This is a genomic window from Terriglobia bacterium (genome assembly GCA_032252755.1).
Lineage (GTDB): Bacteria > Acidobacteriota > Terriglobia > Terriglobales > Acidobacteriaceae > JAVUPY01.
Map to the genome: position 1 here is coordinate 56,909 of JAVUPY010000059.1, position 57,671 is coordinate 114,579.

At 57.6% G+C, this 57,671-nt stretch carries 52 protein-coding genes (2 of these 52 running past the window's edge); 25 read left to right on the forward strand and 27 right to left on the reverse strand.

Features of this window, described 5'->3' with window-relative positions; translation table 11 throughout:
• A protein-coding gene (locus ROO76_13965) for a hypothetical protein (GenBank protein ID MDT8069268.1) crosses the window boundary here: on the reverse strand, positions 1-658 show its 5' portion. 20 nt of this gene lie to the left of the window's left edge; only the first 658 of its 678 coding nucleotides appear in the window; its start codon is at positions 656-658; the stop codon falls past the left edge of the window.
• 463 nt (positions 659-1,121) lie between these two features.
• Here ROO76_13965 and ROO76_13970 point away from each other — a divergent pair, with 463 nt between their 5' ends.
• On the forward strand, positions 1,122-1,958 hold the full coding sequence (locus ROO76_13970) for a hypothetical protein (GenBank protein ID MDT8069269.1): 837 nt from the start codon (positions 1,122-1,124) through the stop codon (positions 1,956-1,958).
• Between the two features lie 78 nt (positions 1,959-2,036).
• Here the strand turns inward: ROO76_13970 and ROO76_13975 are convergent, their stop codons facing one another.
• Positions 2,037-2,528, reverse strand: a complete 492-nt coding sequence (locus ROO76_13975; protein ID MDT8069270.1) for a GNAT family N-acetyltransferase — start codon at positions 2,526-2,528, stop codon at positions 2,037-2,039.
• On the opposite strand from ROO76_13975, the gene ROO76_13980 reads away from it, so the two are divergent.
• The 9 genes from ROO76_13980 (at position 2,509) to ROO76_14020 (ending at position 8,509) form a co-directional block, all read left to right on the forward strand.
• Complete coding sequence (locus ROO76_13980) at positions 2,509-3,012, forward strand: vitamin K epoxide reductase family protein (protein ID MDT8069271.1); 504 nt, start codon at positions 2,509-2,511, stop codon at positions 3,010-3,012. The genes ROO76_13975 and ROO76_13980 overlap by 20 nt on opposite strands.
• A gap of 28 nt (positions 3,013-3,040) precedes the next feature.
• On the forward strand, positions 3,041-3,439 hold the full coding sequence (locus ROO76_13985; protein ID MDT8069272.1) for a carboxymuconolactone decarboxylase family protein: 399 nt from the start codon (positions 3,041-3,043) through the stop codon (positions 3,437-3,439).
• A 172-nt stretch (positions 3,440-3,611) separates the two neighbouring features.
• A complete protein-coding gene (locus tag ROO76_13990; GenBank protein MDT8069273.1) occupies positions 3,612-4,160 on the forward strand; it encodes a LemA family protein in 549 nt (182 codons plus the stop codon).
• Between the two features lie 2 nt (positions 4,161-4,162).
• A complete protein-coding gene (locus ROO76_13995) occupies positions 4,163-5,926 on the forward strand; it encodes a DUF2207 domain-containing protein (GenBank protein ID MDT8069274.1) in 1,764 nt (587 codons plus the stop codon).
• Positions 5,927-6,107: 181 nt separating this feature from the next.
• On the forward strand, positions 6,108-6,584 hold the full coding sequence (locus ROO76_14000) for a hypothetical protein (protein ID MDT8069275.1): 477 nt from the start codon (positions 6,108-6,110) through the stop codon (positions 6,582-6,584).
• Entirely contained in the window at positions 6,577-6,999 is a 423-nt protein-coding gene (locus ROO76_14005; GenBank protein ID MDT8069276.1) for a phage holin family protein, read from the forward strand. Before ROO76_14000 ends, ROO76_14005 begins: the two co-directional genes overlap by 8 nt.
• On the forward strand, positions 6,996-7,220 hold the full coding sequence (locus ROO76_14010) for a hypothetical protein (GenBank protein ID MDT8069277.1): 225 nt from the start codon (positions 6,996-6,998) through the stop codon (positions 7,218-7,220). The genes ROO76_14005 and ROO76_14010 overlap by 4 nt, the downstream gene beginning before the upstream one ends.
• A gap of 243 nt (positions 7,221-7,463) precedes the next feature.
• Positions 7,464-7,859, forward strand: coding sequence for a PilZ domain-containing protein (locus ROO76_14015; protein MDT8069278.1), 396 nt, complete (start codon positions 7,464-7,466; stop codon positions 7,857-7,859).
• On the forward strand, positions 7,859-8,509 hold the full coding sequence (locus ROO76_14020; GenBank protein MDT8069279.1) for a response regulator transcription factor: 651 nt from the start codon (positions 7,859-7,861) through the stop codon (positions 8,507-8,509). The genes ROO76_14015 and ROO76_14020 overlap by 1 nt, the downstream gene beginning before the upstream one ends.
• Position 8,510: 1 nt before the next feature.
• Here ROO76_14020 and ROO76_14025 read toward each other — a convergent pair whose 3' ends face one another.
• The 11 genes from ROO76_14025 to ROO76_14075 all read right to left on the reverse strand — a co-directional run bounded on the left by ROO76_14025 (position 8,511) and on the right by ROO76_14075 (position 20,848).
• Entirely contained in the window at positions 8,511-9,743 is a 1,233-nt protein-coding gene (locus ROO76_14025; GenBank protein MDT8069280.1) for an ATP-binding protein, read from the reverse strand.
• Between the two features lie 111 nt (positions 9,744-9,854).
• Positions 9,855-10,226 (reverse strand): response regulator, encoded by a 372-nt coding sequence (locus ROO76_14030; GenBank protein MDT8069281.1) that lies wholly within the window; start codon positions 10,224-10,226, stop codon positions 9,855-9,857.
• 204 nt (positions 10,227-10,430) lie between these two features.
• Entirely contained in the window at positions 10,431-12,020 is a 1,590-nt protein-coding gene (gene pruA / locus ROO76_14035) for an L-glutamate gamma-semialdehyde dehydrogenase (GenBank protein ID MDT8069282.1), read from the reverse strand.
• Positions 12,021-12,271: 251 nt separating this feature from the next.
• Positions 12,272-12,748: a VOC family protein gene (locus ROO76_14040; GenBank protein MDT8069283.1), complete on the reverse strand. Its 477-nt coding sequence runs from the start codon at positions 12,746-12,748 to the stop codon at positions 12,272-12,274.
• Between the two features lie 63 nt (positions 12,749-12,811).
• Complete coding sequence (gene cmk / locus ROO76_14045; protein MDT8069284.1) at positions 12,812-13,543, reverse strand: (d)CMP kinase; 732 nt, start codon at positions 13,541-13,543, stop codon at positions 12,812-12,814.
• 2 nt (positions 13,544-13,545) lie between these two features.
• Entirely contained in the window at positions 13,546-14,499 is a 954-nt protein-coding gene (locus ROO76_14050) for a crosslink repair DNA glycosylase YcaQ family protein (GenBank protein MDT8069285.1), read from the reverse strand.
• Positions 14,500-14,508: 9 nt separating this feature from the next.
• A complete protein-coding gene (gene mutL, locus ROO76_14055) occupies positions 14,509-16,521 on the reverse strand; it encodes a DNA mismatch repair endonuclease MutL (protein ID MDT8069286.1) in 2,013 nt (670 codons plus the stop codon).
• A gap of 142 nt (positions 16,522-16,663) precedes the next feature.
• Positions 16,664-18,490 (reverse strand): aspartate--tRNA ligase, encoded by a 1,827-nt coding sequence (gene aspS / locus ROO76_14060; protein ID MDT8069287.1) that lies wholly within the window; start codon positions 18,488-18,490, stop codon positions 16,664-16,666.
• A 45-nt stretch (positions 18,491-18,535) separates the two neighbouring features.
• Positions 18,536-18,850: a nuclear transport factor 2 family protein gene (locus ROO76_14065; GenBank protein ID MDT8069288.1), complete on the reverse strand. Its 315-nt coding sequence runs from the start codon at positions 18,848-18,850 to the stop codon at positions 18,536-18,538.
• Between the two features lie 107 nt (positions 18,851-18,957).
• Positions 18,958-20,238, reverse strand: coding sequence for a histidine--tRNA ligase (gene hisS, locus ROO76_14070; protein ID MDT8069289.1), 1,281 nt, complete (start codon positions 20,236-20,238; stop codon positions 18,958-18,960).
• A gap of 58 nt (positions 20,239-20,296) precedes the next feature.
• Positions 20,297-20,848 (reverse strand): gamma carbonic anhydrase family protein, encoded by a 552-nt coding sequence (locus ROO76_14075; GenBank protein ID MDT8069290.1) that lies wholly within the window; start codon positions 20,846-20,848, stop codon positions 20,297-20,299.
• Positions 20,849-21,186: 338 nt separating this feature from the next.
• Between ROO76_14075 and ROO76_14080 the strand changes: the two genes are divergently transcribed.
• From ROO76_14080 to ROO76_14090, 3 genes are all read left to right on the forward strand, one after another.
• Complete coding sequence (locus ROO76_14080; protein MDT8069291.1) at positions 21,187-24,363, forward strand: TonB-dependent receptor; 3,177 nt, start codon at positions 21,187-21,189, stop codon at positions 24,361-24,363.
• Between the two features lie 202 nt (positions 24,364-24,565).
• The gene (gene rpsU, locus ROO76_14085; GenBank protein ID MDT8069292.1) at positions 24,566-24,763 is read left to right on the forward strand and encodes a 30S ribosomal protein S21; all 198 of its coding nucleotides are present in this window, start codon (positions 24,566-24,568) and stop codon (positions 24,761-24,763) included.
• Between the two features lie 265 nt (positions 24,764-25,028).
• Positions 25,029-25,337, forward strand: a complete 309-nt coding sequence (locus ROO76_14090) for a zinc-ribbon domain containing protein (GenBank protein ID MDT8069293.1) — start codon at positions 25,029-25,031, stop codon at positions 25,335-25,337.
• A gap of 182 nt (positions 25,338-25,519) precedes the next feature.
• Here ROO76_14090 and ROO76_14095 read toward each other — a convergent pair whose 3' ends face one another.
• From ROO76_14095 to ROO76_14115, 5 genes are read right to left on the reverse strand one after another with little or no spacing between them, the layout of a single operon-like run.
• Positions 25,520-28,354 (reverse strand): phosphoesterase, encoded by a 2,835-nt coding sequence (locus ROO76_14095; protein MDT8069294.1) that lies wholly within the window; start codon positions 28,352-28,354, stop codon positions 25,520-25,522.
• A 59-nt stretch (positions 28,355-28,413) separates the two neighbouring features.
• Positions 28,414-29,031 (reverse strand): uridine kinase, encoded by a 618-nt coding sequence (gene udk / locus ROO76_14100; GenBank protein ID MDT8069295.1) that lies wholly within the window; start codon positions 29,029-29,031, stop codon positions 28,414-28,416.
• A 38-nt stretch (positions 29,032-29,069) separates the two neighbouring features.
• A complete protein-coding gene (locus tag ROO76_14105; GenBank protein MDT8069296.1) occupies positions 29,070-29,948 on the reverse strand; it encodes a purine-nucleoside phosphorylase in 879 nt (292 codons plus the stop codon).
• Positions 29,945-31,183 (reverse strand): nucleoside transporter C-terminal domain-containing protein, encoded by a 1,239-nt coding sequence (locus ROO76_14110; protein MDT8069297.1) that lies wholly within the window; start codon positions 31,181-31,183, stop codon positions 29,945-29,947. The genes ROO76_14105 and ROO76_14110 overlap by 4 nt, the downstream gene beginning before the upstream one ends.
• Before the next feature lie 10 nt (positions 31,184-31,193).
• Entirely contained in the window at positions 31,194-32,513 is a 1,320-nt protein-coding gene (locus ROO76_14115) for a thymidine phosphorylase (protein ID MDT8069298.1), read from the reverse strand.
• 249 nt (positions 32,514-32,762) lie between these two features.
• Between ROO76_14115 and ROO76_14120 the strand changes: the two genes are divergently transcribed.
• The 3 genes from ROO76_14120 to ROO76_14130 all read left to right on the forward strand — a co-directional run bounded on the left by ROO76_14120 (position 32,763) and on the right by ROO76_14130 (position 37,155).
• Positions 32,763-33,239: a nuclear transport factor 2 family protein gene (locus ROO76_14120; protein ID MDT8069299.1), complete on the forward strand. Its 477-nt coding sequence runs from the start codon at positions 32,763-32,765 to the stop codon at positions 33,237-33,239.
• A 386-nt stretch (positions 33,240-33,625) separates the two neighbouring features.
• Positions 33,626-36,100, forward strand: coding sequence for a sulfatase-like hydrolase/transferase (locus ROO76_14125; protein MDT8069300.1), 2,475 nt, complete (start codon positions 33,626-33,628; stop codon positions 36,098-36,100).
• A 146-nt stretch (positions 36,101-36,246) separates the two neighbouring features.
• Positions 36,247-37,155, forward strand: coding sequence for a M50 family metallopeptidase (locus ROO76_14130; protein MDT8069301.1), 909 nt, complete (start codon positions 36,247-36,249; stop codon positions 37,153-37,155).
• 836 nt (positions 37,156-37,991) lie between these two features.
• On the opposite strand, the gene ROO76_14135 is transcribed toward ROO76_14130, so the two are convergent.
• Both ROO76_14135 and ROO76_14140 read right to left on the reverse strand, forming a co-directional pair.
• Positions 37,992-38,183 (reverse strand): hypothetical protein, encoded by a 192-nt coding sequence (locus tag ROO76_14135; GenBank protein MDT8069302.1) that lies wholly within the window; start codon positions 38,181-38,183, stop codon positions 37,992-37,994.
• Positions 38,184-38,295: 112 nt separating this feature from the next.
• Positions 38,296-38,949: a nuclear transport factor 2 family protein gene (locus ROO76_14140; protein MDT8069303.1), complete on the reverse strand. Its 654-nt coding sequence runs from the start codon at positions 38,947-38,949 to the stop codon at positions 38,296-38,298.
• Positions 38,950-39,177: 228 nt separating this feature from the next.
• Between ROO76_14140 and ROO76_14145 the strand changes: the two genes are divergently transcribed.
• Together ROO76_14145 and ROO76_14150 are read left to right on the forward strand one after the other, a co-directional pair.
• On the forward strand, positions 39,178-39,966 hold the full coding sequence (locus ROO76_14145) for an SDR family oxidoreductase (protein MDT8069304.1): 789 nt from the start codon (positions 39,178-39,180) through the stop codon (positions 39,964-39,966).
• Positions 39,967-40,015: 49 nt separating this feature from the next.
• On the forward strand, positions 40,016-40,399 hold the full coding sequence (locus ROO76_14150) for a cupin domain-containing protein (GenBank protein MDT8069305.1): 384 nt from the start codon (positions 40,016-40,018) through the stop codon (positions 40,397-40,399).
• Positions 40,400-40,601: 202 nt separating this feature from the next.
• Here the strand turns inward: ROO76_14150 and dapA are convergent, their stop codons facing one another.
• The 4 genes from dapA to ROO76_14170 form a co-directional block, all read right to left on the reverse strand.
• Positions 40,602-41,504, reverse strand: coding sequence for a 4-hydroxy-tetrahydrodipicolinate synthase (dapA, locus tag ROO76_14155; protein MDT8069306.1), 903 nt, complete (start codon positions 41,502-41,504; stop codon positions 40,602-40,604).
• A gap of 194 nt (positions 41,505-41,698) precedes the next feature.
• Complete coding sequence (gene dapB, locus ROO76_14160) at positions 41,699-42,379, reverse strand: 4-hydroxy-tetrahydrodipicolinate reductase (protein MDT8069307.1); 681 nt, start codon at positions 42,377-42,379, stop codon at positions 41,699-41,701.
• Positions 42,380-42,461: 82 nt separating this feature from the next.
• Positions 42,462-43,838, reverse strand: coding sequence for a lysine-sensitive aspartokinase 3 (gene lysC, locus ROO76_14165; GenBank protein ID MDT8069308.1), 1,377 nt, complete (start codon positions 43,836-43,838; stop codon positions 42,462-42,464).
• Between the two features lie 168 nt (positions 43,839-44,006).
• The gene (locus ROO76_14170) at positions 44,007-45,371 is read right to left on the reverse strand and encodes a cytochrome P450 (protein ID MDT8069309.1); all 1,365 of its coding nucleotides are present in this window, start codon (positions 45,369-45,371) and stop codon (positions 44,007-44,009) included.
• Between the two features lie 268 nt (positions 45,372-45,639).
• Here ROO76_14170 and ROO76_14175 point away from each other — a divergent pair, with 268 nt between their 5' ends.
• The 4 genes from ROO76_14175 to ROO76_14190 all read left to right on the forward strand — a co-directional run bounded on the left by ROO76_14175 (position 45,640) and on the right by ROO76_14190 (position 48,859).
• Complete coding sequence (locus ROO76_14175; GenBank protein ID MDT8069310.1) at positions 45,640-46,782, forward strand: type IV pilus twitching motility protein PilT; 1,143 nt, start codon at positions 45,640-45,642, stop codon at positions 46,780-46,782.
• A 219-nt stretch (positions 46,783-47,001) separates the two neighbouring features.
• Positions 47,002-47,562, forward strand: coding sequence for an outer membrane beta-barrel protein (locus ROO76_14180; GenBank protein ID MDT8069311.1), 561 nt, complete (start codon positions 47,002-47,004; stop codon positions 47,560-47,562).
• An 80-nt stretch (positions 47,563-47,642) separates the two neighbouring features.
• The gene (locus ROO76_14185; protein MDT8069312.1) at positions 47,643-48,215 is read left to right on the forward strand and encodes a regulatory protein RecX; all 573 of its coding nucleotides are present in this window, start codon (positions 47,643-47,645) and stop codon (positions 48,213-48,215) included.
• Positions 48,212-48,859, forward strand: coding sequence for a DNA-3-methyladenine glycosylase (locus ROO76_14190; protein ID MDT8069313.1), 648 nt, complete (start codon positions 48,212-48,214; stop codon positions 48,857-48,859). The genes ROO76_14185 and ROO76_14190 overlap by 4 nt, the downstream gene beginning before the upstream one ends.
• 100 nt (positions 48,860-48,959) lie before the next feature.
• Here ROO76_14190 and ROO76_14195 read toward each other — a convergent pair whose 3' ends face one another.
• Positions 48,960-49,283, reverse strand: a complete 324-nt coding sequence (locus ROO76_14195) for a hypothetical protein (GenBank protein ID MDT8069314.1) — start codon at positions 49,281-49,283, stop codon at positions 48,960-48,962.
• 145 nt (positions 49,284-49,428) lie between these two features.
• On the opposite strand from ROO76_14195, the gene alaS reads away from it, so the two are divergent.
• Positions 49,429-52,161 carry an alanine--tRNA ligase gene (gene alaS, locus ROO76_14200; GenBank protein MDT8069315.1) on the forward strand — a complete coding sequence of 911 codons (2,733 nt, stop codon included), beginning with the start codon at positions 49,429-49,431 and terminating at the stop codon, positions 52,159-52,161.
• A gap of 99 nt (positions 52,162-52,260) precedes the next feature.
• On the opposite strand, the gene ROO76_14205 is transcribed toward alaS, so the two are convergent.
• The gene (locus ROO76_14205; GenBank protein ID MDT8069316.1) at positions 52,261-53,538 is read right to left on the reverse strand and encodes an inner membrane CreD family protein; all 1,278 of its coding nucleotides are present in this window, start codon (positions 53,536-53,538) and stop codon (positions 52,261-52,263) included.
• Positions 53,539-53,669: 131 nt separating this feature from the next.
• A complete protein-coding gene (locus ROO76_14210; GenBank protein ID MDT8069317.1) occupies positions 53,670-54,392 on the reverse strand; it encodes a hypothetical protein in 723 nt (240 codons plus the stop codon).
• Positions 54,393-54,768: 376 nt separating this feature from the next.
• Here ROO76_14210 and ROO76_14215 point away from each other — a divergent pair, with 376 nt between their 5' ends.
• Together ROO76_14215 and ROO76_14220 are read left to right on the forward strand one after the other, a co-directional pair.
• Positions 54,769-55,728: a lytic transglycosylase domain-containing protein gene (locus tag ROO76_14215; GenBank protein ID MDT8069318.1), complete on the forward strand. Its 960-nt coding sequence runs from the start codon at positions 54,769-54,771 to the stop codon at positions 55,726-55,728.
• Between the two features lie 27 nt (positions 55,729-55,755).
• Positions 55,756-57,671, forward strand: the 5' portion of a protein-coding gene (locus tag ROO76_14220) for an N-acetylmuramoyl-L-alanine amidase (protein MDT8069319.1). 325 nt of this gene lie beyond the right edge of the window; the window shows 1,916 of its 2,241 coding nt (coding positions 1-1,916); the start codon lies at positions 55,756-55,758; its stop codon lies beyond the right edge, outside the window.

The following is a 57,671-nucleotide window of genomic DNA, read 5'->3' on the forward strand; positions in this document are numbered from 1 at the left end:
ACGTATCCGTATCGACGGCCGTTTGCGAGCCGACCCTGCCGCTCACCATCACCTTGAGAAGATTGCTACCGGGACGCAACGGCAAACGTACGGCCTCGGCTGTTCCAGGCTCGGGATGGAAAAGTTTGGTGACATCCGAGTTATTCAGTTGGGCTCGGAATGTTGACGGGTGTACGGTCGGCCCGTAAACAATGATCGGTTCGTAATCTTTGGTTCGCGGCGGCAACCGCGGAGAGGCGGAACTCGGTCGCCCCCAGGTCAGCAAATCATCCGCGGCTCCTGAGGCCTGCGAGCCGGTGAAATTGCCGCGCAAGCTGTCTGCCGCCGGGTCTGGGGCACACTCAAAGTCATAGACCTGTAGTTCGCCAGTGCTGATCGGCAGGTCCGAATAACGGCGACCCTCGAGATGCCCGCCAGTTTGATCCGACCAGTAGATACCGTAGTTCCCACCCTGGGCTGCCACAATGGCCAGCCTGTACTCGCCCGGGACTGGATTCTCGACCTCAATTTGCCGGAAACATGGCTTTCCCGGCTGCGCCGAGTTTTTTGCGGTCGAACAATTCTCGCTCGGGATGGAGCGTGGAATCTGGCTGGTTTCGAGCCCAAACCGGTCGAATCCGGCGCTTCGCCCGTCGGGATCGGTAAGGATGAAACGCACGTCCGAATGCACTCCTATTCGGAGCACGCGTTCCTGTTTTACTGCTGGAGTGTTTTGTCCAGTTGCAAACGTTGCGAGTAACAACAAGATTGGAATAACTAACTTCCCTGATCCGTTCGACACGATGTGTTGGATGCACGGCGGAACGTCTTTTCTGCCGCGGTTTAGTCATGCCGCGGTAAGCTACGGCTGCTTTACCGATCCTGCGTTGCGCACTTTTTTACAACGGATTACAGGATTCGACCTATATATCCAGAGCTGAATTTCCTGTAAATTCCCCCGGAACAAAAAAACAAGGGCATACCTGTCCCCCGGAGTATGTAACTTGCGACATCTAGAATTGCTTTGCCTGCTCTGTGTCTTTTCTGCCTTCGGTTTTGCGCAGATCAGCGTTTCCTCCCCATCAACCTCAACCGTTTCCTCTCCCACAAAATTCTCTGCCTACGCAAAATCCGCATACGGCGTGTCCATCACTGAATTCAAGCTCTACATTGACAACACAGAAAAATACCGCACCTCTTCCAGCAGCATGAGCACATCCTTAAGCCTTTCAGGCGGCAAACATAATGTCGTATTCCAGGCATGGGACTCGAAGGGCTACGTTTACAAGAAACAGCTGTACATCAATGTTTCGACAACATCGTCCTCGACCAGCACAAACACCTATTGGAATATCGACCAGATGACAGGATGGGAGAGCTGCGATTCCTGCGCGGGATCGGGCGGCTCCGGCCCAAGTGCTCCCTACAGCATGACGCAGTTCATCTCCAGCCCCTCGATGGACGGCAAGTCCGCCCGGTTCTGGCTTGGCGGCTCGACACCCTACTCGCAGGCACTATGGTGGAAACACCTGACCGCCCAATCAGGTGCGCATCATTTCATCTACGATTTGTACTTCTATTTGAAGAACTCGTCGGCGCCCCAGGCGCTCGAGTTTGACGTGAACCAGTCGGCCAACGGACACCACTTCATCTTCGGGACGCAATGCGACATCCGGAAATCTAAACAATGGGATGTGTGGGATGACATTTACCAAAAGTTCATTCCAACCGGGATCGCATGCTATGCGCCGACCGCTTACAAGTGGCACCACCTCATCCTCGAGTTCTATCGCAGCACCGACAACCGCACGCACTTCATCGCCGTGACACTTGACGGTGCGAAGCATTACATCAGCAAGAGCTACGCTACGCGCTCAACCAGCGCCAGTTCCCTCTCGACGGCGTTCCAAATGGACGGGAACTATCTCGAGACGGATTACTCAACCTGGCTGGACAAAATCAAGCTGACGTACTGGTAAACTCCCGGCGGGGCCGCAAAAACAGAGGGCATCGCGTTTGCGATGCCCTGCTCTGCTTCTGCGGTAAACTGCCGAGGATCAATCCGGCTCCACAAACATCATCTCCCGAGTTCGGCGAAAACCCAGCTTTTCATAAACTTGCTTCCCTTCATCCGACGCGTGCAGCGTCATCACTCGAATTTCCCTTCGGCGGGCCTCTGCCATGACGGTCTCCATCAGCCCACGCGCGATCCCCTTCCGCCGATGCTCTGGTTCGGTCCAGACATTCAAAATGTAGCCACGGACAGGCCCAAGATCACGCAGGTTCGGCGGCCACTCCATCAGCAACATTCCTGCGTTCGCGACCGGGACGTGAGCTGCGGTCTCGACCACCCAGCCGATGTAAATTCCGCGCCGAATGGCATCGGCAACCCACACGGTGAACGCCTCGACCACGCGCTGCATGCGCTGGTCATCTGGCTTCCCCATTGAAAGAAACATTCGCCGCCGCATCTCGGCCAGCACCGGCGCGTCGTCGGGGGTTGCCAGACGGGTTGTGTGTGGGGGCTCCATGCGAACCGATAATACCAAGGTGCACCCGCACCAAAGCGCCTTCCATCTCGCTTTGCGACAGAGATCCCGTTACAATTCCGCCATGCGCTACGTCTTCATACTTCTCGCTGTTTTTGGGATCGTCGTGTCGTCGCTCGCACTGCGCGAGCACTATCGCGAAGGAGTTTCGCCGTGCAGCATCAATGACAAGTGGGATTGCGGCATTGTCAACAAGAGCCCGTTCGCGATGATCGGCAAGGTTCCGGTCGCGGTGATAGGGATTGCGGGCTATCTGCTGCTGGGAGTACTCGGGGCTATCCGCCGGTACGGATTGCTGCTGGCAGCGGCGCTGATCGGGCTTGGCTTCTCTCTCTACCTCACGCACATTGAGGCAAGCATTCTGGGGGTGTGGTGTATCTACTGCGTGATGTCGCTGGGAACGATCTCGTTTATCACGCTTCTGGCGATCGTGACCGTGCTCGTCTGCAAAATGCGGGAGAAGAAGACCGTTCCAGCACAATAAACCGATGACCGATTGCTGAGTAATTCTGATGCCAACCGACCGCCAGGAACCCGCTTACCTCTATTCCGAAGAAGACGCCGCCCGGAAGAGCGCCATCGCGCGTGAGTTTGTTGCCACCCGCAAGCGGCTCAATGCCAACGTTGACGCCGCCGACAACTACCTCGTCAAGCGCGTCTACAACATCGACCACAACACCTATCTAGAAGGTGCCATTCCGGCCAAGTACAAGGAATTGATGGGGCTCGTCGTCTCCGCCGGGCTGCGCTGCGACGACTGCATCAGCTATCACATCATCCAGTGCTGGCGGCTGGGCGCCTCCCGGGCCGAACAGGAAGAAGCGCTAAACGTAGCCCTGGTCGTCGGGGGAACCATTGTTATCCCGCATCTACGGCGGGGGTACGCGCTTCTCACCGAGCTATATAGCTGACTGCAATGCGAACCACCAGGACACTAAGGAACACGAAGCATAGGACCTTACCTTAGTGCGCCTTGGCGCCCTCAGTGGTTATCTTTCTTCGCATTGCCACCGGTTCTCTCTTCTGGGATACTTTGCGCAACTCCCTGACAGCTTCGTCCGTATATCTGGGAGAGGAGGCGCAATGTTAATTGGCCTTTTGGTAGTCGTCGTTGTGCTCGTGCTCATCGTAGCCGGGATGTACAACGGCCTGGTGCAGCTCCGGGTACGCGCAGATTCCGCGTGGTCGGACATCGATGTCCAGCTCAAGCGACGTCATGACCTCATTCCCAACCTGGTGGAAACAGTGAAGGGTTATGCGGCGCACGAAAAAGGAACTTTCGAAAACGTAGCCAAGTTCCGTTCTGCCGCTATGGCCGCCACCACACCAGAACAACGTGGCCAGGCCGAGGGCATGCTGACCCAGGCTCTCCGCGGGTTGCTGGCGGTTGCGGAAGCCTACCCGCAGTTGCAGGCTTCGACGCAGTTCCAGTCCCTGCAAAATTCGCTCAGCCAACTGGAAGATGCGATTCAGAACTCGCGCCGGTACTACAATGCCGTGGTCCGCGATCTGAATACGAAAATCCAATCGTTCCCGACGAACATCATCGCGGGGATGTTCAACTTCCAGCAGAAACAGTTTTTCGAGATCAGCGAACCGACTGATCGCAATGTGCCGGCGGTGAAGTTCTAGATATGCGGAAAAACTCCACTTTGCGGGGGCGCGCCATTGTGTGCGCCCTCTTCTTTCTCCTGGTCTTCGCTGCGCTGCCTGCTTCCGCTCAGCACAGCTGGCGCGTCTCGAACTTCGACACCAACATCGCGGTGATGAAGAATGGGACGATGTTGGTCACCGAGCACATTTCGCTCGTGTTCATCGGTGAGTGGCACGGCATCCATCGCACGCTGCCCATCCAGTATCCCGGCCCGCACGGCACCAACTACACCCTCTTTCTGAATGTACGGTCGGTTACTGATGGGAGCGGTCACCCGCTGAAATACGACAGCTCCATCCACGGTGCCTACCGCGATCTCAAGATCTATATACCCGGCGCCGTCGATACCTCGGGCGAGGTCGACATCCAGTACGAAGTGCTGAATGGCGTCCGCTTCTTCAACGATTACGATGAACTCTACTGGAACGTAACCGGCAACGATTGGGGGGTGCCGATCGATCATGCGTCGGCCTTCGTCTTGTTCCCCGACAAGGCTGGCGGACAGCTTCGCGCGCAGGCGTTCACCGGGTTCTACGGTTCGCACGCAAAGGAAGCGACCGCCCAGGTTAACCGCAACCAGGTAAGTTTCGAGACAACAAACCCTCTTTCGATGCGCGAAGGCCTGACCATCGACGTTTACATTCCCAAGGGCATTCTCGACGAGCCCAGCGCGTTCACTCGAGCTGGCTGGTTTATTCGCAGCAACAGCATCGTTCTACTGCCGGTTTTTGCTTTTCTCGTGATGTTCACGATGTGGTGGTACAAGGGTCGCGATCCGCAGTCAGGCCTTTCGGTCGCGCCCATGTATGATCCGCCCAAGGACATGTCGCCGGCTGAAGTCGGTTCGCTCATCGATGATTCCGTCGATCCGCGCGACGTTACCTCCACCATCGTCGATCTCGCTGTCCGTGGCTATATCCACATCGAGGAGAAACAAGAAAAGGTTCTCTTGTTCAAGAACACAGACTACATTTTCCGGCTCCTCAAGCCGCGCAACGAATGGAAGGACTTGCGTGCCCATGAGCAATCCATGCTGGACAATATGTTCTCCGGAACGGACGTCATCCACCTTTCCGACCTGAAGAACCGGTTCTACCTTGCGTTACCGGGAGTGAAGAAGAGCATCCTCATCGAACTCAAGCAGAAGGGCATGTACATGGTCGATCCCGATTCGGCGAACGCGTACCGCTTCCTGGCGGTGCTGATTATCGCGGCGCCTTTTGTGCTGCTGCAGGTGACCGGCCAGGCACAGTTCTTTCTGGCTCCCTTGGTGGCAATCGTTTCCATCATTCTCGCGTTGGCCATCGTGGTCATCATCGGCAGACTCATGACCGCCAAAACTCTGCGTGGTGTGCGTACAGTTGTGGAAATCCAGGGCTTCCGTGAGTTCATGAATCGCGTTGAGGGCGACCGCCTGCGGACAATGCCGCCCGACACCTTCGAGAAGTTCCTGCCCTATGCAATGGCACTCGGAGTAGAGAAGCACTGGGCCCATGCTTTCCAGGGCATCGTCCAGAACCCACCCACCTGGTACACCGGGCCGTATGGATACCCGGGCGGCTACTTCAACCCCATCTTCTTCACCAGCAACATGAATTCGCTCACGAGTTCCACCTATGAGGCTTTCGCTGCTGCTCCCCGCGCCAGCTCGACCGGATCCGGTTGGGGCGGAGGTGGTGGCGGATTCTCCGGCGGAGGCTTCTCCGGCGGAGGCTTCGGCGGTGGCGGGGGATCGGCTTTCTAGCACCCGGCAAAGCGAGAGTACCTTCTCAGTTTTGATCTGCACTGAGTAGGTACTCTCTCAGCGATCACGCTTCTCTCTTCGGCAATTCTGCTGTGCTCCATTCTGCACACCTTCGCTGTCAACATCCCCCTGAAATTTCACATCCTAATCAGTGTTTGCCCCTGAAGCGCCGGAGGTCTTTATGGCAGATCCATTACGGAAACCGCTGGAACCGAGTTGCGAAGTCGAACCGCCTGGCACTCTGCCCGGAACTTCACCTCTCGCCGACGAACTCGAAGCTCGCCGCATGAAGCGGGAACAAGAACGCCCCTTGGTGAACGCAGCCGAGAGTGTTGGCAGCACAGTCGGAAGCGCGATTGGCGCGATTCGGAACACAGTTCACTCCGGCATCAAACTGGTGAAGAAACACTCGTCGGACACGAGCTCTTCGTTCGAGGATCTGTCGGATTCGGTTCGCGACCGTGCTGACGAAGTGACGCGCCAAACTCGGCTGCGCGCACAGCAGTGGACCAGTGCAGCCCAGCGGCGAGTCCGGACAGTCCGCACCCGGGTGCATGAGTTTTCGGAACAGCGCCCTGCTCAATTTGTTCTCGCCATCGGCGGGATAGCGATGATTGCCGGGTTAATTCTAAGGCTATGGAGGTCAAATCGTGACTAACGGAACTATGAATAACGGCCGTTCCGTGGCCGAGGTCATGCACGAATTCCGAGAAGACCTTAAGGACTTCGCAACCACGCGCATACAGATGCTGCGCAACGAGATCAACGAGAAGATCGGCGCCTGGAAAGTCGGCCTGCCGGCCATGATTATCGGACTTGTCCTGCTCGGGACGGCGTATCTGCTGTTCACCGCAGGTCTGGTAGTCGCCATTGCGCTCGCATTCTCCGGCCAGCCTTGGGGTTTCGCGGTGTCCTTCGGTATTGTGATGATCGTTTACGGACTCGCCGGCGGACTGCTGTTCTTCTATGGCTGGAACACTGTTAAAGCAGGGGGATTTGCGCCCGAAAAGACGATGCGTATCCTCAAACAAGATCAGGTCTGGCTGAAAACGGAAGCGAGGACACAATTATGACCAGCGGTTTACCAACTGAAATCCTGGAACAACGCGCCGCAGACGAGCGACGCCGGCTGCACGACTCCGTTGCCGAGTTGCGGCTCACCATGAAGGACAAGCTCGACGTTCGGCGTAATGCGGAAGACTGGACACGCCGGCACTTGACTGAGGCCGCTGCGGGAGCAGCTATTGTAGGACTCGTCTTCGGCTGGACCTTCGGCGGGGTGTTTACAGCCTGAACAGCATCGAAACTGCAGGGTAGAAGGCCGCGTGACCCCCGGCCTTCTACGTCCCCCTTGCGACCATTCTGCCCTCAAATTCTCCTAAGGCGAATCCTTCATCCCCGTTTGTTTTCGATGTACCGGGTGCGTTCCGTGCTATCGATTTCAGCTACTTTCGTGATATAACGCGAAGCGCGGCTTGAATTTATTCCCCAAAATGGCTGCCAATTGGGAGTCACTCCCGTTAAGGAGTAGCCCTGTATGGATGCTCGAACAGGTCGCCGTTTCCCGGTTCACATTCCGGTCCGGGTCGGCGATAGCCCTGCGTCGGCGGAACATGTCGGCACGACCGAGAACATAAGCTCCTCCGGCGCCTATTTCTGGCTTGATACCCCACCGGAAATCGGCTCCATCATTGAATGCGAGATGACGATTCCGAGTAAGACGATCGGATCGAAGTCGGATGTCACTCTCCGTTGTCTCGCTCGTGTTATTCGGACCGACACACCCAAAAACGGCACGCAAACCGGCGTGGCTTGCGTGATCGACTCATACGAATTCGTCCGGCCGAAGATACGCTCGAAAACACGGCCTAAACGTTCCACGAAGGTTAGACCCAAGATCAAGGCTCGCAAACATAAGCCGAGGACCAAATAATGCTCAAGGTCATTCTGGCGGACAATCAAGCTATCTTCCGTGCGGGTATCGCCAAAGTGCTCGCTGTTGAGGACGACGTCCGTATCGTAGCCCAGGCTCAGTCTCTCGAACAGTTCCTGATGGCCCTGGAGAAGTTCCGCGCCTCTGTGGCGATCTTTGCCAGCAGTTTCCTGCCAAACTTGGAAAATGTTTCCAAGGTCGCACAGCAGTCGCAGTCGCGCCTGGTGGTTGTGGCGGAAAATGGTGAAAACTCCGAGCGCTATCTCAAGGCGGGCTGCGAAGGCGTCGTTTATCGCAGCATTGGCAGCGAATCGCTCATTGAGTGCGTTCGCCGGGTTTCGCGCGGCGACCGCTTCGTACAAGACGCCAAGGGCCCGGCCCCGGCGCCTGAGCACGAAGATTTTGTAGGTGCTCGCGTGCGTGACCGTCTCACGCCCAAAGAGCTGCGCATCATCGCTCTGATTGTGCAGGGCTATAAGAACAAGGAAATCGCCACTCAGTTGGGAACGACAGAACAGGTCATCAAGAATTACCTGCGCAACGTTTACGACAAGATTGGCGTCTCCGACCGGTTGGAACTGGCGCTATTCACTATCCACCACCGGATTCTGGCAGAAGCGGCAGCAGCCACAGCCGCAGCCACTTCGTAGGTCACGCCGCTCGCTCCGGTTCCGGTGTGGTAGATGGCAGTTCCACCGTAAACCGGGTGCCTGCTCCGGGTTTGCTGTTGAACGTGATATTGCCGCGTTGTTGACGGATCATCTTTAAGGCACTGGACAGACCTAGCCCAGTGCCTTTGTTCTTGGTCGTGTAATACGGCTCGAAGATGTGAGAGCGCGTTTCCGCCGAGATCCCCACACCGGTATCCTCCACGAACGCGTGGACCTTGCCGCACTTCTGTTCACAACCGACAATCAACGTACCGCCACTCGGCATCGCATCAATCGCATTCAGTATCAGATTGGTAAAAATCCGCCGCATCTCCGCGGCGTTGGCGCGAACTCGTGGCACCGGATGAAACATTCGGATGATTGAGACGTTCTTCTGCGCTTCCCACGTTGGGCGGGTCAACTGGATCGCTTCTTCGAGCACCGTGTTCAGGTCGATCCGGTCCGTTGGTAATTCGCCGCCGATGAGGAACTGGCGCACGTTGTTCACGATTTCGGAGCCGCGTTTCACCGCATTCAGAATCATCCGAATCAAAACCGCTCGGTCTTCGGCAGAACGGTCCGGCATCACCTCGAGCACCGTGGCAGCCTTCGAGATCGTATCGAGCACGTTGTTGAAGTCGTGCGCCAGGCTCGCTGCCATTCGCCCCAACGCATCGTGGCGTTCGGCATCAGCCATGTGCTCTTGCAGTTGCGTCAATTCGGTGATGTCCTGGACGATCACCAGTGCTCCGACAATCTTGTCGTCCTGCTCGCGAATCGGCTGCGCCCTGACCGAAACTTCCGTCGCTCCTTTGGCAGTTTTCAACGTCTTGCGTTCGTGAACGCTCTCACCACGCAGGGCTCTCGTCGCTGCCCATTGCGGTGGTTGCGAAACGCCGACGCTGTACTCCGAGACAAATTTCGCGAGTTCGACGTCGTTCATCGCAAGCAGGCGCGACTTCGGCACTCCCAGGAGACGCTCCGCTCCCTGGTTCGCTTCGATAACTCGTCCCTTGGAGTCCACGACGAAGACGGCCTCGGGCATACTCTCAATTAAGGTCGATATTTCGATTTGTCGTGCCGGATGCAGTGGAAGTGCCCGATGCCGGCGCTCAATTAATTGGATCGAGCCCATGGCAAGTGCCGAACTGCCGTAGAGCCATGTGAAAGCCGGTTTGGAGATAAGCGTAGTAATCGAGTCTAGTAGGAAACGATGATCGCCAAGTAAAACCATCCCCGGAGCCCCTGTAGCTCTAGCGCCACGCCTGATACACGCCAGGCGCGTGCGCCACAAAGCACCAACTCTAGGTTGAGATGGTGGCGCAGAAAGAGCGGGATGCTTGGGCTAGCGACTTGCGGGACGATCCGAGGTCTTCAGCAACTCGTTTACGATCGTGACAAGTTCTTCCGGATTTACCGGCTTTTCGAGGTATAGGTCGGCCAGCGGTTCTGCCGCCTGGAAGGCTTCAGCTACATACCCTGAGACCACAACGACGGGAACGCTGGAGTGTAACTTTGCCGCCTGGACGACGGTTCTTCCATTGGCATCCCCCAAACGCCAATCCGTCACCACGGCATCGTATTGATTCGCCTTAAGTTTCTCGATGGCTTCATGAGCCGAGGTCGCCGCCGTTACGGTGTGCCCTGCTGCTTCCAGAATCGCACACTTCAGCTTCACCACGTGCGGTTCGTCATCAATGCACAGGATCCGGGCCATAAGAGAGGCTCACCTCGGGGCAGGTGCCCTAGCGTCGTTGGCATCAATATTGCTTCGCGCCCCGCCCATTGTCAAACCGCTTAGTCGCTTTTTCTCATTTAGATGCGGGTAAGCAGAAGAAAGTAGTGTCGAAAACTAAAAGGTCGAAAGCTAAAGCCGTGGCTCCCTTGGCTTTAACTTTCGACTTCTGACTGTTGACCGTCCTTACAGCTTCTTCCCAATCGATTTCGCCTGCGTGAACAGCAAGAGATAGTCGGGCCCACCGGCCTTGGAATCCGTGCCGGACATGTTGAAGCCGCCGAACGGATGCGCGCCGACGATGGCACCCGTACACTTGCGGTTGATGTACAGATTACCAACATGGAAATCGCGCATCGCCCGCTCAATCTTGTCCGGGCTGGAGGTATAGGCAGCACCCGTCAATCCGAATTCCGTGCCATTCGCAATCTCCAGTGCTTCGTCGAAATTCTTCGACTTGAGTACTGCCAGCACCGGTCCGAAGATTTCTTCCTGCGCGATGGTGTCCGTCGGCTTCACATCGGCGATAACCGTGGGCTGCACGAAATACCCGTCCCCAAATCCCTCGGCCTTTCCGCCACCAGTAATCACCCGTCCACCCTCTTCCTGGGCTTTCTGGATATACCGCAGGATTGAGTCCATGGAGCCCTTGTTGATGACCGCCGCCATGTTCGGATTCGTCGTCGGATCGCCAATCGTAATCTTCTGCACGCGTGCTCTGAGCGCCTCGAGGAACTTGTCGTAGATTCTCTCATCGATGATTGCGCGTGAGCATGCCGAGCACTTCTGTCCCTGGAACCCGAACGCTGCCTGTGCAACGCCCTCTACGGCCGAGTCGAAATCGGCATCAGCATCGACGATGATCGCGTCTTTACCACCCATCTCGAGCACTACGCGCTTAATCCAGATCTGCCCCTTTTGCTGCTCCGCCGCGCTCTTGTTGATGTGCAGCCCGACTTCGCGCGACCCCGTAAACGCGATGAAACGCGTCTTCGGGTGCAACACCAGCGCGTCGCCAAAGCTTCCGCCCCCACCGGGGCAGAAGTTCACCACCCCGTCCGGCAGCCCAGCCTGTTCCAGCACCTCAAAGAACTTCGCCGCAATAGTTGGGGAATCCGAAGACGGTTTCAATACCACGGTATTGCCGGCAACGATCGACGCCAAGGTCATGCCACCCATAATGGCCGCCGGGAAGTTCCACGGCGGAATGACAATGCCCACTCCGAGCGGAATGTACCAGAGATAATCGCGCTCGCCCTTCAACTGCACCGGCGCATCCGACTTCGAGAGCTGGATCGCCTGCCGCGCATAAAATTCGCAGAAATCAATCAGTTCAGCGACATCTGCATCAGCCTCTGCCCAGTTCTTTGAAACTTCAAAAACCAGCCACGCGCAAAATTCGAACTTGCGGTCGCGAATAATCTTGCCCGCTCTGAGCAGCAGTTGAACGCGATCTTCCACCGGGACGTTCTTCCACGTCTCGTACGCCTTCACCGCCGCCTGCATCGCCGGTTCTACATGCTCTACACCGGCCTTCTGGAACATACCGACAATCTCGCTGGGCTTGGCAGGATTAATGGATTTGATCTTGTCGTTGGTCTTCAGCCGGCGACCGCCGATCACCAGATCGTACTCGCGGCCGAGTTGCGACCGAACCTTGTCGATCGCCGCCCGCATCTTGCGCGCATTCTCTTCTTTGCTGAAGTCGGTTAGGGGTTCATTCTTAAACGGAGTGAGTTCAATCAGCTCACGAGCTGGAGCTTCCACAGTAGCCATAAATGCGTCCTTTTAATGGTCCACTGAGATGCGGACCCGGTTGGCAACCTTAAATTTTAGCACTGCCGGTCGATTTTTGAGCCGAGATGACCTGCTCATTTAAGATGCAGCAACCCTGCTAAAGTCGCTGCAACTCAGTGGGTACCCGAAAATTGTTTTCTTCCAAATAACCCAATCAATCTCGGAAGACTTTGGTACTAGCCGGGGATTCGGAACTGTCGAAGAACTTCCGGTCAAGTGAATCACTTACTCTACTGTCCTTCCGCCGCCCTCTTTAGCTCTGCCAAATCGATCTTCTTCATTTTCAGCATTGCTCCCATCGCCCGATTCGCCTTAGCCCTGTCCGGATCACTCAGGAGTTGAATGAGTTCGACCGGTGTGATTTGCCAGGAAAGCCCGTACTTGTCCTTCAGCCACCCACACGGACCCTCTTCACCGCCCGCCGACAGCCTGCTCCAGTACTCGTCGACTTCTTTCTGGCCTCTGCACTCGACCGAGAACGAGATCGATTCATTGAAATGGAACTGCTGTGGGCCGCCATTCAAGGCAATAAACGGCTTGCCATCAAGTTCAAATTCCACCACTTGAACTTTCGCATTCCTGCTGGGTCCGGCGTCCTCATACCGCGTAACCTTGTTGATCTTCGAATTCTCGAAGATGGAGGTGTAGAACTTCGCGGCCTCTTCGGCCTGGTTGTCGAACCATAAGAACGGTGTGATTTTGGGCATCTGAATTCTCTCCTCTATGCAGACGTCGAACGAGCGGCGCAGGTATCGACAACAGAAACGACCCTACCTGGAATTCATAGCGGGTGGACTCAACCGGGAATCCGTTGTTTTGGACGCATTCAATCGCGCCGAGACAATCGTCTCAATCTCGGCAATCACTTCTTCGACATTCAGCTTCGAAGTGTCAACATGAACGGCGTCAACTGCGGCCACCAGCGGAGATGCCGCACGGGTGGAATCGCGACGATCCCGCTCCTGCATGTCGCGAATGAGTTTCGCGGCCTGCTCGGGATTGTTCGCGTTCACTTGCGCAATGCGACGCTCGGCCCGGATGCTCTGGTCGGCATCGAGGAATATCTTTACGTCCGCATGAGGAAATACGACCGTACCGATATCACGACCTTCCATAATGATCCCGCCCCGCGAGCCCATCTCCCGCTGTAGTTGGACCATCAATTCGCGGACCTTGGGCTGAACCGAAACCACGGAAGCGGCATCGGTGACATCACGGTCGCGAATTCGCGTCGAGACGTCGCGCCCATCCAGCAAAACGCGGTTGCCTTCCGGGGTTGGTATCAGTTCGATCTTGCTCTGCTTTGCGAGCTCGACGAGTGCGGGTTCCGATGTTCGATCCGTGCCGGTCTCAATCGCCTTCAATCCGAGCGCGCGATACATCGCACCGCTTTCGAGATTCACGTATCCGAACTTGCTCGCGAGTCGCGCGGCGACGGTGCTCTTCCCCGCTCCGGCAGGCCCATCAATTGCGATCACAAGCTTCCTGGGATTCGCAGACATTCTTATTTATTTCCCTCGCCGTTAGGAGTTTTTGCCGGCACTGGCCGCGGTCTCCGGGCGATCGTTCTGGAAGGGTCTGTTCTGATCACGACCGGGCGTGGCGGCCGCTCGACGGGAGCAGGCCTCGGCGGAGTGATCTGAATCATCGTGCGTCCTCCGATCGTCACGTACTGCAACTCCCGCGCCGCCAGCAAGGCATTGATGGCCTCCCGCGTACGCGATCGCGCAATCAGGTTCGAGAAAAATTCTTCAATCTCTCCCTGCTCGACCGCAACCAGGCTGTCCACGTACTTCGACACCAGCGCCGTCAGTGCCTCTGGGATACTGAGGTTCATCCCTTCCCGCACCGGATCGGGCGACCACCGGAACAGGATGTCCCACGACGCACCCTCTTCCGGGTTGTAATCGACGCGGGTAATGCGTAACTTCGACCAAAGCTCGTTCAGTGCCCGGTCAAGCGCAGCAATCGAAAGATCCCCGCCCAGAATTTCTCGCAGGCGCGGCTTCGCGATCGGTCCCTGCTTCTGGATAGCCTGAAATGTATGCACCGCCAGCGGCGAATATTCCGACCGCGGCCCCGATTTCGGTACCTGGCGCGGATTCCGGTCACCGACAAGTCCGTAGAAGAACGGGAAGACGGAAGCTGCCACCAGGAATGGTGTTTCGCTGAAGAGATTCGCCTCGTAGGCCATCTTCTGTCGCAGAAGGCGCACCATGAGTTCCTGCGCCTCCATGGCACGCTTATCGGCGAAGGCATGCTGCCAGGTCGGAAGGCTCTCGCCGCTGCCAACGTAAGCGCCGACGAACGTCGGCACCAGCACTGGAGGCCGCACCGGATACATAAGGCAAAAGCCCACTGACTCAATGAACTCCTGCGCGTCCTCTAACGTGCGGATCGGCCGCCCATTGACGCGCCACTTCTCGCTGCGGAGTTCCTGGAGTTCCCGTTCCGTCATGATCTCCTGTTAAATACGTTTGAATGCCCGCTGAATGTCCTTTACAGAATACCGCAAGACGACCGGACGGCCATGCGGACAGGTCATCGGGTATTGCGTTCGGGCCAGTTCGCGAAGCAGCCACTCCATTTTATTTTGCTCTAGCGGCATGTTGATCTTGATCGCCGCCTGGCAGGCGATCGACGCAGCGATGCGCGCCCGAATCTTCTCCAGAGTCAGCGACTGCTCTTCACGCTCAAACTGTTCGAGCAACTCGTGCAGGAGCTTCTCGACGCGTCCGGCATCCACTCCAGCCGGTGCGGTCTTCACAGCGATGGTGCGGGTTCCGAATGGCTCGGCGTCGAAGCCGTTGCGGCGGAGTTCATCGTTGATCTCGGCGAAGACGGCCAGTTGTGCCGGCGTCAGGTCAACGATGATCGGCATCAGCAGTCGCTGCGATTCGACCTGCGCCGCCTGTCGTTGTTTCAAAATGCGCTCGAACAGGATCCGCTCGTGACAAGCGTGCTGATCGACAATCCACAAACCCTGCTGGTTCACGGCAAGGATGAAGGATTCGCGCACCTGCCCGAGCGGCGTCAAACCGCTCAGTTCCGTCAGGTCCATCGGCTCATCCGGTTCTTCGATCCGTGGGCCACAGGATTCCTCGCGCTCAGGAACTATCGCATCGGCACCGGCCAGCGGCGGCTCTCCAATGTGCGAACCAAATGTCTGCGGACGCAGGTGGGCGCCTCCAACTGCGGCGTTCCCTTCCACCTCAATGGCCTCTTCTCCGAATTCGAGACTGCCGGGACGGGGTGGTGGAACGAGAGCGTGAAGGGCAAAATCGGTGCCGACCGCGGAAAGACCCCCATCTGCTGACGGCGGCAGATTTGGGGCTCCGAGCGAGTTGAGTTTGGGTGAAAGTGCCTGCGCGGCGGTCGGTTCGGCGTGGATTTCGCGCGTGAACTGCGGGGCCGGGCGCGCCTGCATCTGCACTGCGCGGACGGAATCGCGCACAAAGTCATGCAGGGCGGACTGCTGGCGGAAGCGGACTTCCGTCTTCGACGGGTGCACGTTGACATCGACTTCCGTGAACGGCATCTCCAAGAAAAGCAGCACGACCGGGAAGACCGTCGGCGGCAGGATGTTTCGATAGGCCTCCGTGATTGCGTGCAGGATAAGACGGTCGCGAATCAGCCGGCCGTTCACGAAAATGAAGATGGAGTTGCGATTGAGTTTCTGTACCTCGGGCTTGGAGACGAATCCGTGAACACGAATCTCGCCCGGTTGCGGTGGCTCGTCCTCTTCTTCACGCTTCGCCCACGGCGGAGGCTTCGGCAGCCCAATGCGCTCCAGTTTGATCGTCGCTGCGATCGGCAGTAGCTGGTCGAGCGTCTCTTTGCCGAAGACCTGATAAATGCGCTCCGCGCTGCTCGGCACGGGTGCCGCGACCAGCATGGCGTTCGTGGTCGTATGCAGTTCCCAGTGCTTGTCGGGGTGCGCAAGCGCGTAATGCGTCACCAGGCTCGCGATATGCGACAGTTCCGTACTCTCGGCCTTGAGAAATTTCTTTCGTGCCGGCGTATTGAAGAACAGATCGCGAACCGTAATCGAAGTTCCGGCAGGAAGGCCCGCTTCTTCGACGGTGAGTATCTTGCCCCCGGCGATCTCGACGATGGTGCCGCTGGCCTCTTCCGGCGCTCGGGTTTCTAGACGCAAACGGCTGACGGAGGCAATTGACGGCAATGCCTCACCGCGGAATCCTAGCGTCGCAATTGATAGAAGATCATCGGCATTCTTCAGTTTGCTGGTTGCGTGTCGCTCGAACGCCAGCAGGGCGTCATCCGGCACCATGCCGCACCCGTTATCGATCACCTGGATGAGTTTCTTGCCGCCGGCATCGATGTTGACGCGGATCCGCGTCGCGGCGGCATCCAGCGAGTTCTCGAGCAGTTCCTTCACCACCGATGCCGGTCGTTCGACAACCTCGCCGGCGGCGATCTTGTTGGCAACGTGCTCGGAAAGGACGTGGATCTTTGCCATCGAAACGCGTTCTCAGTTCCCGGTTCTCAGTTCTCGGCTGAAAGCAAAAAGCGACCGCGGATTTTCGCGGAGATACGCGGATAAACAAAAGCAAAAGCGTAAATGCCTGATTCTAATCCGCGCGTATCGGCGTAATCCGCGGTTATTTCTTTACCTCGATACTTAAATCCCGCAGCTGCGCGTCGCTGACCGGCGTCGGCGCATCCATCATCAGGTCTTTCGCTTGCGCGGTTTTCGGGAACGGGATGACTTCGCGCAGGCTGGCCGCCCCGGCCAGGATCATCACGATCCGATCGAGACCGAGTGCAATTCCACCGTGCGGCGGCGTGCCGTATCGAAGCGCCTCCAGGAAGAAGCCAAACCGCTTTTTCTGCTCTTCTTCGTTCATTCCGAGCGCAGTAAAAATCTTGGACTGGATATCTTGACGATGGATACGGATCGAGCCCGAACCGAGTTCGGTACCGTTCAGAACGACGTCATACGCAAGTGCTCGCACTTCGCCCAGCGGCGAATCGGGGTCGCGAACCGAATCGGCGCTCCCGGCGAGCTTCGTCATGTCTTCCTCGTGCGGCGAGGTGAACGGATGATGCGCGGCGTCCCAGTAGCCCTCATCGTGCTTCCACTCGAACATCGGAAAATCCGTGACCCAGAGGAACTTGAAGACGCCCGGCTTGAAGCATCCATGCCGGTCGGCAAATTTCTGCGCCAACGCCAACCGGAACTGACCCGCCGTGGTGTAAACCGTGGTTTCGGCGCGCTTGAACTTCATCGGCGCGCGGTCCTGCAACGCGCCGCCGCCCACGATCACGAGCAGGTCGCCCTCTTCCGCCCCAGTCATCTGGCGAATTTTCGCGACTGCCTCGGGGAAAGACTTCTCGAGGCGCTTCATGTCATCTATGAGCTTCGGTCCCTCTGCCTTCCCGAACAGTGGGCGCAGGTCTTCGCGCTCCTTGCGCGACAGATCGCCCACTCTCGGCGTGCGGATTGCCATGATCGGCAACTCCGTATCTAGTCCCAGAGTTTGCTTCTGCTCTGCCGTGAAGGCATCTTTCACATCGGTCATCGCAGGCAGCCGGAGGTCCGGCTTATCGATGCCGTAGAGTCGAATCGCCTGGTCATATGTGATATGCGGGAATGGCGCATCGAACTTGAATCCGGCCGCCTCCCAGGCCGCACGGAGGAAGCCTTCAACCACCTCGAACACAGCGTCCTGCTGCGGGTAAGTCATCTCGAGATCAATCTGCGTGAACTCGGGCTGGCGGTCGGCGCGGAGATCCTCGTCGCGGAAGCACCGCACAATCTGGAAATAACGGTCGAACCCGGAGATCATCAGGATCTGCTTGAATATCTGCGGCGATTGCGGTAGGGCATAAAATTCGCCCTTGTTGACACGACTGGGCACGAGATAATCGCGCGCTCCTTCCGGCGTCGAGCGAGTCATGAACGGCGTCTCGATCTCGTAAAACCCCTTCGACGACAGATGATTCCGAATCGCCAGAGCCACGTTGTGCCGCAATGCAACATTGAACTGCAACTCATTGCGTCGGAGATCAATGTAACGGTACTTCAGTCGAAGTTCCTCACTCGCGGTGACATTCTCTCCGGGAAGAAACGGCGGCACCTCACTAACATTGAGCAGGCGGAGGTCTTCTGCAACGACCTCGATCTCACCCGTCGGGATGTTCTTGTTGATGTTGTTCTTTTCGCGCAGTTCGACCTTGCCGGTCACGGCGATGACGTATTCGCTGCGCAGGTCGCTTGCCTTTTCATGCACAGCCGGGTTCGATGGGTCGATGACGATTTGCGTGATGCCGGTTCGGTCGCGTAAATCGATAAAAATAAGATTGCCGAGGTCGCGACGCCGGTTCACCCAGCCCATGAGGACAACGTTCTTGCCGGCGTCGGAGGCACGAAGTTCGCCATTGCGATGCGTACGTTTGAGATCACCAAGAAAATCCAGTTGAGGCACGATCCTATTCCTGCTTTCCCTCTTTGCTTTTGCCCGGCTCGGGGATCACTGTCCCCTGTTCGAACCGAGTAGCCAATCTTTGTTCTGCCGCGTCCAGACGTAGGTTACACGGAAGCGGGCTGGAAATGGCTGGCCTTTAGAAGTGGCTTCCAGATCCATCTTGCAGCTCAGGTACGCCGCATCGCGAGTCATTAGTTTAAAGATGCAGTCCGTCAATTCGTACTTCTTCAAGACTACATCCTTGAAACCCGCCTCAATATCCGGCCAGTGGTTAAACCTTGCCGTCACCAGCGACTTCGACGAAATCGTCCGCGAAATGCGAATGGATGAAGTCCAGATCTCTTCGCTTCTCTGCCTCATACATCTGGTGCAGAGTGCGGTGATCCGGTCTGTCCGCAACCAACTCCAACTGACGAAAGACAGAGCACCGCGACTGCGACTATCCTGACAATTGTCATGGAAGCTCCTCAAGTGCCGCTGAGCTTCCGAACCAACTCTGCCCGCGGCACCGTAACCTGTTCGCCGCTACGGATGTCCTTCACCGCAAACTGATCCGCTTTCACTTCATTTTCGCCGACGATAACGACGTACCGCGCGGCCATTTTCTCGGCCGCGTCAAAACCCTTTTTCAGGCGGAAAGATTCATCGCCGACATCGACAACCAGCCCCGCGTCGCGCAACTCGCGAGCCAGTTTCAGTGCGTGACGATTCATTCCGGCGCCCAGCGGAGCGATGTAGGCATTCACCGGAACCGCGGACTCTGCCTGCTGCGCCTGTAGTGCCAGCACCAGGCGATCTTCTCCCATGGCGAAACCGACGCCGGGGGCTTTTGGCCCGCCGAGCGATTCGCTCAGCCCGTCGTACCGTCCGCCGCCGAGCACCGCGCTCTGCGCGCCTAGATCGCCGTGCGTGAATTCGAACGTCGTGCGAGTGTAGTAGTCGAGCCCGCGCACCATGCGTTCGTTCACCTGGTAGGGAATGCCCATCGTCCCGAGAATTGCTTTAACTTCGTCGAAGTGCTGCCGGCAGGGCTCGTCGAGATACTGGCTGATCTTCGGCAGCGCGTCGATGATCGGCTGGTCTTCCGGCACTTTGCAGTCGAGCACGCGCAACGGATTGGTCTCAGCACGGCGCTGGCAGTCAATGCACATTTTGTCCTTCACGCCGGCGAGGGCCTCGCGCAGCGCCTTGTTGTAAGCGGCGCGGTCGTTCGCGCAGCCGACAGAGTTCAAGTGCAGGGTCCAGCCCTTCAGCCCCACGCCGTCGAGCAGGGCCGTCAGCATCTCTATAACTTCAGCGTCGCGGATCGGCAACTCGCTGCCCGCGCTGGGCGGTCCAATCACCTCGGCGCCGATCTGGAAGAACTGGCGGTAGCGTCCCTTCTGCGGACGCTCGCGGCGGAACTGAGGGCCGACGTAATAAAGCTTCTGCAACTGGCCCGAACGGCCAAGATCGTGCTCGATGTACGCGCGCACCACACCTGCGGTATTTTCCGGCCGAAGCGTCAGCGACTGCGACTTCTCGCTCTGCGCGCGTGCCTTGTCCTCCCAGGTAAACATCTCCTTTGAAACGATGTCGGTGTCCTCGCCGACGCTGCGCGCGAACAACTCCGTCGCCTCAAATACCGGAGTGCGAATCTCGCGAAAGTTGTATCGCTGAAAAACCGAGCGAACACGCGCGTCCACAAAGTTCCACAAATCGGTGTCGGGCGGAAGTAAGTCGCGCGTTCCTCGGATAGCTTTGATCATTCAGTTCTCAGTCGGTTCTTCGTTATTCGTTCTTCGTGAAACTTTGCGTCCTTCGTGGTTATCTTTTCGATGGCACGACGGCCCGACCGCCCGACGGAACAATTTCTTTCTGGTACTGCTCTTTATATCCCAGGTAGTTTCGCCCGTAGGTCAGGATCGAGGCTTTCTCTTCCTCGCTCAGCTTGCGCCTCACCTTGCCGGGGACACCCATTACCAGCGAACCGTCTTCGATCTCCATGCCTTCAGGGATCAGCGTTCCGGCAGCGACTATGCAGTCGTTGCCGATCTTCGCGCCGTTCAGGACCACGACTCCCATTCCGATGAGGCAGCGGTCGCCGACAACGCAGCCGTGCAGCGTGACCGAATGTCCGACCGTCACCCAATCGCCAAGAATTACCGGCCACTTGTTCAGCATCCCGTGCAGCACCGAGCAATCCTGGATGTTCGTGTTGGCGCCGATACGGATCTTGTGTACGTCGCCGCGGACGACCGCGTTCATCCAGATGCTGGCGTTTTCGTCGAGCACGACATCTCCGATCACCTGTGCCGACTCATCCACGTAACAGGACGCGGGAATCGTCGGCAACACACCTTTATAGGGTCGAATCATGGCAGGTCCGTAACCATTGAAGTTATCAAGAAGAGGAGCAAAGGGCAAAGTGTGGATTTGCTACGGCAGGTCGCTGGCATTTCCGGCGATAGACTCACCACAGAAACACAGAGTCACAGAGGAATGACTGCTTAAAGCTTCCGCAAGCTTTTGATGTTCTGAATAAAACTCTCTGTGAGTCGCTATTGAAAACTCGCCTTCACGCACGAGTGCAACAGAAATGTTCCACACAACTCCCAGAATGGGATTCCCAAATTGGAGCTCTCCCCCATTTGGAGAGCACTAATCTCGTGCCCCTCTCAATTTCGCTTGCTATACAAGCATTCGAGAGGAACACAGTGAAAGTCTCCCTGCTCTTTCTGATAGCAATCCTTTTATTTTTTCTTGGTTGCCTGATACTCGCTATCGACACTGCTTTCGCACAAGATGCCTCCCTCGGGGCGATCCACGGGCGCGTGTTCGATCCCGCCGGTCTTCCGGTTACAACCGCCAACATAAACCTTCGCCGCCCCTCGCGCGGCCTCGCGCTCCAGGTCGTCACTAACGACGATGGCACCTTTGCCTTCGGACTCCTGGAACCCGGCGAGTACGAAATTACCGCTGTTGCCAACGGAATGTCTCCGGATAATGTCCGCAAAGTTCGGGTCGAGGTCGGAGCGGTTGCCGAGGTCGACCTTCGCCTGTCGCTCGAGGGAGCTCGTCAGCAGATCACCGTCACTGAATCGCCCCAACTCGTCGAAACCGAGTCCAGCGAGATCGCGCAGGTCATTGACTCGGTTGCAATGGAAGACCTTCCGCTGAATGGCCGCCGATTTACCGATCTCGCGCTGTTCGGGACCGGGGTCACTCAAGATCCCCGCGGCTTGACGTCGTCGTCCAATGGGGATCTCGCCTTCGGCGGCATCCGCGGGTTCCAGTCGACCATGCTCGTTGACGGTAGCGACAACAACAACTCGTTTTTCGCTCAGGCCCGCGGACGCTATCGCGCTCCCTACCAGTTCAGCAATGAGGTGGTCCAGGAGTTCCGTGTTTCGTCCAACGCCTATGGCGCGGAACTCGGGCGCTCCGGCGGCGCGGTTATCAACGTCGTCACCAAGTCGGGCAATAACCAGTGGCACGGCAGCGGTTTTTACTACCTGCGGGATGGCCTATTTAATGCGCAGAATGCCTTCTCTGACCGCAAGCCCGAGGACGTGCAGCACCAGTTCGGAGGGACATTCAGCGGACCGCTGGAAAAGAACAAAGCGTTCTTCCTCGCCGGCTGGGACCAGCATATCTTCCATGTCCCGACTGAGGTTCGTTTCGTTGACGGGAGCAGTGCAGTCGTACCTGCGTCTACCGATTACGAAAGCACCGATGCGGCGCTGGTAGCCGATGCCGCGGCCCAACTGACAGGGATGGCGGGTAGCTATAGCTCGGCGATGATCGGCAACGCCGGATTTTTTAAGGTCGATTACAACCTCTCGCCGCGCCAGTTCATTACGTTTCGGCTGAACACTTCGCGATACAACGGGGAGAACAACGTCTTCCTCGACCCCAGCAGCCCAATCACCACGCACGCTCTCACTGAAAACGGGGTGGAAGACGTTGCGACAGAAACAGCCAATCTCGCTCTGACGAGTGCCTTTTCGCCGAAAACGAGCAGCCATCTGCGTTTGCAGTTCTCCCGCGATCTGCAGAATTCAGCCCCGAACTCAAACGAAGTTCGTTTCAAAATCAACGGGGTGCTCGATGGCGCGGGACGAAGCAGTATCCTGCCTCGCATTACCCGCGAGCACAAACTCCACCTGGCGGAGACCATCAACTTCGAGCAGAAGCGCCATTCATGGAAACTGGGCGCCGATGTTTCTCAAGCTTGGATCTACAACTTCTTCCCCTCCCTCTTCGGCGGCCAGTACATCTTCGACAACACGCGCGTCGATCCGTTCACATTTGCGCCGCGAACTTACGGGATGAGGATTTCGCCTCTCCGCGCCTACGCCCACAATGTGCCGAGATATTACATCCAGAATTTCGGCACCGCCGCATCGCATCCCGACACGACTGAATATGCCCTGTTCGGCCAGGACTCGATCCGGCTGGCCAGCCGCCTCGCGGTGAACGTCGGCCTTCGCTGGGATCTTCAGAGATTCAACACTGCGGGCCTCGAGTCAAATCCTTTGTGGCCCGATTCCGGTCGTGTGCCTGGCGATCTCAACAATGTTTCTCCCCGCGTCGGTTTCGCCTTGAATATCGCGCGCGGTCGGACGACCGTGCTGCGAGGGGGCTGGGGACGCTTCTATACGAGGATACCGTCGATCTACACAGCATCGGTCGAGACCGACAACGGATTGGCCCAGCAGCACCTCTTCCTCGTAAATTCTCAAGCCGCCGACTCAACCATCTTTCCGCAATACCCGAATCCGCTCGTGAACTGTGCGCCCAATGCCTCCGCCTGTGTACCGCCGGATGCAATCGCCGGGAAATTGACTTCCGAGATGTCGGCCTTCGGCCACAACTTCCAGATGCCCTATGTCGATCAAGCCTCGTTGAGCCTTGAGCGCGACGTGGGCGGCGGGTTCGCCGTCGCTGGAACGTACCTCTACGTGCACGGACAACACCTCATTCGCGCCCGCGACGCTAACTTGCCAGATCCCGTCATCGAGGAATATCCCATCTTCAGTTCCGATGGCAGCGAGTTCACCGGCAACTACTATCTCGAGCCGTCCTTCGGAACCTGGCAAACAACGCCCAGCATCGATTGCCCGTTTGTCCCCTGCGTAAATGATCCGCAAAGGCCAGTGCCGCAACTCGATACCGTCGATGTCTTCGAAAGCGCCGCAGAGAGTATCTATCACGGGTTCACGCTTTCGGTTCGCCGAAAGATGAGTCGAGGTTTTTACTTCCGTCTCGGCTACACTTACGCCAAGGCAATAGACAATGGGCAGGACGCACTGATCGCCGGCAGTCCGGCAACCGTGCAAAATTCCGCCGATCCCAACGCCGAGCGCGGATTGAGTTCGACCGATCAACGGCATCGGCTGGCCGTGAGCTGGGTCTACGAACCGCGCTTCTTCCATCGTGACCAGCCGGTGCTCAAGGCGATCTTCAACAACTGGAAGCTTTCTTCTGTAACAACCATTGGTAGCGGCCGTCCCGTGAATGCCCGTGTCACTGGCGATGCCAATCGCGACGGCAATGACACGAACGACCGGCTTCCCGGCACAAGCCGGAATTCCTCTATTGGACCCGACTATGCCACCACCGACTTCCGCTTGAACCGCCTATTGAAGGCAACCGAGCGCTGGAGACTCAGCCTTCTTGTGGAATCATTCAACGCTTTTAATCGGGATAATAAGCGGGTGGACACCACCGATGACGGCTTCCAGTCGGCAGCGGCGAACTTCGTGGTTCAGGATACGACGGTCAACAATAAACGCTATCCGGCGCAATTCCGGCTCAGCAACGGGTTTCTGCAGCCGAATAACGCCTACGCTGCAAGACAGATTCAGTTCTCGCTCAGAGTAAGTTACTGAGGGTGCGGGGTAATCTGGGAGTGGGTACTCGCTGACTCCAAGGGCGGCCGCCTCGGGTCCCCCGCGAGCGTGGGTGCCTCGCGCACGGTGCGGTATGCTCGCTCCCGCGAACCCTCAACCAGTTGAAGAATTGCCGACTTAGAGCGTCCGGCTCTGATAATCTATAAGCGTCCAATAGGGACGGGCAGGGGGGTGTAAGAGTTTGGCTGAAGTCAGATTGCAGGAAGGCGAGTCTCTGGAAAATGCCCTCCGCCGTTTCAAGCGCAAGGTACAGCAGGAAGACATCATCAAGGAAGTGAAGCGTCACTCCTACTACCTGAAGCCGGGTGAAAAAAAGAGGGTAAAAGAGGCCCTAGCCCGCAAACGTAGTCGTAAAAAAGCTCGCAAAGAGCAGGATTAAGTAGTATAAACACGGGCCACTGCTACTTGCAGTGGCCCGTTCCCCGTATGTTTCGGGGGACGATTCGTCGGGGTGACGGGTCGTATGGGGTGTAGATTCGCAGTCCGCATTCATAACGCAGTGGTAGGTAAGTAAGCAGCATTTCAGTTTGCATGCTGTAGGGTCGAACTCAACTCTGAACACGGCGAATGAATGCATCGGGAGCCGCGTTGCATTCAGTCGTTGCCACCGTGTTGGAGAGCACGGCTACAAAGGGGCAACTCGGATGGAATTCCAGGACAGGATTTTAAAGTGCGTTGACTGCGGGCAGGACTTCGTTTTTACCGCGGGAGAACAACTCTTCTTCCACGATAAGCAGTTCAAGAACGAACCCAAGCGTTGCAAGGCTTGCAAGGGTAAACGGGCCCAGGCCCTCGGGCTTCCGGTGAACTCGAATTACCCGAAGGTAGAAACCCGAACCGTCTGCTCGAATTGCGGCAAGGAGACAACCGTTCCTTTTAAGCCGACGCAAGGACGCCCGGTATTTTGCCGGGAGTGCTTCCAGGGCAGCAAGAAAACAGCAACCGCTTCGTAAGCAGACGCGCATTGCGCTCGTGACCAGCTAGGGAAAGTCCCGCCTTCGGCGACCCTCGGACCCGCCAACCATCGGTGTCCTCTCCGCAAGAGCCAGTGGAAATCCCACAGGGGCACCACTGTGCCTGCCCGCTTACGTAGCGGCTTTCGGTAGCGATGACATTGCCCGCTATTCGCCTATCGTTACTCTCCATCCCGAATCACCGTGTGCTTCGGCGTGGGCATCGGCACATTGCCCTTCCGGTCGCGCCAGAGGATCTGGTTCAGCACGGCTGTATTGGCTTCGTCGGCGTGCGCGAAATTCAGGTCCGCCGATTGCTTCGCCCCAGGATTATTCGGCGGGTTTGTCGCATACAGCAGTCCGTTTTCGAGGTTTTTCCGATCCGCCGTGAACGCCGGTTGGTTCCCCGCCCCGCTGAACAAGTTTATCGGTGCAGCATACGCATCGTTGACGTTCATCGGCGGAAGGCCGAGCAAATCTTCCAGCGTTCGAATCATGTTTACGGTTGTATAGAAGTGATGGTCGATGAACGGATTCGCCGTCGACGAAGGAGAATATTTGCTGATCACTAGCGCAGTCGAGCGATGCGCATCAACGTGATCCGGACCGTCCTGCGCATCATCCTCGAGAATCAGGATCGCAGTGTCGTCCCAATACGGGCTGTGTGACACTGCCTCGACGACTCTTCCTACCGCGAGATCGTTATCCGCGACACTCGCCGAAGGTGTCGGATAACCGACCTTCGTCCCAAGCGTGTGATCGTTCGGCAGTCGCAGGACGATAAGTTCCGGCATTTCCTGTGCGGTCTTGCCGCTCTTGCGCGCACTCACGAACGCATTGAACTCGTTAAGGAACTCGTCGACACGAAGCTGATCCGGATACTCAGTCCGAAAATCAGGATATTTCGGATCGAAGTGCCCGACGAGTTCCGGCTTCGTCGGGACATCCCGCGCGATCATCGGGATTGGCCAGGGCCACGGACTTGGTCCGCCCTTCGGGTCACCCACATTCGGCGGAAGCATTTCGCCCTTTTTGATTTCGTCTGGACCTTCGCACTTCGCCTTCACGCGACCCGTAATCGCGGGGCTTCCGGACCACTCCTGTTCGTTGCACCATTCCGTCGAGATGAACTCGCCGTAATGACGGTAGGTCCGATGATTGCGCGCAACCAAACCCCACAGGAAGCCAGTTCCAGGCTCATTGATGTCGGGAATTCCTTCCTCGATCGGATAGCGATTTCCGACCATTCCTTCGTAGTCGTATTCACGCTGCATACGGCTGTAATCGACCTGGATATTTCGTTCGGTGTAGTCGCTGGTGATCGCCGCAGTCGACCAGTCGTGTCCGTTGCCGCTGACCTCGCCGGAATCGTAGAAGTTGTCGAGCACGCCGAACTGCAGCGCGAGTTTGTGCTGGTTCGGCGTGATGTCCCAACCATACATGGTCAGCGACTTGTCGCCGTCTCCAACTCCGAGATCCCCGAAAATCTGATCGTAAGTCCGATTCTCCTTGATGATGTAGATGACGTGCTTGATCGGTCCACGCGCACGCAGCTTCGTCGGAAGTTTGGCACGCACTGCGGAATGCCAAGCGATCCGAACCGGCTTCTGGCTGATGTAATTTGTCCTTTCAACCTGCTCCGTGAGCGCTTTGCTGTACTTCTCAAGCGTTGAAAGCCCAGTGTGCTGCAACGTGCCATTCAGAAGCGTCTCAATGTAGGGGAACTTCTTACGTCCGTCTTTCGACATTCCAATGTTTGGCCCAGTGCCCACTCCTTTGCCATTCGCGATCAGTACGTCATCGTCATGAACGGCGATTGCCGTTGGATACCACTGGGTGGGAAAAAATGCGGCTGGTTCAATCCCGCGAGGCATTCGTTTCCCCTTCGCATTCATCGCCCCATTCCGTTCATGTGCCTTGCGGAAATCTGCAATTTCCACCGAGGCAATGCCATTGAGTCCTGCGCAGCCAATTAGGAGCACTTGCCCATTTTGTGCGAGCGCAACTGACGTCGGATATGAGCCCATCGCAGTTATCGGCCGTCTTTGTACCTGCGTCCAAATCGTCTCTGCACGGCCTGTCGCGAGGTCCACGCCGTCAAGCTCGCCCAGATTAGAAAGGGCGACAAAGAGGATTTTCTGATCCGGTGAAAGTGTCATCGCGCTGGCGTGAGCCGATGATTCCGTGTTTGTCTCCAGGCTGTTCGGCCCAACCTTCAGGATTCGAGATACTTTTGCAGATTCAAGATCCAACTCAGCCACCGAAGGAGTGTTCCACAAACTCACCCATGCCTTCTTGCCATCCGGCGAGACGATGGTGCTGTGCGGAAAAACAGCCGGCACGAAGTCCTTATTACTGAGGTCGAAGGTTGCAAGAGTCTCTCCGGTAACGGCGTCGAGAAGAATCGCGTTGTCGCTGAGGTTGTCGGCGACGAGCAGGCGATCGTGCGGATGCTCTGCGTCGGGCGGAACCACGGAGATGCCTGAGGGATAGGAGATCGCTTTGCCATCCGGAATCTTCGTATCGCCGTAGGCGAAGCGCTTGCCGGGAGCGAGTTGTTGCAGTGGGATTTTCAGGAAACGCGCAGGTTTGATCTCGCCATTCGCAAATGAGTACACGGCGATTCCGTTGCCGGTTGAACCCTTCCTCATGCCTGCCGGATCCGTGAGTGATGCGATGGAAGCGTAGAGCTCGTCGCCCTTGCTGCTGAAGGCGAGGCCCAGCCAGTAGGTCTGCTTCGACTTGGGCCCGAGGCGAGCGTCTGGAAAATCTCGGATCGTGCGGTTCCGGATGTCATAGATCGCGATCGACTCGTGATGGTCGCTCATCGCGGTTCCGTAGCCCTGGTTGAGGATTGCCGCATAACGGCCGTCGGGCGAGATGACGATGTTCACGGGAAAGCTGTTGAGCTTCAGCGGTGACCCCGGAACCGGTTCCAGCGTCTTGCTCGACGGAAGATTGATGGTTTGGGCGAACAGCGAAGCTGACAGGAATAGGAAGACGATGGCCCGGCGCATAGTGGCAACAGTTTAATTGCGCCATTCGCAATCCGCTATTCGCAAATGCGAGTGCTCGATTAAATTCTGGTGACAGCGTTCTTACGGACATGTTCAATGACGAGCGACACCTCGCGTTGAATGTCGTCATCACCGCAAACAACGATATCGGCGTAAGCGCACGAAGGATAGACGAACTCCCTGGCCATGGGAAGAACCGTAGTCGAGTACTGCTCGAGCACGCTTTCGCGCGTTCGGCCGCGCTCGCGGATATCGCGGTCGATTCTCCGCTCCAGGCAGGTCGTGTCACGCAGATCTACATACACCTTCGTGCCCTCGAGTTTGCGGACTTCTTCCCAGTAAAGTGCGAATAATCCCTCGACGATGATGTAGGACTGCGGGTCCACCCGCTCCGTCTCCTTCCTGCGCGAGTGGATCGTGAAGTCGTAAAGCGGCTTCTCGATCGACTTGCCCTTGGTGAGATCGCGAAGGTTCTCTGTCAGCAGCGCGGAATCGAGCGAATCGGGGCAATCGAAGTTCTGGTGTGCACGCTGGACGAGAGACAGGTGGCGGAGATCGTGGTAGTAAGAATCGAGCCGGAAAATGGCAGCACCGCCGAGTTCGCTGGCAACATGCTCGGCGAGGTAACTCTTTCCAGCGCCGGATGGCCCGGCAATTCCGATGAGGTATGGAGTCAGCTTCTTCGTTCCTCGTTCTTCGCTAAAACAAGATCACGCTAAACAGTCGCGGCAATGCGCGGAATCACTGCGGTCAACAACGCCAGGAATTTGCCGCGCACTCTTGCGCCAACTTCCAATACTTCTTCGTGATTGATCGGCTGATCTAACATTCCCGCGGCCATATTGGTAACGCAGGAGACCGCGAGCACAGTGAGCCCCATGTGCCGCGCCACGATTACCTCCGGTACCGTCGACATTCCCACCAGGTCGGCACCGATGATCCGCAAGTACCGAATCTCCGCCGGGGTCTCGTAACTTGGACCGGATAGTGCAGCATACACACCTTCAAACAGCTCAATCTGCAGGCGGCGAGCCTCGTCGTGCGCGATCTCACGATAACGTTTGCTGTAGGCATCACTCATGTCGTGAAAGCGCAACCCGAAGCGTTCGTCATTCGCGCCAGTCAGTGGATTCGCCCCTTGCAGATTAAGGTGATCGCTCAACAGTACCAGCGCGCCCTGGCCATAGCTTTTGTTGATGCCACCGGCAGCGTTCGTCAGGACAATTGCCTTGAGCCCCATCAAGCCGAACACGCGCACCGGAAACGCCGCCTGCTTCGCCGTATAGCCTTCATACTGGTGAACCCGGCCCTGCATCGCCGCGACCGTTACCTCTCCGAGTTTACCGACGACCAGGCGCCCGGCGTGACCGATCGCAGTCGACCGCGGATAATTCGGGATCGTCTCGTACGGGACAATCAGTGCATCCTTGAGGTCGTTCGCGAAGTCACCAAGTCCGGAGCCCAGCACGACCGCGACTTTCGGCAGGCCCAATGCGGGCCGCTCGGCCAAGCGCGCCAGCACGAAGTCCGCAGCCTGCTTCGCGCGAGTGTATTCGTCGAGTTGATCTTCTTTGCGTTCCACGGCAGTGCTCATAAGAACATCCCGACAATTGCGGCGGACATCAGGTTCGCCATCGTTCCCGCGATCATGGCCCGGAATCCCAACCGCGCTAAATCGCCGCGACGATTCGGTGCTAACGCGCCAAGGCCGCCGATCTGAATACCGATGGAACTGATGTTAGCGAAGCCGCACAGTGCGAACGTCGCGATCGTGAACGACCGCGGATCCAGCGTCCCCTTCATCGGCCCAAGCATCGTGAACGCCACCAGTTCATTCAGAGCCATGCGGGTTCCCAACAGATTGCCGATAACTCTGCAGTCGTGCCACGGAACGCCGATGAGCCACGCCACAGGCGCAAAAACGAATCCGAATATGCTCTCAAGACTGGATGGGAACCAGCGGAAGCCGTGAGCGATGAGCACGTTATGAATCCCACCCAGAATTCCGTTCAAAAGATAGATCAGAGCAAGAAACGAAATCAGCATGGCCGCGACATTGATCGCGAGGCTCAATCCATCACTGGTACCTTTGGCGGTGGCGGCGAGCACGTTTTCATGCTTCTCTTCTTCGTCACGCTGAATGGCGCTCTTGCCCGAAGTTTCAGGGACTTCGGTCTCCGGCACCAGCATCTTGGCGATGGTCAGCGTCCCAGGGGCGGTCATGATTACCGCTGTCAGCAGATGTTTCGCCTCAATGCCGCTCAGGATATATGCGCCCATGATGCCGCCGGAAACGTGTGCCATTCCGGCTGTCATGATGACCATCAGTTCGGAGTTGGTGACGCGCGATAAAAAGGGCCGTATCGTCAGTGGGGCTTCCGTCTGCCCCATAAAAATGCTCGCCGCGACGTCCAGCGATTCAACGCCGCTGACGCCCATCAGCCGCTGCATCAGTTTCGCCGCAATATTAATGACGAACTGCATCACCCCGAAGTGATAGAGGATCGCAAAGAATGCCGCGATGAAGATGATGGTCGGCAGAACCTGAAACGCGAAGATAAAGCCATTCGTCGAGGCTTTCTTTCCGAGTTCGCCAAAGACGAAATTCGATCCGTAAAAGGAGTAATCAAGCAGCTTGTTGATTCCCGCTCCAGCCGCCGTGATCATCTCCCGTCCGTAGGTCCACTTCAGAACCAGGAAGGCGAAGAAGATTTGTAACGTGACTCCGGTTCCTACCGTCCGCCAATTGATCGCACGGCGCTTTGTGGAGAATGCCCACGCCAGGCCAATGATCACAGCCAGGCCCAATAAACCTCTCAGAATCGCCATTCAGTTACCTCTAAACGTTCTTTCCGCGGATGATTTTGTGAATCAGCGGACGCGGTGTGGCGGGCAGATGCTCGCCAATGTGGAAAGCCGCAGCCAGGAGTTCGCGGGCCTCGGCCAGATTGCGTTCGTCGTTGTAATGGATCGTGCAGAGCGTGTCGTTGTTGTGAACAAAATCCCCTACCTTCTTCTGCAGCGTGATGCCGACGGCCGGATCGATCGTGTCTTCCTTCTTCGCGCGGCCTCCGCCGAGCAGCAACGAAGCGATCCCGACCTGCTCGCAAGCGATCGAGGTAATGAACCCTTCCGTTGGTGCGAAGATATTGCCGACCCGTTGCGAACGCGGCAGCTTCCACGGAGCGTCGACAATTTGCGGCTCACCACCCTGCGCAACGATCATCTCTTTGAATTTTTCCAGCGCGCGACCGGTGGCAATGAGATCCCATGCGAGTTTCTTGCCTGCTTCAGGCGAGTCGGCCCTCTCGCCGAGATAGAACATCCATCCGCAGAGTTCGAGCGAAAGAATGCGCAGGTCTTCCGGCCCGCCACCGCGGAGCACCTCAATGCACTCTTCGACCTCAAGCGCGTTACCGACCTTGTTGCCGAGCGGTTGGTCCATGTCTGTAATGAGCGCAACCATGCGCTTGCCCATGTCTGTTCCGACGTCGACCATAAGGCGCGCCAGTGCTTCGGAGTCTTCTTCCTTCTTCATGAATGCGCCGCTGCCGGTCTTCACGTCGAGCACCAGCCCGTCAATCCCCTCGGCCAGTTTTTTGCTCATGATGGACGCACAGATCAGTGGCGGACTTTCTACAGTCCCGGTCACATCACGGAGCGCATACAGTTTCTTGTCGGCGGGCGCAACTTCGGCAGTCTGGCCGATCATTGCGCATCCGACCTTAGTCAAGACTGTTCGGAACTTGTCGAGCGTTAGGTTGACGCTGAAGCCCGGTATAGCTTCGAGTTTGTCGAGCGTTCCGCCGGTATGTCCAAGGCCACGCCCGCTCAACATGGGGACGTAAACGCCTCCGGCGGCGACAACAGGCGAGAGGATGAGTGAGGTTTTGTCGCCCACGCCCCCGGTCGAATGCTTATCGATTTTGCGAGCGGGCAGATCCGAAAAATCGAGGACCTGTCCGGAGTACAGCATCGAGTGGAGCAGCGCCGAAGTCTCGGCGCGCGTCATGCCGCGCAGAAAGGTCGCCATGAGGAACGCGGAAACCTGGTAGTCGGGCACCTCTCCGCGGGTATACGCGGAGATAATGAATTCGATTTCCTGGCAGGAGAGTTCGCGACCGTCGCGCTTCTTCTTAATGAGTTCGACAACAAGCATAAGTCTGGGGCCGCTCAGCCGCACACACGAGAGCGCGAGGCAAACCCCAGGCACTTCTCAGTAGGGTTCCAGCAAACGGCTCAAAGGAGTCTGGCAGAGACACTGTAGCTTAAAGGACATAGGCCATCGTGGAAAGGAAAAAACGGTAGTAATCGCGGGCGGATGGCCATTTCCAAGCTGTCGACTCGGACCCGATTTCGACCACACCCTCTGTGAGCCTCGCCGGCGTTTTCGTTTAGAATGTGCACCATGAAAATCCGCCCTCTGTTGCCCCTGTCTCTCTGCTTTTGTCTCTCCCTTTCAGCTGCGACCGCGCTGTATGCCGGAACGCCGGAAAAAGAGGCGGTTTTAGCTCCTGTGAAAGCGCTGTTTGATGGCATGGCGAAACGCGACGCGGCGGCGGTCAAGAAGCCGTTGCTCGCCGGGGGCTCGATGGTGCTGATGCGCGATGGCAAGCCCGTCCGGATGACCTTTGAAGAATTCGCGGATCGAGTGGCCAAACCCGGAACCACGCGCATCGAGGAGCGAATCCATAATCCGCTGGTGCGCATCGATCACGATCTGGCAGTGGTATGGGCTCCATTCGGATTTCTTGTCGATGGCAAGGTTGACCATTGCGGAACTGACCTGTTCAATCTTGTTCGGACGGACGGTGAGTGGAAAATCGCAAGTGTCGCCGATACGGGGCGAAAGGATTGCCCGATCACACCGCACAAAGCCAAATAGTTCACGACGAAAAGTGTTTGCGGAAATCCCGGAATGTCCTGCCTGTAATCACATTCCACGGCGCTCCCCGTATTCCGTCCCGTATCCCCCGGATGTCACAGATTCCCAAAACGGGAACGACGCATCCTGCGGGTCATCGTCCTTTCGAGAAGCTACATGTGAGTCGCGTCACCGAATTCAGTCACACTCTTCTTAAATACTTTGCAAGTTCGTCATTTCTCTCTGAGCGACTGTGGCTGCGGGAAAGCTCGTCGTAGGGCTACGCGTTCTTTGGGCTCTGGGGTTCCGGTTGCATGGGGTCGAACCGCGGTGTAGTTAGGAGTTCTCTAGGAGTTTCTGTACCGGGATGGGTATCGGCGGCAACGCGATCATTGTTCTCGGTACTGATGTTATTCCTCTCCATCTACTGCCTGCTGGCGTACTTACCCGATACCTACTACATGCTCATCAGGGCTCCGTACCTGGTCTGGCTGCCCTGGCTGATTCGATTCCAACCCTGGATTTTCAGCGTCCTTGCAGTTTCTCTATGTGTCGTCTTGTTCCTGGAAGGAAAGCAACATGTACGCAGATTGCTAATCGAATTTACGCTGGTGCTTCTGGCAGCTGCCGTATTGTTTTTTGTGACCGAACCCCTGGCTCATATTCAGAACGATTCTCGCAGTTTTATCTGGAGCTTAGTACTGCTGTTTCCGGTACTCTTCCTGGGAACTCTAGATATTGCCGCGGATTGGAAGCTAATTGAGGCGGCTAACCAGCAACCACCACGGCGGTTAGGATTTGTGGTCCCACTGCTTGTTGCGGGCGCTGTCGGAATCGTCGACCCGGGTACGTCGATCCTTCGTTCCTTACAAAGCAGTTCCGCGTTTCATATTGTTGCACGGGACATTTGGGCGTGGCTCCTCGCGGTGGCGGCAGATCTCCTGCTTTGCGTATTCCTGGTAAGCCTGTACAACCTTCCCGAGTCGCTGCACTTGTCACGCCGCCCAGTCTTGCGGTTTGTCGTATACAGGTTGGTGACGTGGATCTTGCTTGATCGTCTTCTCCAGAACGTCATCCTGGATTCACTGCCATTCCACAGCATACCGTCTCAGCTCTATTCAGGTACGCTTGCTCTCACATCGGTGATATTCGGCGGGTCAGAACGGATTCTGCTTCCGGATATACGGGCATGGCGACACAGGTTTGTCGAGCAGAAGAAAACTCGGGTGCTAATAGGCTTGGGATGCGTCCTCGTGGCTTTGGCTTATGTTGTGCCGGCATTGATCGGCTTGCTTGATTGGAATTACTTACTTGAGAAGATGTGGACCTTGATACTGTGGACCGGGGCGATTATCACAGCTGTTTTGTGGCGAAGAATGCGGTCGCCGCGGCCGTATCCTGCGCTCCCAATCGTGTGCATTCTCGTTATCAGCCCCTTGCTGTACGTCTACGCCCTGGCGCCCTCAACTCATCGAACTGAGACATCCGATGTCTCGATGGGAATGAGCGTCGCTCTTGCGCAACACGTGAGTTTGGACACATCGTACAGGGTAGTTGAGGAGCTGTGGGCATGGCGAAGGGAGTCGTGGCCTTGGCGGCACGAAAATACCTGTGATGAACTTTGCCATTTCCTGCTTGCACATAGCAATCTAGCGCGAACAGTAAAGGCGACAGCGGTTGACGTAAAGCTGGTGGAGAAACTGGAGCCTACTTCGATCAAGAAACCGAACATATTCGTCATTGTGATCGATAGTCTGCGCCAGGACTACGTCTCTGCCTACAATCCGGCGGTCACCTTCACGCCCGAGATTGGAAAATTCGCGGCTGAAAGCACAGTATTTCGGAATGCCTTCACACGGTATAACGGCACAGCACTGTCCGAACCTGCGATCTGGGCAGGAGCGATGTTGCTGCACAAGAAGTCCTACCTGCAGCCCTTTCACACCCTCAACGGAATGGAGAAACTGCTGGATACGGACGATTATCAACGCTTTATAAGCGTGGATATCCCGGTTTTACAGGTTGTGCTGCAGCGGACGCCGGACCTGGTGCCCTTGGATGAGAATGTGAAGGTCTGGACACAGGAAGACGTCTGTTCGACGGAACTCGACGCCGAAAACAAAATTAATCGCCGAGCGGATAGGCGACCGATATTCATGTATGCCCAGCCTCAAAATCTGCACGCGATCACTCTCTCCGGGTTGGGTCCCTACCGAAATCCTAGAAAGCCGTATCCCGGCTTCATGCCGAAGGTAGCCTCGGAATTGGAGCGTGTCGACGGGTGCTTCGGCAGGTTCATCCACTACCTGAAGTCGTCCGGCCTCTATAACAACAGCATCGTCGTACTCACGTCCGATCATGGCGATTCGTATGGAGAATATGGACGACTGGGACATGCGTGGACCATGAACCCTGAGGACCTGCGGATTCCGCTCATTATTCATCTTCCGGAGAAGATGAAGAGCACCTATTACCATGATCCCGATCAGATCGCATTCAACATCGATATCACGCCGACGCTCTATTACCTGTTGGGGCATGGACCCGTCGTGAACGACCCACGCTTTGGACGGCCGCTCTTCACCAAAACGCCAAAAGAAGCAGAAGCGTACCGGCGCGACAGCTATCTTGTGGTTAATACTTACACGCCGATTTATGGACTTCTAAGTAACAATGGAAAAAGCCTGTTCATTGCCAACCCGCTTGACTATACCAACGGGTATTTCGACCTGGAAAAGGATCCTTTTGGAGTCGTCAATCGATTGAATGACAAGATTCTGATTACCGACCAGGAACTCATCCACGATGACGTGCAGCAGATCGGAAAGCTCTATCACTTCGAATTGCACGAGCCAACCTTCATGGAGTGGCTCACGCACTAGTGAAACCTTCCACACACTGAAGCGCGTGGTTATACATGGTTGCGACCGCTCCAAGGGCTGAACTGCGGCACGGCCCGCATTCATGGCAGTCACTTCATAAAATTTGCTGAGGCGCTCCCACGCCGAATCGTGGTATAAGTCCCGAAATGTCCCAACAGCCAGGCTCTTTCCGGCTCTTCCGCGTTGCAGGTATTACCGTTTATCTGCATTCGTTGTGGTTTGTCGTCGCGGTCTTTGAGATCAGCGCTCGAAAGAACTACTACTCCTCCATATCCTGGAACATCGCCGAATATCTCGGACTCTTCTTGATCGTGCTGCTGCACGAGTTCGGCCATGCGCTCGCCTGCAAGCAGGTTGGCGGCAGCGCCGACCGAATCCTCTTGTGGCCTCTGGGAGGCGTGGCCTACGTCTCACCGCCAGAGCGGCCCGGCGCAACCTTGTGGAGCATCGCCGCAGGCCCACTCGTCAACGTAGTGATTGCCGGGATCCTCTTCGCTGTCCCTTATGTCGACCCGTCACTGCTGTCGACTCCGGGCGACATGCGTCTCTTCATCCGGTCCATCACTCTCATCAACTGGGTGCTCCTCGTCTTCAATCTTCTTCCGGTGTACCCGCTGGATGGCGGTCAGATCCTGCGCTCGCTTCTCTGGTTCGTGTTCGGACGCGCGCGCAGTCTCAGCATCACCGCATGGATCGGCTTCGCGGGCGGCATCGCGCTATTAGCCCTTGCTCTCAAAGCGGGATCGGTCTGGCTCGGCGCCGTCGCCTTATACATGCTGTTCAGGTGCTGGCGTGGAATGCAGGGCGCTCGCGCGCTCGCGAAACTGGAGAGCCTGCCTCGCCGCCCGGATTTCGCCTGCCCGTCATGCACGCAATCACCGCAAATCGGCGACTTCTGGAAATGCAGGTGCGGCACGCGCTTCGACACGTTCGCTACTCAGGCTACATGCCCGCAGTGTGGCACACAGTACCCCAGGACGACGTGTTTCAACTGCCGAACCCAGCACCCGATCGAGGAGTGGAGGCGATTGTCCGCCGCGAGTTCATCAGCGTAGGTCGGACGTCCGGCGGGGAGTGTCCCGGTCCGGGACTTTTTGTAGACCCACCCCCTGTTTTCGCCTCCGCCTGTTTTCAGCGGCTTACGGAAATTTCCGCTGCAAAATATTGAGAGGGAAGAACTTAAATCTGAAAACCCGATGAGGATCTTTGTTTTCAGGGTTTTGCGACGGAAAAATGTGCGTTTGGGCTGCGTGCCCGGGGTGGAAAACCCCGGGTGAGCGTCGGGCCGGAGCCGTGGAACCCACATCTGTGGACGCACATCTGCTGACCACGACAGATGTGGGGCACCGGTCGACAAGCCAGTTCTCAGTTGCCGGTTCTCGGTTCTCAGATGAGGGGTACCGGGGCAGTCGTAAGACAAGCCACGCCATCGGCACACGTAAACGTGTGCCGCTTCCAGTTCGATGCGCGAGTTGAGAAAGATCAAAAGCAACGGCGCCCACGGAGGGCGCCGTCGTTGGACTTATCCATGATCAGGATAGAGGGTGGTGAGGAACGGTGTCTGTGATGTAAAGGAAAAAAGTTTTGGGCGATTCCCAAAACGGGAATTCGAAGTTGTGAAATTGGGGAATGTTCCGTCTGGCCCGCATTCCGCTGTCCTTCACCGGATGGCGGCTTTTACTTTTGCATTAGTTGGCGAATTAGCTTTCGCATTTCGACTGGAGAATAGCGGTCACTCCAAGTCGCGGTCTCTTTTCCACTCCGGTCAGTTTCTATGATGAGGTCATCCACCAAACGGGCAAGAAGCCACGGATTGTGACCGCATCTAATCTCGCCTCTCCACTTCGATCCCTCCAGAATCATGAACTCTGCCGGGTATTGCTGTTTCGCCTTACGCAATCTCCAAGCGACCTTTTCCACTGACAAGTGCGCGCCTGTGATAGAGCAGTTCAACTATCTCCCGCACGCGGTCGGCAGAAATGCGCGGGTCGAGAATCTCTGCGACCTTGTCCTCTCGCTTCGCGTGCTCCCCAATCCATTCCCACGTAACAAGCCACGCCTTCAGTCCTTTGTGCTTTTTCATTTGGCTGATGGCCACTCCTTCCCTTGTACCCTACCCTTCTCCCGCGCAGTCCAGCGGGAGAGGGTGGGGCTGTTCTTCTGTTCTATCATTCGGGATTTCTGGCCCCCATTCCTCAAGCTCTGGCAATCAACCTGGCGTGCTGCGCGCTGTCATGGCGTGCCCATTTTCGGTATGCGGATAGCGCGAGCAGGAGGGCATTGACTACGATCCAGGCTGCCGTCAGAGCCTGCGCAAGCAGCAAATTGCTGATGTCGAGATCAAACTGGAACTGGGCTTGCCGGACCTTCCACGCTCCGTTCTCGTTTACCATTACCCCCGTCAGCCGCAGGGGCAAAACCAGATAGCGCGAAAGATCAAACTTGACCGAGCCGACGGTAGCAAACCAGGCCACGTTTCCCACCGCCGAGATCTGGGTTTGGTCGAGGCGGAAGCGGCAATCGCCCCAGGATTCCCAGTCTTCCCGGATTAACTTGGTGACCTCAGGGTAGCCCACATAGATCTCCCCGGGCATGGTGCCGAGGACCACTGGTCGTTCGCGCGAAAACACGCCGTCCATGTACGTATCTAATTGCTTCACATCGCGCCGGGTGTAGCCCTCCTGGAATTTTTGCAATTGATTGAGCACTGAAGTCCGGACTTCCGGCGTAGCGTTGCCCCATTCCGGAGCAGCGCGCCATGCGCCCTGGTTTGGGGTATAGAGATTCCAGAGCAATACGAAAAGCAGAACGCTGAACAGCAACATGAATGCCCGCTTTATGATCGGCATTTGCTTTCCTCCTCACAGTAGAGTCCGAGGCGCCGGTTTTGCCGGGTGCTCGACCGTTGAACCGCTGACCGGCCCGACTGTAGCACTGTGTCAGCACGAAGCAACCGAAATCAATGCAGACGGGGCACCCATAGACGAGGCGCCCAAAGTTAATGTTGGCTGTTACAATCGCCTGCTCCGGTCCGTTAGCGGTCGCGGCTCGGGCCACGAGCGGAGAGGGATAGGAAGATGGATACGGGACTTCGGAATCGTGTCGCGCTGGTTGCGGCCTCCAGCCAGGGATTGGGCAAGGCGGCGGCCGAGGCCTTCGCGGCCGAGGGCTGCCGGCTAGCGCTGTGTGCTCGCAACGAGCAGCAGATTCAGAAAGTTGCCGAATCGATTCGCCAGAAACACGGCGTTGAAGTTCTAGCCCGGCGAGTGGATGTCTCGGAGTTCGACGCGGTCGACAGGTTCGTCCAGGAGGTCGCAGGGCATTTCGGCCAGCTCGACATCTGCGTTACCAACGCTGGAGGCCCGCCCGCAAAAGGGTTCCTCGCCACCACCATGGACGACTGGATGGCCGCTGCGCGGTTGAACCTGCTCAGCACGGTTGCCTTCGCGCACGCGGCGATTCCGCACATGCAGAAAAGGCATTGGGGGCGTTTCATTACGATCACCTCGGTTTCGGTTCGGCAGCCGGTTCCCGATCTCGTGCTGTCGAACTCCATCCGGGCCGGTGTCGTCGGACTGCTGAAGAGCCTGTCGAACGAATTCGGAAAAGACGGGATTTTGTTCAACAACGTAGCTCCGGGTTTTACCGCGACGGACCGGTTGAAAGATCTCGCCGCGGCGCGATCGAAGGCGAGCGGCAAAACGCAGCAGGAAATCTTCGACGGTTGGGCAGCGGACAGCGCGCTGAAACGGCTCGGCGAACCCGAGGAGGTTGCGGACGCGATCGTGTGGCTCGCCTCGGAACGCGCTTCCTGCATAACCGGGCAAACGTTGCTGGTGGATGGCGGAACGTATCGCGGGCTGTAAGGTGCAAGGTGCAAGGCACAAGACATTGGAAGAGAAGGATTTGATCTTTATGTTGAAACATATCTCCTGGGATTCGGTACCGATTGAACAGTTGAATCCGCTACTGCAGCGGCATTTTGTCGTTGGCGAAAACGTGATGATCGCGCGCGTTCTGCTCAAGAAAGGTTCGGTCGTGCCGCGGCATAGCCATCACAATGAGCAACTCACGTACATCCTCGAAGGAGCGCTGAAGTTCTTCATCGACGGCAAGGAGATCGTGGTTGGCGCGGGAGAGGTGCTGTGCATTCCGCCGAACATGCCGCACGAAGCCCTGGCGCTGGAAGACACCGTGGATCTCGATATTTTCAATCCGCCGCGCAAGGACTGGATCGAGAAGAACGACGAGTACCTGCGGTCGGAGGCCGAGGCGCTGAACAAGGTTGGGGAGCGGTGAAGGTAATCTGTCGTCGCTGAAGCGACTCTGTGGCGGTCGCGATGCGAGTTCCCCGCACTTACGTGCGGGGCTACGTTCTCGGACCACGTCATTGACGTCTCACACGGACTCTTACGTGCGGGGCTGATTTCTAGAATCACGCCTTCGTTGTAGACGTGGGCTTTCGCGTGCCGACCTTTTTCTAAAACCGAATAGAGATTCCCTAGCCCGCGGCGGCGACCGGTTGCAGCAGGCCGGCTCCTTTCGCGATCTTTTCCAGTTTCGCGCGCGTTTCCGGTTTTACGCGCAGCATGGGCAGGCGGTAGTTCTCCTCGATGCGGCCCATCATGGCGAGCACGCACTTCACGGGCATCGGATTGGATTCAAGGAAGTTGGCCTGCATCAGCGGGAGGAATTTGCGGTGGAGCTTGCGCGCGCTGGTCCAGTCGCCAGCGAGGGCTGCGCGCGTCATTTCCGCCATCTCTTTAGGAATTTCGTTGGAGGCGACGGAGATGATGCCGGAGCCGCCGAGCGAGATGACGGGCAGCGTGACGGCGTCGTCGCCGCTGAAGACGAGGAAGGATTCGGGGACGGCGTTGAAGACGTCGGCGATTTGCGAGAGGTTGCCGCTGGCTTCCTTGACGGCGATGATATTCGGGATCTGCGCGAGGCGGCCCAGCGTGGCCGGTTCGATGTTGGCGGCGGTGCGGCCGGGCACGTTGTAGAGCACGAGCGGCTTGTCGACGGCTTCGGCGATTGCCTTGAAGTGCTGGTACTGGCCTTCCTGCGTGGGCTTGTTGTAGTAGGGCGAGGCGGTAAGGATGGCGTCGACGCCGGGGATGGCGGCCACGGTGCGAGCGCGCTCAACGGCTTCGGCCGTGCAATTCGAAGTCGCACCGGCGACGATGGGAACGCGCCCATTCACAACTTCAATAGTTATTTCGATGACGCGGAGCCACTCGTCTCGGGTGAGCGTAGGCGTCTCGCCGGTGGTTCCGCAAGGGACGAGAAAGTCGATTTTCGACTCGACCTGCCATGCGACGAGGGAGCGTAGAGATTTTTCGTCGATGGAGCCGTCGCTGAGAAATGGGGTGACGATCGCGGTGCCGCAGCCACGTAGTTTCATAGGAGAATCCCCGAGAAGAATTGGGTCTAGTTTACGGGAAATTGCGGAAATTGACGATTGACGATTTCCGCATTGACGATTGAAAAGAGAATGACGAAATGACGAATGTCGGAATGACGAACAGAAGATCGTGCCATGAAAGGCTGAACACAAGGTCCTTCGGCTCCGTTCAGGATGACACTTCCGTTGTTATTTCACAGTTGGTCGAAGATGCTGGCGAAGTCGTAGAAGCCTTTTTTGCCGGCGATCCACTCGGCGGCTCGGACGGCGCCTAGGGCGAAGCCGCGACGGTTCTTGGCGTCGTGGGTAAGAAGAATGCTGTCTTCAGGCGAGTCGAGCAGGACGACGTGCATTCCGATGGTTTCGCCCTCGCGTACGGAGGTGATCTCGAGTTTTTTCCCGGCGGCGCGCTCGATCAGCTTCTGGATCATCACCGCGGTCCCGGAGGGCGCGTCCTTCTTATGAACATGGTGACGCTCCATGATGGAGCCGTGGTATCCGTAATTGAGCGCGGCGGCGGCCATGTGCGCAATGTGGAAGAAGAGGTTCACGCCGATGGAGAAGTTCGAGGCCCAGACGAGCGCGATGCCGGAGTCTTCGACGAGGCGCTGCACGCGGTCGAGGTCCTTGTACCACCCGGTGGTGCCGACGACGATGTTGGCGCCGGCTCGGGCGCATGCTTCCATGTTGGGAATGACGGCTTCGGGCGTGGTGAAGTCGATGACAGCGTCGACGCCGGTAAGAGTGTCGCTGGTGAGGGCTGCGCCGTTCTTGTTCTCGGCGGAAGAGACGACGAGAACGCTGTGTCCGCGCTCACGGGCGATCTGCTCGACGAGCGAACCGGTTTTGCCGTGGCCGAGGAGAACGAGGTTCATGGGGATCCTTTCGCAATTCGCTATTCACCATTCGCAAAAGCTTAAACCCGCAGCGCTATTCGCGACTCGAGATTAGCAAAACTCAGTCCGCGAAGATCTCGGGGTCGGGCGCGGAGAAGAAACGTTTGTGCAGGCGGCGGACGGCTTCGGGTACGTCGGCTTCGTCGATCACGAAGGTGATGTTAATTTCCGATGCGCCCTGGGAAATCATGCGGACGTTGATGTCTTCGAGCGCGCTGAAGACCTGCGCGGCTACGCCCGCCTTCTCTCGAATGTTCTCGCCGACGAGGCAGACGATGGCCTTGCGACCGGAGTATTTCACGTCGGCGATGGCTTCGAGATCGGCGGCGATGTCGGGGATGGCCTCGTTGGAATCTACCGTGAGCGAGACGCTGACCTCGGAAGTGGAGACTACGTCGACAGCGCAACGGTGCTTGTCGAAGATTTCGAAGATCTGGCGCAGGTAGCCGTGAGCCATCAGCATGCGGGTGGCGACGACGTCGACGATGGTGATGCGCTTCTTGGCGGCGATGGCTTTGAAGATGCTGTTGGAGTGCGGCGCGCGAGAGACGATGAGCGTGCCTTCGCAGTCAGGGTTGCGCGAGTTCAGCACCCGGACCGGAATATCTTTTTGGACGGCGGGGAGAACCGTCGCGGGGTGCAGGACTTTGGCGCCGAAGTAGGCGAGTTCAGCGGCCTCTTCAAAGCTGATGACCTTGATGCGTTTGGCGTCAGGACAGAGATTCGGGTCGGTCGTGAGCATGCCGTCGACGTCGGTCCAGATTTCGATCGCGCTGGCGTGAAGGGCTGCGCCGAAGAGAGCGGCGGAGTAGTCGGAGCCGCCGCGACCGATGGTCGTCTGCACACCTTGTTTCGTCGCACCGATGAAACCGCCGAGAATGGGAACGCCGCCGGCGTCGACCACGGGCTTGATCAACTGCTTGGCGCGATCGTCGATTTCCTGCACTTGCGGAACGGCCTTGGTGTGCTGCGCGTCGGTGATCATCACTTCGCGAGAGTCGACGAGAACGGCATTCAGGCCGCGGGCGCAGAAAGCGGCAGTGCAGATCTTGCTGGAGAGGCGCTCGCCGTAGCTGACGACGTAATCGGACGTTCGGGGCGTGAGTTCGCCGACGGCGGCGATGCCGCGAAGAAGTTCGTCGAGATTATTGAACTCCTCTTCGAGTTCGGCGTGGAACTGGGTGAAAATGCCGGTGCCGAGCAGTTCGCCGGCGGTGCTGTAGTGGCGCTCGCGCAGGCCGCGAGAGAGTTCGAGGGCGCGGTCGCGATCTCCGGATCCGGCGGCGCGGGCCATGGCAAGCAAGGTGTCGGTGACCTTGGCCATGGCGCTGACGACTACGACCGGCTTGCGGTCGAGGCGTCCGCGAACGATTTGACAGGCGCGATCGATGGCCTCGGCATCCATGACCGAGGTTCCACCGAATTTCATTACGAGCATAGACTCTGATCAATAGACCCGACATCTGCTAACCCACATCTGCTGACAGCGGCGGATGTGAGGGCACGGGATGTGGGGCACCGGCGGTGATTATCATTTTCAGACTAGCACGATGCAGTTGGCTCGCGTAATGACCAAAGCGGTGTGAATTCAGGTTCGCAAGCTTCATCAGCGCGCCTGGATTCGCATCTTCATTCCATACTTCGGGCGCAGGGTAAACAGCGGTTCGGGTTCAACAGGATGGCCGGGGACGAGATCCATCTTCCAGCGTTGCGCGAAGGTAGCGAGGACGAGGATACCTTCCATCCAAGCGAAGGCTTCGCCGATGCACTGGCGCGGTCCCATGCCGAAGGGGAAATAAGTGAAGCGCTGGCGAGATGCTTTGGCCTCGGGCGTGTGGCGAAGGGGATCGAAGCGCAAGGGATCGGGGAAGAAGCGTGGATCTCGTTGCAGAACGAACTGGCTCATGAGGACGGTGGTGCCCTTCGGCAGCCGGTAGGGACCGAGTTCGAAGTCGGCAATCGCTTCCCTGCCCATCGCCCATGCGGGAGGATAAAGACGCATCGATTCGGCCAGCACCATCTCGGTGTAGCACAGGCACGGGAGGTCGTCGTAGGTCGGCAGGCGACCGCCGAGGACCTCGTCGATTTCGGCGTACATCTTGTCGCGCGCGTCTGGGTTTTGGGAAAGCAGGTACCAGGTCCAGGTGAGCGCGATGGCCATGGTTTCGTAGCCAGCGAGAAAGACGGTGACGACCTGGTCGCGGAGGTCGGATTCGGTCCAGCCCATCTGCTGCTGAGCGGAAAGCATGAGGTCGAGCAGGTCGGGAGATTCGGATAAAGGTGCGTTGCGATGTTCGGCAATCATGCGGTCCAGGGTTCTGTGCAATCGGCGGCGGGCCAGCAGAAACTTGTGCAGGGGTGTGAATGGCAGGTGGATGAGATATTTCACGCCGGGCATCAGAACCATCGCGTGGTAGACGTTCATGATATCCGCCACCCCGGCGTTTAGCGCTTCGATGTCATCGCCCAATTCAGTTCGGAACAATGTCTCGCCCACCGTGCCAAGGGCGAGCTTCATCATGTCCTGATAAATGTCGCGTTCGCCTTCGTGCCACTGGTCGCGAACCCGGGCGGCGCGGCGGACGATGGTCTCCGCGTATGCGGGGACCTGCTGGCGGTGGAACGCGGGTTGCGCGACCTGGCGCTCCTTGCGATGGGCGGCGCCATCGACGGTGATCATCCCTTCGCCGAGCAGCAGCTTGGAGCGACGCTGAGTACGTTCTTTCACGAAATTCGCATGCTGCACGATGAGTACGTCGCGAATGTACTCGGGGCTGTTCAGGAAGATGACGTGGTCATTGCGAACCTTGTAATGGGCGATGTCGCCGTACTTCGCCGCAAGGTTCTGAAAATGGATGATCGGATTGACGAGGCGGCGGTGCTTTAGGGCCTGCCAGGCGAGATTGTTCGGCATTCCGGGAGGGAAGCGGTAGCCAGAGGGTTGGGGAAGTTGGAGTTCGGTTGCTGACATTAATTCGATTGGATGACATTGGTCGGCTAAAGCTTCGGGCTGTGAGCGCTCAGCAATCAACATTCAGCGGGAAGGTTCGGTGGCGCTGCCGCGAGTCGTGACCAATGAGCAGAACAGACCCGCATCCGCACTGATTACTGAGTGCTGAATGCTCAAAGGTGCATGGTATGGTTTGCCCTTTAGTAAACCCCTAAGTGTCTGTCCTTCATTGCGTTCGCGGTAGGGGCGTGTTACTTTCCGGTCACCTGCTGAGGATTCGGATAACACGATGCACATTGACGATCTACTGCGTATCGCGATGGAGCGCAAGGCCTCCGACTTGCATTTGAAGGTCGGGAACTACCCGCACATCCGCGTCGACGGTGAACTGGTTCCGCTGAGCGACCACCCGCGCGTGAGCGCCGAGGACATGCTGAACATGGCCTTCAGCATGATGTCGAACCGGCAGAAGCAAAAGTTTAAGGAGTCGGCCGAACTCGATATGGCCTATGGGGTCGCCGGGTTGGGCCGGTTCCGCGTGAACGTTTTTCAGCAGCGCGGGAACGTCGGACTCGTACTCCGCATGATTCCAACGAAGATCCGCTCGCTCGACGAGTTGTACCTGCCCACCATCATTGAAAAGATTTGCGACGAGTCGCGCGGGTTGGTGCTGGTCACGGGCGTTACGGGTTCCGGTAAATCGACCACGCTAGCGGCGATGATCGACCGCATCAACTCGATGCGACCGGAGCACATTATCACCATCGAGGACCCGATCGAATTCCTGCATCGCGATAAAAAGGGTTTCGTCAACCAGCGCGAAGTGGAAGTGGATACGCCATCGTTCGGTTCAGCATTGCGCGCCAGCTTGCGCCAGGACCCCGACGTGATTCTGGTTGGCGAAATGCGCGATTTGGAAACGATCCAGACCGCGCTGCACGCGGCCGAAACCGGCCACATGGTGTTCTCGACGTTGCACACTTTAGACGCAGTGGAAACGATCAACCGCATCATCTCTGTCTTTCCGCCCCCGGAGCAGAAGCAGATTCGCCTGCAACTCGCGGCAACTCTGCGCGGCGTCATCAGCCAGCGCCTGGTAAAGCGCTCGGACGGTGCAGGGCGAGTTCCCGCGGTCGAGGTGCTGATCTCAACGGCGTATATTCGCGAGTGCATCATTACGCCCGAGAAGACGCGCGGAATCAAAGATGCGTTGGCGCAGGGCACCTCTCAGTACGGCATGCAGACCTTCGACCAATCCCTCTACGATCTTTTGCAGCAAGGATTGATCAGCTACGAAACGGCGCTGGAGAATGCGTCGAACCCGGACGATTTCAAGTTGCGCGTACAAGGAATTTCAGGAACGGCGGAATCGACGCGCGAGATGGAGGGCTCCGGAATCGGCGGATTGGGCCACGGCGCATCGCGGTTCTGAATCTTGCAGAAGCAGAAGAGGCGGACAACTCTGTCCGCCTCTCTTTGTGCAACACGCGAAAGTGAACTCTCTTCCTCCGTCTCTGTAAAACCTTTTGACGGTGAAAGCACTCCTAACAAGTACCAACAAATTCATGCAACGCGAGAAGTCGTTTGCGTGAATGTCCCGCACGGTCCCCCTTCCCCGTTAGCTGGACACCCAAATTCGAAAGGAGTCTCTGTGAAGAAAGTCGCCTTCTTCGTTCTTCTGCTCACCCAATTTTCCGTTCTGGCACTGGCGCAGAGTTCAGGTGCATCGACAACGTCAGAACAGAACGGCTCGGCTGAGGCATACTTCGGCTTCGCTCACGTGACGGGCGACCTTGGCCAGAATGGATGGGAACTCTCCGGTGCGAAAAATTTCAACCAGTACCTTGCGGCCGAAGCGGATTTCACGGGCTCGTATGGCAATACCTCGATTCTCACTACCACCTTCAAGCAACATCAATATTCGTTCCTGTTTGGTCCGAAGGTGATGTTTAACTTGGAGAATACGGACAGATGGACGCCATTCGCACATCTTCTATTCGGCGTAGGACACATGGGGCTCGACTCTAATGTCCCGGGCGTTACGGATGGAGACACGTCTTTTGCGTGGGCGCTCGGTGGGGGCATTGATTACAACATCACCCATAACATTGCGGCGCGCGGCAAAGTCGATATCTTCCACACGGACTACTTCGGTACCGGCGACGCGCATGCGCGCTACGGATTTGGACTCGTCTACAAGTTCGGGCGCTGAACACGATCGGGATGGGCAAGCGCGGAGCGGTTCACGTCCGCGCCCTTGCGCCTTTTAGCCGGTCACGATAATTTGACGGGATGGCCTTCCGCCGCTCCCGAACCGCAAAAACGTACGACGAGAATTCGCTCTACGAGTACGCTGTAGGCGCGCTAAGCCGCAAAATGCGCACGGTCGCTGAAATCAAGCGCCTTATGCGACAACGTGTACACGCGCAGTCTGATGGGGCCGAACTCATAGAGAAAGTGATTGAGCGGCTGAAACAGCTGCGCTATCTCAACGACACGCAGTATGCGACCTCCTACTCGCAATACCGGCAAGAGAATGAGAAGTTCGGCCGGATGCGAGTAGTGCAGGACCTGAAAGCCAAAGGTGTTCATTCGGACGTAATAGATAAGACCGTGGCGGCAGCGTACTCGGGCGTGAACGAGGAGAAGCTGGCGCGGGATTTCCTGCAGAAGAAGCGCGCGAAGAAGCCGAGGGATCAGAAAGAATCCGCTCGGCTCTTCCGCATGCTGGTTCGGGCGGGGTTCAGTTCGCGCGCCATCTTCAAGGTCCTGAAATCCTGGGACGTCGAAGACGAGACGCTGAGCGCGCTGGAGCAGGAGCGGGCGGACGCAGAACTCGCAGCGCAGGCGGAGCGGGACGAATGAGCCCGCGCCAGCCGGATTTCACCGAAGCCGTCGAGCACCTCAAGAACGCCGATCCGAAGCTGGCAGAGCTGATCGAGCGCGTCGGTCCGTGCACGATGCAGATACGGCATCATCACAGCATCTTCTATACGCTGATGCGGGCAATCACTTACCAGCAACTCGCGGGAGCGGCAGCGGCAAAAATCCTGGCGAGAGTGGAACTGTGCTGCTCCGGTAACGGGACTCAGCCGACGCCGGAGCAGGTGCTGGCGGCCTCGGACGAGGCGCTGCGTGGGGCAGGACTATCCCGAAACAAAATGGCGGCGATCCGCGATCTCGCGACGAAGACTCTGGACGGAACCGTGCCGGAACTCTCGGCAATTCGCTCAATGAATGATGAAGAGATCATTGAGCGCATTACCCAAGTGCGGGGAATCGGGCGCTGGACCGTGGAGATGCTGCTGATCTTCCGGCTAGGCCGACGTGACGTATTGCCCGTGGACGACTACGGCGTTCGCAAAGGCGCGCAGGTTACGTATCGCATGCGCAAGCTGCCGAACAAAGAACGCCTGACGAAAGTCGCGGAGAAGTGGCGGCCCTGGAGGAGTATCGGAAGTTGGTATATGTGGCGCGCGCTGGAGATCAAGACGGTGGGAGAGAAGTAAAAACGTGGTTCGTGCAGCGTGACTCGAACTGCGGCGTAAGTGAGACCCTCCCGCCACCGTGGGGCGGAACCGCTATTTCAGAGTCACGTCGAATTTCGCTTTACTGTTGCGTCGGGTCGTAGGGGAGAGTCGTGGCCGCCGTTCCGTTCGAGACGTCGAAGGTGATGGGGCGCTTGGGGACTTCGGGCAAATTGATGATGCTGGCGCGGCCATCGGAGTCGGTGCGGATTTCGAGATCGAGTTTGTGCCAGCCAAAGGCGCCATAGCGAATCAGGGTGTGAATGCGGGCGTTGTAGATCGGCTTTCCGGATGAATCCATCACATGAAAATCGGCTGCGCAGGAGCCGAGGTCGGCGCTGATTTTAGGAGCATCGGCGGCCATCGCCGAAAGCGAGAGCACAAGTAACAGGGCAAGAGTTCGCATCGAAGTCATCGTAGCACTCTAACGAGCATGCGTTAAACGGCACTGTCGGGCCGAATGTTAAAATCGAAGGTTCGAGACCTGGTGCGCGAACGAGACGTTCGCGCCACTGCCGGCGAGACGTCGGCGCTACGAAAGACCCTCTCTTATGCTTAGCGGCAACGAAATTCGTCGCATGTTCCTGGACTTCTTTGTCCAAAAGGGCCACAAGGAAGTCCACTCGTCTTCGCTTGTTCCGGCAAACGATCCGACCCTGCTCTTCACCAACGCCGGAATGAATCAATTCAAGGACGTTTTCCTTGGGCTCGAGAAGCGCGATTACTCGCGAGCGACCACGTCCCAGAAGTGCGTGCGCGCCGGCGGCAAGCACAACGATCTGGAGAACGTGGGGTTCACGAACCGTCACCATACGTTCTTCGAGATGCTGGGCAATTTCAGCTTCGGCGATTACTTCAAGAAGGACGCCGTCGCCTACGCGTGGGAACTGGTGACCTCGCCGAATTGGTTCAACATTCCGGCGTCGAAGCTCTTCGTCACTATTTTCAAGGGCGAGAACGGGGTTCCGCGCGATGAAGAGGCTTACGGGCATTGGGTCGCGCAGGGAGTGGAGAAGAGCCGCATCTACGAGATGGGGATGAAGGACAACTTCTGGGCAATGGGCGACACGGGGCCGTGCGGGCCGTGCTCGGAGATTCATTTCGACATGGGAGCGATCGCCAGCAGCGAAGGCCACACCGATTGCGAGTTCGGGTGCGAATGCGGGCGATACGTCGAGATCTGGAACCTGGTTTTCATGCAGTTCGACCGCGATGCGAGCGGGAAGTTGAACCCACTGCCGAAACCGTCGATCGATACCGGAGCGGGCCTGGAGCGCGTGACGGCGGTGATGCAGGGCGTAGTTTCGAATTACGAAACCGATTTGTTTATCCCGCTAATCAAGCGGGCGGCGGAGTTGACCGGGGTATCGCTGGCGAAGGAAGACAAGCGCGAGGATGAGGAGATCAAGACGCATACGGGCGCGGCTTCGCTGCGGGTAATTGCAGATCATGCTCGGGCGGCGACGTTTTTGATTGCCGATGGAGTGCTGCCGGCGAATGAGGGTCGCGGGTATGTGCTGCGGAAGATCATTCGGCGCGCGATTCGGCATGGGCGTCTGCTGGGGCAGAACAGGCCGTTCCTCTTCGAGATGGTCCACGCAGTGCGCGACGAGATGCAGGGCGCGTATCCGGAGCTAAAGGAAGCGGCGGAACGGGTTTCAAAGGTCGTGCATACGGAAGAGACGCGGTTCGCGCACACGCTGGATATCGGGTTGAAGCGACTGGAAGACGACCTTGCGCCGCTGGTGAAGACGAGGCAGGAGCATCCGTCAGCACGCGCGATGTACTCGGGCGAGAAGGCGTTCAAGCTGTACGACACGTTTGGTCTGCCGTTGGACTTCATGGTGGACGCGGCCCGTGACCAGGGGATTCTGTTCGACCAGCCCGGATTCGATCGCGCGATGGAAGAGCAGCGCTCGACCGCACGGGCTAGTTGGAAGGGCGCGGCGAAGCAGACGGCTAATCCGGCGTATAGCGCGTTGCCGGCGAGCGTTTTCGAGGGCTATCGGCAGACGGAGTCAGACGATTGCGAGGTGCTGGCCATCATCAAGGGCGGTACCGGCGCACGCGAGCTGAAACCTGGCGAAGAGGGCGAGGTCATTCTCGATCACACGCCGTTCTACGCCGAGGCTGGCGGGCAGGTCGGGGATCGCGGGTGGCTGTACAGCGGAGACCGCACTGTTGTGGTTGCGGAGGTTACGGGCGTGCATTACCCGGTTCAGGGCGTTCGCGCGCATACGATCATTGCGCGGCAACCTATCGTCGTCGGCGACAAGGTAGACGCGGTTGTCGATACCGAGCGCCGCGAGGCGACCATGCGTCACCACACCGGCACGCACCTGTTACATGCGGCGCTGCGGAACGTGCTGGGAACGCATGTGAAGCAGGCTGGGTCGCTGGTCGATCCGGAGCATCTGCGCTTCGACTTCTCGCACTTCACCGGCGTGGCGGATTCGGAGCTGCAGGACATCGAGGACCTGGCGAACAAAGAGGTCCTGAAGAACGATCGCGTTGAGGTGATCGAGGATGTGCCGATTGATGTGGCGGTCAACGAGTATCACGCGATGGCGCTGTTCGGCGAAAAGTACGGCGACAAGGTGCGCGTGATCCGGATCGGCGATTTCTCGACCGAGCTTTGCGGCGGCACGCACACAAAAGCCACGGGCGAGATCGGGCTGATCAAGGTTCTGAGCGAAGGTTCGGTTTCGAGCGGCGTGCGAAGACTCGAAGCGGTGGCCGGAGAGGTCTCACTGCTCCACTTCCGCAAGGATCATGAACTGGAAGGCGTGGTGTCGTCGCTGGTGGGACGCAAGAGCGAGGGGTCACCGGCTGAGGCGCTGCGGGCGGAGTTGGACAAGCGCGAGGAAGAACTCAAGCGCCTGCGCAAGGAGCTCGAGCAGGTACGAATGAAGTCGGCGGCATCGTCGGTGGCTTCGGCGGATCAGAACGCGCGGACCGTGAAGGGCGTGAAAGTGCTGGCCCAGCGTGCGGACAACCTCGAGCGCCCACAACTGCGCACATTGGTCGATAACCTGCGCAACAAACTTGGCTCCGGCGTGGTCATCATCGGCTCGGTCGCCGACGGCAAGGTGGCGATCATCGTCGGGGTGACGAAAGACCTCACCGATAAGGTGCCGGCTGGAAAAGTTGTCGGACAGGTTGCGAAGGTTGTCGGCGGGTCGGGCGGTGGAAGGCCGGACCTGGCGGAAGCGGGTGGGAAGAATCCTGAGGCGCTGGATCAGGCGCTGAGGGAGAGCTACGGGGTTGTGGAGAGCATGCTGTGAGCCCGATTGACGATTGACGATTTTCTCATTGACGATTGAAACCCAAAACCAAGTAGTTCAATCGTCAATGTTGAAATCGTCAATCGTCAATTTTCTTTCTTAGTCCAACATACTCGCTCCATTCGCCGGGTTTGCTCTTGCTGGTTTCGGTAATGAGACCTTCGCGAACTTCTCTGCCCATTTGATTCGGCCGGTCATCTGCATCACCACGAATAGGGTGATGATGGAACCGATCGTCACCGCGAGTCCGGTGAATCCCTTGAAGAAGAAGGCATAGGAGAACAGCACCAGGTAGATGAACTGGGAGATGCCGGCCTCGACGGCGGCGAAGCGCATGCCTACGACCAGGCGCAGGTAGCTGATGACGAGGAAGATCGAGACCGCCGAACAGATGAAGAAGGCCGCGTGGATGTAGATGTGGTCGACGAGGTAGGCGAGCAGCAGGTGGAAGGCGAAGAACGCGGTCGCAAGGAAGAAGTAGTTCATCGGGTGGAGATCGATGTCGCGCATGGTGGTGATGATCAGCATCAGGAAAAAGAAAAAGAAGAGCGATACGGGTGCGAAGAAGCTGATTTGACCGGCGAGCGGGCCGGGCTGAAGTTTCTCGGGCATGACCATGCCGATATCGAAGCCGGAGAGCAGGCTTGAATATTTCCAGGTGAGGAGCCAACCATTGCCGCTCGGCTGCTTGTCGGTGGGCGAAAGCGTGTTTTCGGGGAAATCAATTTCCTTGAAGTTCGTGGTCATCTGCAGGTTGAAATTGCGCACCTGGTTCACTTCCCCGCCGAAACGGTAGCTCCAGTTATCGAGTCCCTGCGACTTGTAACCGATGTTGTACACGACGGCCTGGTGGGCGGGGACGCGAAGGCTGACCTGGGCGTTGTCAGTGCTGTTGTCGGGCGCGAGCGGCTGTCCGTTGGCGAGGATGCGGAAGTCGTCGTAGATAGCTTTCGCGGCGGGATAGGGGAAGCGCAGATAGACCAACTGCTCGGTGTCGCTGTCATTGCGGAAGGTATAGTCGCCGGCGAAATCGACTTTATAGGTCGCGTACCAGAGCAGGCCTTTCTGGCGGTGCTCAAGGTTGAGGTTGACCTTGATGGCGCTGGCCTGAAGAGGCAGGTCGTGGCGGACGGAACGCTTCACGTTTTCGACGATCTTACGGCCGTCGATCTCCTTGGTGTTCGTGTCCTCAACTTCTGTCGAGTACCAGGCAGTTGGCGGCAGTTGCGCCTGTGCGGTTCCCCAGGTGCTGGAGACGCGCTGGCGGAGGTCAGGCGTCAGGCCATTGGTGCGGGCGAGGATGGTTCCGCCGAGGATCATCCAGGCGATAGAGGTGGCGATGAAGATGAAGACGATGGCGGCGATGCGCTTGATCATAGAGTTCTCCTGGGCCGGGCAGCGCCCGGCGCTACATCGATTGGGAGCCGCCGACTCCCTCGCTTGCGGAGTACTTTATATTACAAAGTTTTGCAGTTTGCAAATTAATTTTGGAATTTGAACAGCGTTGTCTATTTCTTTGAATCGGTGAGGGGCACGCCGTGCCACGGGCAGAAGTTCCAGTTGCTCTGAACCCTCTCTTTGCCGACGGGACAATACTTCGGCGGCATGAGGGAATTGAGGGGCAGGTTCCAGGTCCAGGTCTTTTCCGGGCCGGCAAGTTTACGCATGACGACCGAAAAAGAACCGCGCTCTTTGGCGGCGGCAATCGGTTTTCCGGCCTTGTCCTTTGCCGGGAAGTACAGGATCAAGAGGTTTTCGCCGAGTTTACCGAGAGCATTGACGAAGACTGGGCGCATAACGGTGGCGAATCCTTGCGCGTCGCCGCTGATCTCAGCTGTCTTGAGGGGTCCATATGTTGCACCGGAGGCATCCTGCAACAGGATGTTCTGCCGCACATCGTCCTCGCTGAACCATTGGATATTTCCGAAACCGCCCACCTTGCCGACGGCAACAACCAACATGGTGTAGTTGCCCAAAGCGTTGAAGGCGTTCTGCCCCCCACTGCCGCCATGCGCCTCGGCGGCTGCCTCCCAGAAATCCACCGGGATCCACCAGATCATTCCAGTAGTGTTGTCGCCAGAAACGTGCTGTTGGGTTTCCTGGATGATTTCCTCGACCTTCGGCTGAAAGTTGTTAGACGCGGCTGGTGAAGACGGCTGCTGGGCAATCGCAAGTGCAGCAACCATCACGATCAAGAAAACTGTCGCAATAATACGGAAAGAGAGGCGCACCGGGATCTCCTTGGGAAATAACTACATATCATGGGTGGTCAGTAACTCCAATGAAAACAAATAGCGCGTGCGCGGTGGTTACCAAAAGGGCGTTGACCCTTCGTGTTCCGGGGGGTCTGAATTGGGCGGAAATGCCTTGTTTTCTTGGGGTTTTCTCCCCTTCACTACCGTGATTCCCCATCTTCTCGCGATTGAATGGGCGGGGGTTACCGACCTATAATCCAAGCACTCTGGGCGCACACAGGTTCTTCAGCGGCCCCCTGCGTCCTTGCGGTTTTTGAACGAAACAGACCGGGTTAGGCGCCAAAGCGAGCGACGAACCTGGGACCCCGAAACGCTTCGGGGCGAGCCGCGTGGTAGGTAGACGGGAGTCCGAATGGTTTCGCAGAAGAGCGCAGTGCCAGGCGTGGAGACCCACATCTCCGCGGAGACGGAAAGGACCCAGATCTGCCAAAGGCGGGCTGATATGGGGCACCAATTCGCGGAGAAGGGGCACCGAGGCGTTCTGCGAGTTGCTGCGCTGGTGGCGGGCTGTGCCCTGCTGATCCCGACGACGACTTACGCGCAGGCCATCACTGTCCGCGAAGAGAACGGGCGCAAAGTTTTTGTCAACGACGACGTGCCTACTGTCACCGTGCGAGGCAAAAGAGTTCCGGCTATTCGCCTTGTACATTACGTGTACTGGTCCAACACAGAGCGTCGGTGGAAACCGGTGCCGGCACCTTCGCCGCACATCTTGAATGCCGCGCGCTATGCGGCAGCAGAGGTGGAGAATTTCGTTTCGGCGCAGCCCGCGGGGCCAAAGCCGACGTCGGCGAAAGTGAATCCGAACTATCGGCGGATTTCGCGAGGGCGCGTTGTGACATCGGAGGCAATCGACCAGGCGATTGAAGAGGCGGCCGCGAAGCACAATGTCGATCCGAACCTGGTGCGCGCGCTGGTAAAGGTGGAATCGAATTTCAATCCGACGGCGGTTTCGCGTAAAGGAGCCATGGGCCTGATGCAATTGATGCCCGCGACGGCGCGCGAATTAAATGTTACGAACCCGTTCGATCCGGAACAAAATGTTGATGCCGGGGTTCGCCATTTAAAGCATTTGCTGGAGAGTTTCAATGGCAACGTGCCATTGTCACTGGCCGCGTACAACGCTGGACAAGGCGCGGTGCAACGAAATGGAGGAGTACCTCCTTATGCCGAGACGCGTAATTATGTTCGCAGGATTACGAGTCTATATGGCATGCGCAATGTTGGTATGTCGTGGAGCGGGCCAATTCGGGCACCGATCCACGTTACGCGCGATGAGCGCGGAGTTTTGACGTTTACGAACACGGATTAGCAGTTCCGGGAGAGTTGTAGAAGCAGAATGGCGACGCTGTTCCAGACTCGTGGTAGGGTACTGGCCGCTATAGCACTCGCAGCACTGTGCGCGATTCCCGCGCCGGTTTGGGCTGCTGCGAGCAAGCATGAGCGGGCCCTTCAGGAGTTCGACAAGGCGGAAACGCTGCGCGCCAACCTGGACCACCAGCGCGCCAGCGAGCGCGCCCGGAAAGACTTTCAGCGCGTTATCGACGCCTACCGCCGGGTCTATTACACCTCTCCAACCAGCGTAAAAGCAGATCCCAGCGTCTTCGCCGTGGCGGAACTGATGGCGGAGATGGGGCACGCCTTCAAGGATGAGAAGGTACTTCGAGATGCGATCGGGCAGTATGAATTTCTGCGCAAGCAGTATCCAGGCAGCAGTCGCAGGGTGCAGGCGCTTTTCTCGATTGGCCAGATCTACAAAGAACTGAACGAGCCGGACAAAGCCGAAGACTCATTCCGGGAACTGCTGAAGCGCTATCCCGGAAGCGACCAAGCCGACGATGCTAAGGCGGCTCTTGCTGAAATGGACCACCCTGCACTGGCGAAGGCCAAGCGCGACAAGGGAAAGGATTCCGAACAGGCGAAGTTAACGCCCGTCCAGGACAAGCAGCAGAAGAAGTCCGAGGAAAAGACGGACGAAACTTCCGCAGGGCCAGCGTGGGTGACGGGTATACGGCACTGGTCAACGCCGGACTACACGCGGGTGGCGATCGACCTGGAAGGTGAAGTGAAATACGAGGCAGGAAGGGTACCGAACCCGGATCGCATCTTCTTCGACCTCCAGGATACGAAACTGGCGGCCTCGCTCGTGGGGAAATCGTTTGATGTGAGCGATAGTTTCCTGAAAAGGATTCGGATCGCTCAGTTTGAGCGCGGAACGACTCGTGTCGTTCTCGAAGTGGATGATGTCGCCGATTACTCTGCATTCCTGCTGCCGAATCCCTACCGGTTGATCATCGACATCCACGGGCGCCAGCCACAACGGGAGACGAAAGTCGCAAAAGCCACGCCGCCGAAAAACGATGCCGCTGCCAAGACGGATACGAAAGCGAAGGCAGAAGCCAAGTTGGGGAAGCCCGCGGTCAAGGTTGAGAAGAAGGCCGAGCCGCTGAAATCAGCGGAAACTAATAAGCCCGCCGTGATAAAGCCGGAGGCCCCGAACACGGTGGCGAACAAGGAAGCGCCGGTAAAGAAAGTGATTGTCGAGGCGGATGAAGACCCGGCTGCACCGAAGCACGACACGACAAAGAGGCATACGGAGAAGTCCACGGTCGCGTCGGACGAGAGCGAGAAGCCGATTCCGAGCCCCGAGGCTATTGAGAAGACAGACCAAAAGAAAGTGGAGGTTTCGAAGCTTGAGGCGCCAGTAATCAAGGCGACGGAAAAGGCGACTTCGAAGCCAGTTGCGGAGTCGGTAGCGCCACGGGAAGCCAAGGGCAAGAAGGGCAAGATGCCGGTTTCGACGGCGCACACGGCCAAACCCATGGCGGATGGCGACACGACGCTGATCCGCGCTTTAGGCCTGAAGATTGGACGAATCGTCGTCGATGCCGGGCACGGTGGCCACGACACGGGCACCATCGGACCGCATGGACTTCTGGAGAAAGACCTGACACTGGATGTCGCACTACGCTTGGGCAAACTGCTCCAGAACCGGTTAGGCGCGGAGGTGATCTACACGCGTGACGATGATACGTTCGTGCCGCTGGAGGAACGCACGGCGATTGCGAACCAGCAGCAGGCCGACCTGTTCATCTCCATTCATGCGAACTCCAGCAGCGACCCGGACGCGCGGGGAGTGGAAACGTATTATTTGAACTTCACTTCCTCGCCAGACGCCCTGGCCGTAGCCGCACGCGAAAATGCGGTGTCAGACAAATCGGTGCATGAACTGCAGGACCTCGTGAAGAAGATCGC

What these genes read in the sequence shown, in the direction of transcription:
- ROO76_13980 (MDT8069271.1), top strand. Translation starts at nt 2,509, where the DNA reads ATGCGAACCGATAATACCAAGGTGCACCCGCACCAAAGCGCCTTCCAT.
- ROO76_13985 (MDT8069272.1), top strand. Translation starts at nt 3,041, where the DNA reads ATGCCAACCGACCGCCAGGAACCCGCTTACCTCTATTCCGAAGAAGAC.
- ROO76_13990 (MDT8069273.1), top strand. Translation starts at nt 3,612, where the DNA reads ATGTTAATTGGCCTTTTGGTAGTCGTCGTTGTGCTCGTGCTCATCGTA.
- ROO76_13995 (MDT8069274.1), top strand. Translation starts at nt 4,163, where the DNA reads ATGCGGAAAAACTCCACTTTGCGGGGGCGCGCCATTGTGTGCGCCCTC.
- ROO76_14000 (MDT8069275.1), top strand. Translation starts at nt 6,108, where the DNA reads ATGGCAGATCCATTACGGAAACCGCTGGAACCGAGTTGCGAAGTCGAA.
- ROO76_14010 (MDT8069277.1), top strand. Translation starts at nt 6,996, where the DNA reads ATGACCAGCGGTTTACCAACTGAAATCCTGGAACAACGCGCCGCAGAC.
- ROO76_14015 (MDT8069278.1), top strand. Translation starts at nt 7,464, where the DNA reads ATGGATGCTCGAACAGGTCGCCGTTTCCCGGTTCACATTCCGGTCCGG.
- ROO76_14020 (MDT8069279.1), top strand. Translation starts at nt 7,859, where the DNA reads ATGCTCAAGGTCATTCTGGCGGACAATCAAGCTATCTTCCGTGCGGGT.
- ROO76_14025 (MDT8069280.1), bottom strand. Translation starts at nt 9,743, where the DNA reads ATGGTTTTACTTGGCGATCATCGTTTCCTACTAGACTCGATTACTACG.
- ROO76_14030 (MDT8069281.1), bottom strand. Translation starts at nt 10,226, where the DNA reads ATGGCCCGGATCCTGTGCATTGATGACGAACCGCACGTGGTGAAGCTG.
- pruA (MDT8069282.1), bottom strand. Translation starts at nt 12,020, where the DNA reads ATGGCTACTGTGGAAGCTCCAGCTCGTGAGCTGATTGAACTCACTCCG.
- ROO76_14040 (MDT8069283.1), bottom strand. Translation starts at nt 12,748, where the DNA reads ATGCCCAAAATCACACCGTTCTTATGGTTCGACAACCAGGCCGAAGAG.
- cmk (MDT8069284.1), bottom strand. Translation starts at nt 13,543, where the DNA reads ATGTCTGCGAATCCCAGGAAGCTTGTGATCGCAATTGATGGGCCTGCC.
- ROO76_14050 (MDT8069285.1), bottom strand. Translation starts at nt 14,499, where the DNA reads ATGACGGAACGGGAACTCCAGGAACTCCGCAGCGAGAAGTGGCGCGTC.
- mutL (MDT8069286.1), bottom strand. Translation starts at nt 16,521, where the DNA reads ATGGCAAAGATCCACGTCCTTTCCGAGCACGTTGCCAACAAGATCGCC.
- ROO76_14065 (MDT8069288.1), bottom strand. Translation starts at nt 18,850, where the DNA reads ATGAGGCAGAGAAGCGAAGAGATCTGGACTTCATCCATTCGCATTTCG.
- hisS (MDT8069289.1), bottom strand. Translation starts at nt 20,238, where the DNA reads ATGATCAAAGCTATCCGAGGAACGCGCGACTTACTTCCGCCCGACACC.
- ROO76_14075 (MDT8069290.1), bottom strand. Translation starts at nt 20,848, where the DNA reads ATGATTCGACCCTATAAAGGTGTGTTGCCGACGATTCCCGCGTCCTGT.
- ROO76_14090 (MDT8069293.1), top strand. Translation starts at nt 25,029, where the DNA reads ATGGAATTCCAGGACAGGATTTTAAAGTGCGTTGACTGCGGGCAGGAC.
- ROO76_14095 (MDT8069294.1), bottom strand. Translation starts at nt 28,354, where the DNA reads ATGCGCCGGGCCATCGTCTTCCTATTCCTGTCAGCTTCGCTGTTCGCC.
- ROO76_14105 (MDT8069296.1), bottom strand. Translation starts at nt 29,948, where the DNA reads ATGAGCACTGCCGTGGAACGCAAAGAAGATCAACTCGACGAATACACT.
- ROO76_14110 (MDT8069297.1), bottom strand. Translation starts at nt 31,183, where the DNA reads ATGGCGATTCTGAGAGGTTTATTGGGCCTGGCTGTGATCATTGGCCTG.
- ROO76_14115 (MDT8069298.1), bottom strand. Translation starts at nt 32,513, where the DNA reads ATGCTTGTTGTCGAACTCATTAAGAAGAAGCGCGACGGTCGCGAACTC.
- ROO76_14120 (MDT8069299.1), top strand. Translation starts at nt 32,763, where the DNA reads ATGAAAATCCGCCCTCTGTTGCCCCTGTCTCTCTGCTTTTGTCTCTCC.
- ROO76_14125 (MDT8069300.1), top strand. Translation starts at nt 33,626, where the DNA reads ATGTTATTCCTCTCCATCTACTGCCTGCTGGCGTACTTACCCGATACC.
- ROO76_14130 (MDT8069301.1), top strand. Translation starts at nt 36,247, where the DNA reads ATGTCCCAACAGCCAGGCTCTTTCCGGCTCTTCCGCGTTGCAGGTATT.
- ROO76_14135 (MDT8069302.1), bottom strand. Translation starts at nt 38,183, where the DNA reads ATGAAAAAGCACAAAGGACTGAAGGCGTGGCTTGTTACGTGGGAATGG.
- ROO76_14140 (MDT8069303.1), bottom strand. Translation starts at nt 38,949, where the DNA reads ATGCCGATCATAAAGCGGGCATTCATGTTGCTGTTCAGCGTTCTGCTT.
- ROO76_14145 (MDT8069304.1), top strand. Translation starts at nt 39,178, where the DNA reads ATGGATACGGGACTTCGGAATCGTGTCGCGCTGGTTGCGGCCTCCAGC.
- ROO76_14150 (MDT8069305.1), top strand. Translation starts at nt 40,016, where the DNA reads ATGTTGAAACATATCTCCTGGGATTCGGTACCGATTGAACAGTTGAAT.
- dapA (MDT8069306.1), bottom strand. Translation starts at nt 41,504, where the DNA reads ATGAAACTACGTGGCTGCGGCACCGCGATCGTCACCCCATTTCTCAGC.
- dapB (MDT8069307.1), bottom strand. Translation starts at nt 42,379, where the DNA reads ATGAACCTCGTTCTCCTCGGCCACGGCAAAACCGGTTCGCTCGTCGAG.
- lysC (MDT8069308.1), bottom strand. Translation starts at nt 43,838, where the DNA reads ATGCTCGTAATGAAATTCGGTGGAACCTCGGTCATGGATGCCGAGGCC.
- ROO76_14170 (MDT8069309.1), bottom strand. Translation starts at nt 45,371, where the DNA reads ATGTCAGCAACCGAACTCCAACTTCCCCAACCCTCTGGCTACCGCTTC.
- ROO76_14175 (MDT8069310.1), top strand. Translation starts at nt 45,640, where the DNA reads ATGCACATTGACGATCTACTGCGTATCGCGATGGAGCGCAAGGCCTCC.
- ROO76_14185 (MDT8069312.1), top strand. Translation starts at nt 47,643, where the DNA reads ATGGCCTTCCGCCGCTCCCGAACCGCAAAAACGTACGACGAGAATTCG.
- ROO76_14190 (MDT8069313.1), top strand. Translation starts at nt 48,212, where the DNA reads ATGAGCCCGCGCCAGCCGGATTTCACCGAAGCCGTCGAGCACCTCAAG.
- ROO76_14195 (MDT8069314.1), bottom strand. Translation starts at nt 49,283, where the DNA reads ATGCGAACTCTTGCCCTGTTACTTGTGCTCTCGCTTTCGGCGATGGCC.
- alaS (MDT8069315.1), top strand. Translation starts at nt 49,429, where the DNA reads ATGCTTAGCGGCAACGAAATTCGTCGCATGTTCCTGGACTTCTTTGTC.
- ROO76_14205 (MDT8069316.1), bottom strand. Translation starts at nt 53,538, where the DNA reads ATGATCAAGCGCATCGCCGCCATCGTCTTCATCTTCATCGCCACCTCT.
- ROO76_14215 (MDT8069318.1), top strand. Translation starts at nt 54,769, where the DNA reads ATGGTTTCGCAGAAGAGCGCAGTGCCAGGCGTGGAGACCCACATCTCC.